This window comes from Kitasatospora sp. NPDC087861, assembly GCF_044742585.1.
Lineage (GTDB): Bacteria > Actinomycetota > Actinomycetes > Streptomycetales > Streptomycetaceae > Kitasatospora.
Window position 1 is genome coordinate 1 of record NZ_JBIUUS010000032.1, and the last position, 56,940, is coordinate 56,940.

At 71.1% G+C, this 56,940-nt stretch carries 55 protein-coding genes and 5 pseudogenes (1 of these 60 only partly in view); 44 read left to right on the forward strand and 16 right to left on the reverse strand.

All coding sequences use genetic code 11. The features are described from left to right. Positions 1-73 precede the first annotated feature (73 nt). On the reverse strand, positions 74-502 hold the full coding sequence (locus ACIOJE_RS32300) for a hypothetical protein (protein ID WP_280683919.1): 429 nt from the start codon (positions 500-502) through the stop codon (positions 74-76). 194 nt (positions 503-696) lie between these two features. On the opposite strand from ACIOJE_RS32300, the pseudogene ACIOJE_RS32305 reads away from it, so the two are divergent. Beyond that, a pseudogene (locus ACIOJE_RS32305) lies at positions 697-1,318 on the forward strand (transposase); the annotation flags it as partial. A gap of 222 nt (positions 1,319-1,540) precedes the next feature. On the opposite strand, the gene ACIOJE_RS32310 reads toward ACIOJE_RS32305, so the two are convergent. The 5 genes from ACIOJE_RS32310 to ACIOJE_RS32330 all read right to left on the reverse strand — a co-directional run bounded on the left by ACIOJE_RS32310 (position 1,541) and on the right by ACIOJE_RS32330 (position 7,530). Then, positions 1,541-2,002: a hypothetical protein gene (locus tag ACIOJE_RS32310; protein WP_280683917.1), complete on the reverse strand. Its 462-nt coding sequence runs from the start codon at positions 2,000-2,002 to the stop codon at positions 1,541-1,543. A 96-nt stretch (positions 2,003-2,098) separates the two neighbouring features. Continuing rightward, complete coding sequence (locus ACIOJE_RS32315; protein WP_280683915.1) at positions 2,099-4,054, reverse strand: AHH domain-containing protein; 1,956 nt, start codon at positions 4,052-4,054, stop codon at positions 2,099-2,101. Continuing rightward, entirely contained in the window at positions 4,051-4,902 is an 852-nt protein-coding gene (locus tag ACIOJE_RS32320; protein ID WP_280683913.1) for a sensor domain-containing protein, read from the reverse strand. The genes ACIOJE_RS32315 and ACIOJE_RS32320 overlap by 4 nt, the downstream gene beginning before the upstream one ends. A 604-nt stretch (positions 4,903-5,506) precedes the next feature. Next, on the reverse strand, positions 5,507-6,712 hold the full coding sequence (locus ACIOJE_RS32325; RefSeq protein ID WP_280683911.1) for a hypothetical protein: 1,206 nt from the start codon (positions 6,710-6,712) through the stop codon (positions 5,507-5,509). Continuing rightward, positions 6,709-7,530, reverse strand: a complete 822-nt coding sequence (locus tag ACIOJE_RS32330; RefSeq protein WP_280683909.1) for a TnsA-like heteromeric transposase endonuclease subunit — start codon at positions 7,528-7,530, stop codon at positions 6,709-6,711. The genes ACIOJE_RS32325 and ACIOJE_RS32330 overlap by 4 nt, the downstream gene beginning before the upstream one ends. 288 nt (positions 7,531-7,818) lie before the next feature. Here ACIOJE_RS32330 and ACIOJE_RS32335 point away from each other — a divergent pair. Beyond that, a pseudogene (locus tag ACIOJE_RS32335) lies at positions 7,819-8,433 on the forward strand (DUF5655 domain-containing protein); the annotation flags it as partial. Between the two features lie 81 nt (positions 8,434-8,514). Here ACIOJE_RS32335 and ACIOJE_RS32340 read toward each other — a convergent pair. Continuing rightward, a pseudogene (locus ACIOJE_RS32340) lies at positions 8,515-9,261 on the reverse strand (DNA-methyltransferase). Positions 9,262-9,835: 574 nt separating this feature from the next. On the opposite strand from ACIOJE_RS32340, the gene ACIOJE_RS32345 reads away from it, so the two are divergent. The 19 genes from ACIOJE_RS32345 to ACIOJE_RS32435 all read left to right on the forward strand — a co-directional run bounded on the left by ACIOJE_RS32345 (position 9,836) and on the right by ACIOJE_RS32435 (position 28,475). Further along, positions 9,836-11,005, forward strand: coding sequence for a C40 family peptidase (locus ACIOJE_RS32345; RefSeq protein WP_280683906.1), 1,170 nt, complete (start codon positions 9,836-9,838; stop codon positions 11,003-11,005). A 78-nt stretch (positions 11,006-11,083) separates the two neighbouring features. Further along, positions 11,084-11,392 (forward strand): DUF6112 family protein, encoded by a 309-nt coding sequence (locus tag ACIOJE_RS32350; RefSeq protein WP_063346628.1) that lies wholly within the window; start codon positions 11,084-11,086, stop codon positions 11,390-11,392. Next, entirely contained in the window at positions 11,392-12,087 is a 696-nt protein-coding gene (locus tag ACIOJE_RS32355; RefSeq protein WP_280683903.1) for a hypothetical protein, read from the forward strand. Before ACIOJE_RS32350 ends, ACIOJE_RS32355 begins: the two co-directional genes overlap by 1 nt. 15 nt (positions 12,088-12,102) lie before the next feature. Beyond that, positions 12,103-13,515, forward strand: coding sequence for an ATP-binding protein (locus tag ACIOJE_RS32360; RefSeq protein ID WP_400781144.1), 1,413 nt, complete (start codon positions 12,103-12,105; stop codon positions 13,513-13,515). A 142-nt stretch (positions 13,516-13,657) separates the two neighbouring features. Continuing rightward, entirely contained in the window at positions 13,658-15,127 is a 1,470-nt protein-coding gene (locus ACIOJE_RS32365) for an SCO6880 family protein (RefSeq protein WP_280683899.1), read from the forward strand. Positions 15,128-15,164: 37 nt separating this feature from the next. After that, positions 15,165-15,614, forward strand: coding sequence for a DUF6238 family protein (locus ACIOJE_RS32370; RefSeq protein ID WP_280683897.1), 450 nt, complete (start codon positions 15,165-15,167; stop codon positions 15,612-15,614). Between the two features lie 24 nt (positions 15,615-15,638). Further along, positions 15,639-17,144, forward strand: coding sequence for an ATP-binding protein (locus tag ACIOJE_RS32375; RefSeq protein WP_280683895.1), 1,506 nt, complete (start codon positions 15,639-15,641; stop codon positions 17,142-17,144). Positions 17,145-17,175: 31 nt separating this feature from the next. Beyond that, positions 17,176-18,453, forward strand: coding sequence for a hypothetical protein (locus ACIOJE_RS32380; protein WP_280683894.1), 1,278 nt, complete (start codon positions 17,176-17,178; stop codon positions 18,451-18,453). A gap of 105 nt (positions 18,454-18,558) precedes the next feature. Further along, a complete protein-coding gene (locus ACIOJE_RS32385) occupies positions 18,559-19,623 on the forward strand; it encodes a hypothetical protein (RefSeq protein ID WP_280683893.1) in 1,065 nt (354 codons plus the stop codon). Positions 19,624-19,720: 97 nt separating this feature from the next. Next, positions 19,721-20,479: a hypothetical protein gene (locus tag ACIOJE_RS32390; RefSeq protein WP_280683891.1), complete on the forward strand. Its 759-nt coding sequence runs from the start codon at positions 19,721-19,723 to the stop codon at positions 20,477-20,479. Positions 20,480-20,525: 46 nt separating this feature from the next. After that, complete coding sequence (locus tag ACIOJE_RS32395; protein WP_280683888.1) at positions 20,526-21,023, forward strand: hypothetical protein; 498 nt, start codon at positions 20,526-20,528, stop codon at positions 21,021-21,023. A gap of 78 nt (positions 21,024-21,101) precedes the next feature. Continuing rightward, positions 21,102-21,605, forward strand: a complete 504-nt coding sequence (locus ACIOJE_RS32400) for a hypothetical protein (RefSeq protein ID WP_280683886.1) — start codon at positions 21,102-21,104, stop codon at positions 21,603-21,605. Positions 21,606-21,721: 116 nt separating this feature from the next. Beyond that, the gene (locus ACIOJE_RS32405; RefSeq protein WP_280683884.1) at positions 21,722-22,948 is read left to right on the forward strand and encodes a hypothetical protein; all 1,227 of its coding nucleotides are present in this window, start codon (positions 21,722-21,724) and stop codon (positions 22,946-22,948) included. 719 nt (positions 22,949-23,667) lie between these two features. Next, a complete protein-coding gene (locus ACIOJE_RS32410) occupies positions 23,668-24,096 on the forward strand; it encodes a hypothetical protein (protein ID WP_280683882.1) in 429 nt (142 codons plus the stop codon). Between the two features lie 100 nt (positions 24,097-24,196). Next, positions 24,197-25,978, forward strand: coding sequence for a type IV secretory system conjugative DNA transfer family protein (locus tag ACIOJE_RS32415; RefSeq protein ID WP_280683880.1), 1,782 nt, complete (start codon positions 24,197-24,199; stop codon positions 25,976-25,978). 141 nt (positions 25,979-26,119) lie between these two features. Continuing rightward, positions 26,120-26,461 carry a hypothetical protein gene (locus ACIOJE_RS32420; protein ID WP_280683878.1) on the forward strand — a complete coding sequence of 114 codons (342 nt, stop codon included), beginning with the start codon at positions 26,120-26,122 and terminating at the stop codon, positions 26,459-26,461. Between the two features lie 28 nt (positions 26,462-26,489). Next, positions 26,490-26,720 carry a hypothetical protein gene (locus ACIOJE_RS32425; RefSeq protein WP_280683876.1) on the forward strand — a complete coding sequence of 77 codons (231 nt, stop codon included), beginning with the start codon at positions 26,490-26,492 and terminating at the stop codon, positions 26,718-26,720. Then, positions 26,623-27,897, forward strand: coding sequence for a DnaB-like helicase N-terminal domain-containing protein (locus tag ACIOJE_RS32430; protein WP_400781154.1), 1,275 nt, complete (start codon positions 26,623-26,625; stop codon positions 27,895-27,897). The genes ACIOJE_RS32425 and ACIOJE_RS32430 overlap by 98 nt, the downstream gene beginning before the upstream one ends. Then, entirely contained in the window at positions 27,894-28,475 is a 582-nt protein-coding gene (locus tag ACIOJE_RS32435; protein ID WP_280683874.1) for a hypothetical protein, read from the forward strand. Before ACIOJE_RS32430 ends, ACIOJE_RS32435 begins: the two co-directional genes overlap by 4 nt. Positions 28,476-28,768: 293 nt before the next feature. Here ACIOJE_RS32435 and ACIOJE_RS32440 read toward each other — a convergent pair whose 3' ends face one another. The 3 genes from ACIOJE_RS32440 to ACIOJE_RS32450 all read right to left on the reverse strand — a co-directional run bounded on the left by ACIOJE_RS32440 (position 28,769) and on the right by ACIOJE_RS32450 (position 32,073). Next, positions 28,769-29,914 (reverse strand): hypothetical protein, encoded by a 1,146-nt coding sequence (locus ACIOJE_RS32440; RefSeq protein WP_280683872.1) that lies wholly within the window; start codon positions 29,912-29,914, stop codon positions 28,769-28,771. 347 nt (positions 29,915-30,261) lie between these two features. After that, on the reverse strand, positions 30,262-30,888 hold the full coding sequence (locus ACIOJE_RS32445) for a DUF6000 family protein (protein ID WP_280683870.1): 627 nt from the start codon (positions 30,886-30,888) through the stop codon (positions 30,262-30,264). A 162-nt stretch (positions 30,889-31,050) separates the two neighbouring features. Continuing rightward, positions 31,051-32,073 carry a tyrosine-type recombinase/integrase gene (locus ACIOJE_RS32450; RefSeq protein ID WP_280683869.1) on the reverse strand — a complete coding sequence of 341 codons (1,023 nt, stop codon included), beginning with the start codon at positions 32,071-32,073 and terminating at the stop codon, positions 31,051-31,053. Between the two features lie 294 nt (positions 32,074-32,367). Here ACIOJE_RS32450 and ACIOJE_RS32455 point away from each other — a divergent pair, with 294 nt between their 5' ends. The 14 genes from ACIOJE_RS32455 to ACIOJE_RS32520 all read left to right on the forward strand — a co-directional run bounded on the left by ACIOJE_RS32455 (position 32,368) and on the right by ACIOJE_RS32520 (position 41,481). Beyond that, positions 32,368-32,529, forward strand: coding sequence for a hypothetical protein (locus ACIOJE_RS32455; protein ID WP_280683867.1), 162 nt, complete (start codon positions 32,368-32,370; stop codon positions 32,527-32,529). 157 nt (positions 32,530-32,686) lie between these two features. Beyond that, complete coding sequence (locus tag ACIOJE_RS32460; RefSeq protein ID WP_280683866.1) at positions 32,687-33,889, forward strand: MFS transporter; 1,203 nt, start codon at positions 32,687-32,689, stop codon at positions 33,887-33,889. Positions 33,890-33,915: 26 nt separating this feature from the next. Further along, positions 33,916-34,629 (forward strand): HAD family hydrolase, encoded by a 714-nt coding sequence (locus ACIOJE_RS32465; RefSeq protein ID WP_280683865.1) that lies wholly within the window; start codon positions 33,916-33,918, stop codon positions 34,627-34,629. A gap of 138 nt (positions 34,630-34,767) precedes the next feature. Continuing rightward, the gene (locus ACIOJE_RS32470; protein ID WP_280683863.1) at positions 34,768-35,352 is read left to right on the forward strand and encodes a DUF4913 domain-containing protein; all 585 of its coding nucleotides are present in this window, start codon (positions 34,768-34,770) and stop codon (positions 35,350-35,352) included. Next, positions 35,349-35,510 (forward strand): hypothetical protein, encoded by a 162-nt coding sequence (locus ACIOJE_RS32475; protein ID WP_280683862.1) that lies wholly within the window; start codon positions 35,349-35,351, stop codon positions 35,508-35,510. Before ACIOJE_RS32470 ends, ACIOJE_RS32475 begins: the two co-directional genes overlap by 4 nt. A 6-nt stretch (positions 35,511-35,516) precedes the next feature. Beyond that, complete coding sequence (locus tag ACIOJE_RS32480; RefSeq protein WP_280683861.1) at positions 35,517-36,092, forward strand: glycosyl hydrolase; 576 nt, start codon at positions 35,517-35,519, stop codon at positions 36,090-36,092. Then, positions 36,089-36,577, forward strand: a complete 489-nt coding sequence (locus ACIOJE_RS32485; RefSeq protein WP_280683859.1) for a hypothetical protein — start codon at positions 36,089-36,091, stop codon at positions 36,575-36,577. Before ACIOJE_RS32480 ends, ACIOJE_RS32485 begins: the two co-directional genes overlap by 4 nt. Further along, on the forward strand, positions 36,574-37,224 hold the full coding sequence (locus ACIOJE_RS32490) for a hypothetical protein (protein ID WP_280683856.1): 651 nt from the start codon (positions 36,574-36,576) through the stop codon (positions 37,222-37,224). The genes ACIOJE_RS32485 and ACIOJE_RS32490 overlap by 4 nt, the downstream gene beginning before the upstream one ends. Further along, positions 37,221-38,069: a hypothetical protein gene (locus ACIOJE_RS32495; RefSeq protein WP_280683854.1), complete on the forward strand. Its 849-nt coding sequence runs from the start codon at positions 37,221-37,223 to the stop codon at positions 38,067-38,069. Before ACIOJE_RS32490 ends, ACIOJE_RS32495 begins: the two co-directional genes overlap by 4 nt. A gap of 17 nt (positions 38,070-38,086) precedes the next feature. Beyond that, positions 38,087-38,617, forward strand: coding sequence for a winged helix-turn-helix transcriptional regulator (locus tag ACIOJE_RS32500; RefSeq protein ID WP_280683853.1), 531 nt, complete (start codon positions 38,087-38,089; stop codon positions 38,615-38,617). After that, positions 38,589-38,900 (forward strand): hypothetical protein, encoded by a 312-nt coding sequence (locus ACIOJE_RS32505; protein ID WP_280683852.1) that lies wholly within the window; start codon positions 38,589-38,591, stop codon positions 38,898-38,900. Before ACIOJE_RS32500 ends, ACIOJE_RS32505 begins: the two co-directional genes overlap by 29 nt. Before the next feature lie 115 nt (positions 38,901-39,015). Next, positions 39,016-39,675 carry a DUF317 domain-containing protein gene (locus ACIOJE_RS32510; RefSeq protein WP_280683851.1) on the forward strand — a complete coding sequence of 220 codons (660 nt, stop codon included), beginning with the start codon at positions 39,016-39,018 and terminating at the stop codon, positions 39,673-39,675. A 137-nt stretch (positions 39,676-39,812) separates the two neighbouring features. Further along, positions 39,813-40,946: a DUF317 domain-containing protein gene (locus ACIOJE_RS32515; RefSeq protein ID WP_280683849.1), complete on the forward strand. Its 1,134-nt coding sequence runs from the start codon at positions 39,813-39,815 to the stop codon at positions 40,944-40,946. Between the two features lie 271 nt (positions 40,947-41,217). Further along, on the forward strand, positions 41,218-41,481 hold the full coding sequence (locus ACIOJE_RS32520; protein ID WP_280683848.1) for a DUF6225 family protein: 264 nt from the start codon (positions 41,218-41,220) through the stop codon (positions 41,479-41,481). A gap of 57 nt (positions 41,482-41,538) precedes the next feature. Here the strand turns inward: ACIOJE_RS32520 and ACIOJE_RS32525 are convergent. After that, a pseudogene (locus ACIOJE_RS32525) lies at positions 41,539-42,672 on the reverse strand (IS630 family transposase). Positions 42,673-43,195: 523 nt separating this feature from the next. Between ACIOJE_RS32525 and ACIOJE_RS32530 the strand changes: the two are divergent. The 3 genes from ACIOJE_RS32530 to ACIOJE_RS32540 all read left to right on the forward strand — a co-directional run bounded on the left by ACIOJE_RS32530 (position 43,196) and on the right by ACIOJE_RS32540 (position 44,946). Further along, complete coding sequence (locus ACIOJE_RS32530) at positions 43,196-43,369, forward strand: hypothetical protein (RefSeq protein ID WP_280683844.1); 174 nt, start codon at positions 43,196-43,198, stop codon at positions 43,367-43,369. A gap of 147 nt (positions 43,370-43,516) precedes the next feature. Further along, on the forward strand, positions 43,517-43,936 hold the full coding sequence (locus ACIOJE_RS32535) for a hypothetical protein (protein WP_280683842.1): 420 nt from the start codon (positions 43,517-43,519) through the stop codon (positions 43,934-43,936). A 185-nt stretch (positions 43,937-44,121) separates the two neighbouring features. Continuing rightward, positions 44,122-44,946 (forward strand): SAM-dependent methyltransferase, encoded by an 825-nt coding sequence (locus ACIOJE_RS32540; protein WP_400781164.1) that lies wholly within the window; start codon positions 44,122-44,124, stop codon positions 44,944-44,946. Positions 44,947-44,986: 40 nt separating this feature from the next. On the opposite strand, the gene ACIOJE_RS32545 is transcribed toward ACIOJE_RS32540, so the two are convergent. Both ACIOJE_RS32545 and ACIOJE_RS32550 read right to left on the reverse strand, forming a co-directional pair. After that, positions 44,987-45,958: a Scr1 family TA system antitoxin-like transcriptional regulator gene (locus ACIOJE_RS32545; protein ID WP_280683840.1), complete on the reverse strand. Its 972-nt coding sequence runs from the start codon at positions 45,956-45,958 to the stop codon at positions 44,987-44,989. A 113-nt stretch (positions 45,959-46,071) separates the two neighbouring features. Beyond that, positions 46,072-46,308, reverse strand: coding sequence for a DUF397 domain-containing protein (locus tag ACIOJE_RS32550; RefSeq protein WP_280683838.1), 237 nt, complete (start codon positions 46,306-46,308; stop codon positions 46,072-46,074). 772 nt (positions 46,309-47,080) lie between these two features. On the opposite strand from ACIOJE_RS32550, the gene ACIOJE_RS32555 reads away from it, so the two are divergent. The 5 genes from ACIOJE_RS32555 (at position 47,081) to ACIOJE_RS32575 (ending at position 53,710) form a co-directional block, all read left to right on the forward strand. Next, entirely contained in the window at positions 47,081-48,985 is a 1,905-nt protein-coding gene (locus ACIOJE_RS32555) for a RiPP maturation radical SAM C-methyltransferase (protein ID WP_280683836.1), read from the forward strand. A gap of 98 nt (positions 48,986-49,083) precedes the next feature. Then, a complete protein-coding gene (locus ACIOJE_RS32560) occupies positions 49,084-49,395 on the forward strand; it encodes a hypothetical protein (RefSeq protein ID WP_280683834.1) in 312 nt (103 codons plus the stop codon). A gap of 124 nt (positions 49,396-49,519) precedes the next feature. Continuing rightward, positions 49,520-50,863: a cytochrome P450 gene (locus tag ACIOJE_RS32565; RefSeq protein WP_280683831.1), complete on the forward strand. Its 1,344-nt coding sequence runs from the start codon at positions 49,520-49,522 to the stop codon at positions 50,861-50,863. 19 nt (positions 50,864-50,882) lie between these two features. Next, positions 50,883-51,767 carry a class I SAM-dependent methyltransferase gene (locus ACIOJE_RS32570; RefSeq protein ID WP_280683830.1) on the forward strand — a complete coding sequence of 295 codons (885 nt, stop codon included), beginning with the start codon at positions 50,883-50,885 and terminating at the stop codon, positions 51,765-51,767. 14 nt (positions 51,768-51,781) lie between these two features. After that, complete coding sequence (locus tag ACIOJE_RS32575) at positions 51,782-53,710, forward strand: RiPP maturation radical SAM C-methyltransferase (protein WP_280683828.1); 1,929 nt, start codon at positions 51,782-51,784, stop codon at positions 53,708-53,710. On the opposite strand, the gene ACIOJE_RS32580 is transcribed toward ACIOJE_RS32575, so the two are convergent. Both ACIOJE_RS32580 and ACIOJE_RS32585 read right to left on the reverse strand, forming a co-directional pair. Next, positions 53,687-54,442, reverse strand: coding sequence for a hypothetical protein (locus ACIOJE_RS32580; RefSeq protein ID WP_280683827.1), 756 nt, complete (start codon positions 54,440-54,442; stop codon positions 53,687-53,689). The genes ACIOJE_RS32575 and ACIOJE_RS32580 overlap by 24 nt on opposite strands. A 351-nt stretch (positions 54,443-54,793) precedes the next feature. Next, positions 54,794-55,996, reverse strand: coding sequence for an IS110 family transposase (locus ACIOJE_RS32585; RefSeq protein ID WP_280683825.1), 1,203 nt, complete (start codon positions 55,994-55,996; stop codon positions 54,794-54,796). A 296-nt stretch (positions 55,997-56,292) separates the two neighbouring features. On the opposite strand from ACIOJE_RS32585, the pseudogene ACIOJE_RS32590 reads away from it, so the two are divergent. After that, positions 56,293-56,799, forward strand: a pseudogene (locus tag ACIOJE_RS32590) (IS5 family transposase); the annotation flags it as partial. A 7-nt stretch (positions 56,800-56,806) separates the two neighbouring features. Here ACIOJE_RS32590 and ACIOJE_RS32595 read toward each other — a convergent pair. Continuing rightward, positions 56,807-56,940, reverse strand: partial view of a hypothetical protein gene (locus tag ACIOJE_RS32595; protein WP_280683823.1) — the 3' portion only. 127 nt of this gene lie beyond the right edge of the window; only the last 134 of its 261 coding nucleotides appear in the window; its start codon lies off the right edge, out of view; the stop codon is at positions 56,807-56,809.

Below are 56,940 nucleotides of genomic sequence, written 5' to 3' on the forward strand. Positions count from 1 at the left end.
GACCGCGATCACGCCCCCGACCAGCCCGAGCACCCCGCCTCGAACTCACGCCAGCCCCCGTGAACTGCGGTTCTCAGGATGAAAACTCCTCAATGCCCGTCTTGACCGAACCACCGTCCAGGCCGATCTCAACCTGCCGCAACCGCCGTCCGTCCGGCCCGAGTTCCATCAAGAAGACCTCTCCTTCCTCGCCCTCCGGCCAGCGCAGGCACACACGGTCCCGTCCCGCCAGGACACCGAATCCCGGCTGGCCACGCTGGGCATCCCGCTGAGCGCGGAGGCTGGACAGCGGATTCGGGTCCGGATCGTCAAGACGGACCTCCTCCAAACCCCACGTCTCGGCACGTCTCACCACGTCCGGGTCCGCGATCACCTCAACCTCGGCGCAGGCACTGACGATCTCCTCCGCCGAGCCCGCCCACACCCACCACCACAGACCCCCCATCCCATAGTCATGAAGGACCAGATAGCGCGTCTTCCCGACCTCACCCTGTTGGCTCACAGCCCGTGAGCCTACGTCGCCCCAGGCCCAGTCCAGATTCCCCCCGACTGCCCTGCCAAGACTGCGGCTCGCAGCCCCCGGATTCCGCAGAAGCCAGATGCACTGAGAATCCCGAGCCGAGTGTTCTCACTCGACCTGGCAACACCGCAGCTCGGCGCAAGATCCACAGACAAGCTCAACGCGACAGGACATTCGCGTTCGTGGACCACGGCGGTGAGGGCTCCGGCGAGCCGGTCGCCGGCTTGCTGCGGCCGGGGAACGCGGGCAGCAACACCGCCGCCGACTCCGGCGCCGGCACCCACGAGTTCCTCAACTGGCTGACAGCGCACGGCCGGTGGCTGTCCTATTCGGTCGGGATGACCATCACGGAGGCGATCCATCAGGCGGTACTGCTGGCACCCGCCTCTGCCTGGACTCCGGCCGTCGAACCGGACGGCGTCATCCGCGACGGCGCCTGGGTGGCCGAGCTCACCGGCGACGTCCTGAAGGGCTGGCCGAAGGGGATGCGGCTGATCGTGCGCAAAGAACGCCCGCCCCCCGGAGCCCAGTTGCGCTTCACCGACGCCGACGGGATGCGGCTGACCTGCTTGGCCACCAACACCACCCACGCCCCGATCACGCACCTGGAGCTGCGGCACCGCCGACGGGCCCGCGCGCCGCTGGGAGCCCAAGCGCCTGCGGCTTCGCCCGTTCTCCGCCGCCCACCTGGTGACCACCGGCCGCCGCCGTTGGCTCGGTCTGGCCCGCCACTAGCCCTGGACCGAGACGATCACCACCGCGTTCGAGCGACTGCAAGCCCTGCCGAAGCCCGGCTGACCAGCAACGACACCCTGCCCCGTCGAACCATCCTCCGGCCGGAGCAGTGGAATCCGGCGCCCACCCGACGCGGCAGCCGGGCCGCAGGCATGCCCGCCACCAGACCACGAAGCCGAAACGGCCCGCCATATGAACCGACGGACCGCCATGAAGGATCGAGGCTAGTTCGAGCGGACCTACATGCAAACATCCCGAACGATGGCCAAGAAGCGCGAGATACTCCTAGACCATGGACTGCGAGATATCAAACTCTCGCGGCCGCCTCCCGCGTAGGATTCTCCAAACGGGGTCATCGATTGCAACCTGCAACCAGGCATCGAATGATTCTGCCGAATCCCGGAACCACCAACTCTCTTCCGCTAGTGACTGCAGGTCAGCGTCCATCTCGTATCGATACTCCATAGCCAACTGCGAGTAGCACTCGTGCTCGCCATCCTGATCCATGACCTCGAACTGCCGAGAAAAACCGATCGTGAAGGCCGGCTCAGCGAACCAGCTAGCGCAGCCGTATTGAAAGATAAATCCATCCGCGTCAGGAAGATCTGGCACGGCGAATTCGATACGCTCGAAACGCTTCAGCACATCGAACAGCTCCTCCGGAGAAGGGCCGCCCGAACCGGTTCGCGCATCGAGCAGTCTCCTGGCCGCAGCCTCTGCGGACTCGATTGGCAGTGCTTGAGTCACCGTCTACGTACCTCTCCCACCAAAAGAAGCAACCCTCCCCGCGATGCATAATAGCGTGGATCTCTGCAGCGCGACGAGGGTCACAACCTCACGACACTACGGCCAGTACCCGCCATCAAGCTGTCCTCGAATATGACTCAGGACATCTCGTGCTTCATTAGCGTTTCTGGCACCAGCCATCATGTCGTTCACGTAATTGAAGTAGTCATTTGTGTGAATCCTGGAGTGGACCGATGCCCCAGTCGGATTGGCGGAGGCTGAGCCGCGAGGGAGGAACACTCCATTTTCGGCATCATTGATGTCGATACCGAACTTGGCCAGTTGCGCTCGTGCCAGCGCCGCCTTCGGCGAGGTGCTCGCAACGATATGATGCGCCGCCGTGTCTGCTGGGCGGGTGATTCCAGCAGCCGTCATATTATCGCCGATAATCTTCGCATTGCTGGAGCAGTTAGCGTTGTGTACCAGAACCGGAGTCGACCCAGCCAGCACATAGTACGTATGTACGCCGTCGATGGTGAGGTTGTAGGCCGTGAGATCCTGCGGGTAGGTGCGGGTCGAAGTGATCCGGGCAGTCGTGCCGTCGAGATTGCGCAGGTCGTCGCCGGGTTTGAGGTCGATCGCGTCGGTGAACCGTCCGGTGCCGGCGTTCCAGAAGGGGTGCCGGTCGGTCGCGTGCAGCGTTGCGTCGTTGCCGGTGGTGATGTCGACCATCGTGTGCGGTCCGGTGTGCTGGATCGCTGCGGTCACTGCGTGGGGTGCGGTGTTCCAGGTGGTGGTGTCGGTCGCGCGGACCTGGGTGCCGGGGTTGATCTGTTCGATGGGCAGGGTGCGGCCGTCGGCAAGCAGGACCGGTGTCCCCGCGGTGAAGCTGTTGGGTTCGCAGGTATAGAGGGTCTCGACTTCGTCGATGATCTTCTTGCCGCCGTTGGCGGTGGTGGCCTGGCCACCCTTCGCGAGTGCGGTGTTGAAGGCCTCCTGCCCGGGCTCTGTCTCGCTGTCAGTGTCCTGGACCTGGAGGGCCTTGTAGTGGCCGTTGGGCTTCGGTACCAGGGCGTCGTACGTGGCCACGGGGGTGAGCCGGGCGAGGTCGGAGGCGTCGAGGCGGTTGACGGCGTCGGGCGCCAGGTAGGCGGTGCCGGGCCGCTTGTCGACCTTGATGCCGTTCGTCTTCGCGTGGGCGTCGATAGCCGCGTTCTTGCCGGCCGGGGTGCGGGCGTCACTGCCTGCGGATGGTGCGCCGGTGCCGCGGGCGGCGGGCGGGCGGGGGGCGTCGGCTCCCCGGGCCATCGGTGTCGGGGCGGGCGGGGTGCCGATGAGGCCCTGGTTCGCGGTGGCCGCGTCCTGCAGGATCTGCCGGCGCTGGGAGACCAGCTGCTGTGATTCGTTCTGGATCGCGGTGGCCTTCGTGCCGAGGGCACGCGCCTGGGCGCCGAGCTTCACGGCCTCGTCGGCGAGTTGGGACTGTCTGGCGCTGGCCTTCGAGAGTTCCGGTTCGATCGCGGCCCGTTCCGCCTGGAGCTGGGCCGCTTCGGCGTCGAGTTGGGCCTTCTCCGCGTCGTACGCGGCCCCGGCCGCGGCTTGGGCGGGCAACTGGAAGACGTGCGGTGCGGCGTTGTGCGCGGCGATCCGGGCGTTGAGGGCGGCGGTCTTGGAGTTGAGAGCGGAGGCTTTGCCCAGGGCGATGGAGGAGTCCTTGGCGGCGGCCTCGGAGTTCGCCTTCAGGGCCGCGATGCTCTCGGTGAGCTTGCGGGTCTCCGACGCCAGTTCACTTGCGCGCTGGGGCAGGGTCCCGATCTGCTGGTCGAAGGCGGCGATCCGGGCGTTGAGGGCGGCGGGGTAGCCCGCGTTCGGCCGCAGCGGCTCGGACACAGGCGCAATGGCAGCCGGGGCGTTCAGTGCGGCGACCGGCGGATCGGCCGCCGGGGCCGCCGCGCTCTCACCGGCCGTCGGCACCGGCACCAGCGCCGCCAGGAGCATCAGGCACGCACCGCGCCACGCGACGCCCGGAACGCGAGCTGCCGCCCCTCGCCGTACCGGCAGCCGGGGGGTCATGTGGTCACCTTCTCAGCGATCCGGTCCGCGATCCGCGCGACGGCTGGCCGACCGTCGCCCGCCGAGCAGAGCGCCACCTGCAGGAGCATCCGGCCTTTGAGTCGGGCCTGGCGGTGGCAGCCCCAGCCGTCTCCGGAGTCCTGCGTCGCCGTCCAGCCGACGGTGTCCGGGGTGACGGTGTCGGTCTTGTAGGTCCACCCCGACGTACTGCCGTCCGGGTCGGTCCGCACGGCGGACGGGCATCCCCTGAGGCCCTCGTCCAGCCTGCGGAACGCGGCGGAGGCCTTGTCCTCGTCGGGGTAGACGCCGACGACCTGGGTCACCGTGTGGTCACCCGTCCCCGCCGGGTCCTGGTAGGTCGCCGACAGGAACGCCGTCCACTCATTCCCGTAGACCGACCTGGTGGCCGGTCCCGCCGCCACCGCGCAGCCCGACGGCTCGACCGCGACCGCCTCGGGAGGCTCGCTGCCCCTCGGACCGGCCACCAATGTCGTCCCGGCCAGCCTGCTGACCTCATCCGGGACGAGCAGGTCCGCCTGTACCGTCCCGGCTGCCACGTGCAGGTCCCCGCTGTTCGACGCCCGCAGCCACCACCACCCCCCGGCGACGGCCAGCCCGACGCATAGCACGGCGGCGACCGCCACCAGCAGTCTCCGCTTCGCCCGGCCCGCAGGAATCGGCCCGCCCGGCCCCGGCCCCCCGGGGAAGGCCTGCGGCGCCGCCAAGTCCGCCGGCAGCGGGCCCCGTTCGTCCGCCGGCACCGAGGGACGAGGCACGGCACCCACCGGACCCTCGTCGGCCGGGCCCGCCTTCGGCGGCTCGATGATGAAATCGGAGTCCTCGGCCACGCCTCATCCCCCCATGACACAGCGTCAAATCAGCAAGCCTGATCACGTTCTGTGGATTTCGCCGATGCACAGAGTCGCCGATTCAGTCCACCGCGGCAAGCCCTTCTCCGCCGATTTGAGGCCCTGCTGAGCATTCCGATCGGCGCACGCCCGACTACCTTCCGTCGTCAAAACGTTCGTTGACCGCTGCCGTCGTGACTGCGTGCCGACTCCGGCAAGGCCGACCCGCTCGTAACCGAGGACGGGCCGGTCAGGACGTACTTCATGGCCATGCCGCTCGCGAGACCGAACCGGCACCCGATCCGCAGCGGCTCCCGCTCACACGGCACCGGCTGGGCTCCGGGGAGGAACACCGAGCGCCGTCCCATGCTGGACGTGGCTTCGCCGGGCCGAACAGCACTCTCACCGGCGATTCGGATTCACCCGATCGGGTGACAAGTCTTCCAGTCTGGTGGGGCGTGCCATGAGGGCTTGCTCACCGCCTGCCAGTACCTCGGTGCTCTCCAGCACATCGACGTCCGCGAACGCATTGCCAACGACTGCAGGCTCACCAAGCCCATACGCGAGAAACTCGCGCGGGCGCCTCGTTCGTCGCCACCGTGGGTCAGTGCGGGGGCCGTCCCTGGTCGATGCGGGCGGCGATGCTGGCGGCGCAGGTCTCCAGCCGGCCGCGCAGGAGGGCACGCACGGTGGCTGTCCGGTTGACCGGGGTGTACGCCTGGGTGATGTTGTCGATGAGCCTGGTGGTGTCGGCTCCCGCGCGTCGCATCCCGGTCAGGACGGGGCTGTGCGCGTACTCGGCCTGGGTGATCTCGGTCCAGACCAGCACCGTCGCCGCGAGCTGACCGTCCTGGCCGGCCATCCGTGAGAACCGCGGGCTCAGGTCGTCGAAGAGTGCGGCCCAGTGGCCGGCGGGCACCTGCCAGTCGGTGAGCGCGAGGCGGCGCCGCTGGTAGTCGGTGCGGGCCTGGTCGTCGTCCAGCCTGCGGGCGATGTTCTCGACCCGCATCTCGAAGTCTTCCCACAGCCCGCCGCCCGCCATCTGGGGGCGGAGCTTGCCCATCGTGCTCACGGCCATCTCGGCGAGCTTGAGGCTGGCGGCCCTGCGCAGGTGCCGCACGGTGTAGCTGGTCGGGCTGTCCAAGCGGTCGGCGAAGCCGGCGAAGTGCTCGTCGTACCAGTGCCGGGGCAGGAAGGGCGGGACGTGCTCGATGCCGAAACGGCAGTCCCGGGAGGCGACGCGTACGTTCGCCTTCTCGGTGCGGCCGGCGGCGTGGAAGCCGTGGACCTGGCGGACGAGAGCGCGGGCGAGAGCCGGTGAGAGGTTCTGGCGCCGCAGCGTGGTGTACGGGCCGGGGTGGCGGGCGACGGCGGCCTGGGCCAGCGGCTGGATCGTCTCCCGCGGACGGGCCCGGCCGTCGGTGCGGAGAAGTGTCTCCGGATCGTACTGCGGACGCGGTTCGGCCGGTCCGGCCAGCAGCGGGTCACCACTGAGGTAGCCGGTCTCCACCTCGTGGAGGTGGGCCAGCCGCAGCAGAGTCAGCTGCTGCTCCGGTGTCAGATCAGTCATCGCCTTCGGCTGGCGGCCCCGGCTCGCAGCCGGCAGGTCCCTGCGTGTACGGGTCGACTGGCGGCGACCGGGGTGATGCATCAGCTCCCGCACCGAGGTGTGCCAGGTAGGCCCGTCGACCGGGACCAGAACGACCTTGCCCACCTGGGGCTCGAACGTCTCCACCGTCCACTCGGAGCCGTCGATGATCAGCTCGTTGCCGGGCGCCAGATCCCAGGAACCCGCGGCGGGTGCCGTCACCCTTCTCCTCCGCGCGTGCTGTTGTCCGCCGCCAGGCGGACCGGGCTCTCGTCCGACAGCGGCTGCGACATGTCGACACCCAGACGGCGGTGCCACAGCAAGTGGAGTGCGTGCGCCCGGGCGATCGCCGGGTAGCTGCACTGCTCGACCAGCTCGCCGAACGCGATCGGCCCCGACGCGGCGACCCGGAGCAGCTGTTCCTGGAGGCCGAGTTGATCGGTCAGCTCCCGCCGGCCCGCCGACAGAGCGTCGACAATCCTCACCGCGTGCCGACACCAGCCGGTCACCACGCTGTAGTTCCAGCCCACCGCCAGCGCAGCCTCGGCCGACGCCGCGAACTTCACCTCGTCCTCCGGCCGGATGCGTCCGGCCGGCCGGACATCCACCAACCACGGTCCCGAGCCGGTCAGCAGCAGGAAGTCCGGGGTGTGCTCGACCGTCCCGTCCGCGGTGAGGAACCGCAGGCGAAAGGGCTGGGCCAGCGCCTCTGCCAGATCGCCCGCGAAGTCGGATATCAAGAGCAGCAGTTCCTCCTCATAGCTCTCGAAGCCGTGATGCCGATTGGTGCTGATGAGGTACTCCAGGCCCGGCCTGTGCCACTGGCCGGTCCGCCACGTGAAGCGGCGTACCGGCCGGATCTGGACCACCTCGACCTCGCCGAGATTCCGTACCGTGCAGGTGACCGACGTCCGGCCGGAGCACCACGTCGCGGTCCACCGGTCGCTCCAGCCGGCCGTAAGGTTCAATGTCTTCCTGCGGGCGTCGAACCCCGCGTGACCATGGGCAAGGTCGTCCAGGTCACAGGTATCGGACCACAAGCCAGTACCCGAAGCCGCCTTCGCTGGGTATCCACCAGGCAACGTCGAGGCCACGCCTCTTCGCCTTTCGTTGTGAGCTGACAACGCCAGGCGGAAACGACGGGGAAGTCCCGGGCCAGGGAGCGGGTTTCCTAGAAACCCGGCATTCCGCACCCCGGCTCTGCTAGATGCGGCGTTGTACGTAAGTGACAACAACACCTGGCAGCCCAGCCACCGCTGTGCCGCCAAGAACTGGCACCAGCCCAGGTCAGCAGCCCTCGAAGGTGACACCTACGGCAGGCAGTCGCAGTCAGAGAGAAGCTGGGCGCGGAGGCGGCCGAGTCCATCGACTGGCGCGCGCCGCGTGCGCTGTGCATCGCGGCGGGGTATTCACATCACGACCGGGTCGCGGTGGGAGACCTTGGCCGGTCCTGGCGGATCGAGTTGGTGCGTTACCGGATCTTCGACGGCGGGCTGCTGAGCCTCCAGCTCGTGGAGCCAGTCTCCGGAGCCGCGGGCCCGGCGGTGCCCCGCAGATCGGGCGCGGTCACAGCTCTGGCGGCTGCTGCCGAGGCCGACGAGCTGCCAGTTCTCGACGACATCCCGGAGTGCCTCCGGGACCTGTATGGGGAGCTGAACGAGGTGCTCACCGCGTCGGGCGAGGTAGAGGTCGTCACCCTCAAGCACTACATCGCGTACCGCCGTCTGCAGAACGTGGCGAGCGTCCTGTTCCGTCCGGGGCACCAGGTGATCCTGCTGTACCTGCGGCTGGACCCGGACACGGTGGAGCTGGAGGAGGGCTTCACACGCGACGTGCGCGGCATCGGGCACCTGGGGACGGGTGATCTGGAGGTGCGGATCGTCTCGTCGGCGGACGTGGAGAAGGCGGTGCCGTTGATCCGGCGGGCGGTCGAGGAGTCCTGACGGAACGAGGAAGGGCGACTGGAGCTTCGTGCTCCAGCCGCCCTTTCGCGTCTGCGGCCGGTCAGCCTGCTGGTTCTCATCTCACGCCTCCGGTCCGGCCAGGACGAAGTCGTCCTGGGTCAGCTCTGCTCGCAGCCGCTGTTCGGCGATCTCGGCGTAGTGCGGGCTGAGTTCGATGCCGACGAAGCGCCAGCCTTCGCGCAGGGCGGCGACGCCGGTGGAGCCGCTGCCGGTGAACGGGTCGAGGACGACTCCGTTCTCGGGGCAGATCTGGACGAGTTGCTGCATGATCTCCAGGGGCTTCTGGGTGATGTGGACGCGGTCCTTGCGGGGCTGGGAGGCGGTGAAGTGGCCGGGCAGGTAGAGGTCCCGGCTGTTGTTGAGGGTGCCCTTGACGCCCCAGGTGATGAATTCCGCGGACTGCTTGAAGCCGCCCTTGCGGGGCCGGCTGGCGGGCTTGATCCAGGGGATGGTGCCCTGCCAGGTCCAGCCGGCCATCTGGAGCGCGTCGCTCGTGGTGGGCTCCTGCCGCCAGTCGGAGAAGACCATCGCGACCGCGTGCTCGGTGCTCGCTCGCTACGCCTCGGTGAGCAGTTCGGTGAGCCAGGAGCGGTAGGAGCGCTGGTCGCGGTTCTCGCCGGGGAAGGTCTTGAGGTCGTGGATGCTGCCGCTGGTCACGTACTTGGCGCGGGCGTCGCGACTGGTGCGCTCGGAGCTGGTCCGGCCGCCCGAGTTGTACGGCGGGTCGGTGATGACGGCGTTGACGGACTCGTCCGGGAGGGTCTTCAGCACGGTGAGTGCGTCGCCGCGGTGCAGCTTGTAGCTCATGGGGTCTTCCTTCGGGGCGTGGTTGGGCCCGCTCCGGGCGGCGCCCGGCGGCAGCCGCCGGGAGCGGGGATGCCGGGGAAGGTAGCCGCGGTCGGCGGCCGTACCTAATGAGCAGCGACGGGGTGCCGGGCTCGGCCAGGGGTCGTTTGGTGCGGCCGACTTTCGCGTCTACTGTCTCGCCATGCCAACCGGGCAGCAGGCCAAACGGGCCTGGCCCGGCACGTGTTGATCCGTGCTGCCCTGTGCCCGCGGAGCCACGCCGGCAGCATCTCCCCTTCCCCCCGATCCCGAGGAGCGTCGTCGTGTTCCGGCTGAGATTACGAGCGCGGCCGGCTGCCGCGCGTGACCCGAGACCGACGTCCCGGAGCTACCAACTCCCGTGACCCGGGCCCGCCCTGCACGAGGGCGGTTTCACCACCGGCGCGGTGCCGGCGACTTCTTCGCACGAGAGGCCGGCACCGCGTTCTCCTACGAACCCGCAAGGAGCCGCTGCGATGCAGCATGCCCTGGCACACCCATGCCCTCATCCGCCCCTGCTGCCCGTCCGGCCGCTGCCCGGTGACCGGGGGCCGTCGTGAAGAAGGCGGTCGGCGCGCTCATCGGCGTCGTCGCCGCCGGTCCGCTGGTGCTGGCCCTGCCCGTCGCGATCGTCGCCGCGGGCAGTGCCTCGACCTCCACGTCCAACTCCTGTCCGTCCGGCGGAAATCCACAGGGCGTGGATTCCACAGCGGTGGCGGCACAGGTCGAGGCGATCCTCAAGGGCTCCAGCCCGCTGTCGGCGCCGGCCGTGGCCGGGCTGAGCAAGCCGTCCGAGCAGATCCCCAACGCCCGGACGATCCAGGCCACCGGTGTCGCGATGCACATCCCCGTGCGCGGCCAGGTCGTCGCCCTGGCAACGGCCTTGCAGGAAAGCGAGCTTCGCAACGTCAACGGCGGTGACCGGGACTCGCTGGGCCTGTTCCAGCAGCGGCCCTCGCAGGGCTGGGGCACGCCGGAGCAGATCATGCAACCGGTGTACGCCTCGACGAAGTTCTACGAGGCGCTGCAGAAGGTCAGCGGCTGGGAGTCGATGACCGTCACCCAGGCCGCCCAGGCGGTTCAGCGTTCCGGCTTCCCGGACGCTTACGCCAGGTGGCAGCCCTTGGCGGAGGCGCTCCAGAAGGCCCTCGCGCCGCTGCTCGACCCCGCCTCCAGCACCTCGCCGAATCCGACGCCGGCACCAACGGCTGGCGCGAGCGCCGGCCCGGCAGCGGGCGGTGGCTGCGGGACGCCCACGGCAGGCGGTGACGGCAGCGACTTCGGCACGATCCCCGCAGGCTCGCTGCCCAACGGGTACACGATTCCGGCGGATGCGCCGCAGCCGGTGCAGACCGCGATCCGTTGGGCGCTCGGCCAGTTGGGCACGCCGTACCAGTGGGGTGGCACGTGCGCGTCCTCGCACGGGGCGGACCCGATGGGCAGGTGTGACTGCTCCTCGCTGATGCAGATGGCCTACCGCTCGGCCGGTGTCTCGCTGGAGCGGACCACGTACGACCAGGTCAAGCAGGGGACCGCCGTCTCGGCGGACTCGCTCAAGCCGGGCGACCTGCTGTTCACCCGCGGCACCGCCGCCGTGCCGGAGCACGTGGGCATGTTCATCGGTTCGGGGCTGATCGTGCACGCGCCGAAGACCGGTGACGTGGTCAAGATCTCGACCCTCGCCTCGTGGCGGCCGGAGATCCTCGCCGCCCGCCGGGTCGCCTGACCGGCTTCTCCTCCCCCCTCTCTTCTCCCCCTTTCTTTGGGCTGCCTTCGCGCGCCCTGAACCGCTCTGGAGCTTCCCTTGTATCTCGCCGACGCAGTCGTACAGCTCGCCTACGACCCCGGCATCACCCCCAACGAGGGCGGCCTGCCCGGCCTTTCGGTCCTCAAGCAGGTGATGGGCTCGCTGAACCTCTTCGGCATCATCGCGGTCGTCGGAGCCCTGGCCGTCAGCGCCGGGGTGTGGGCCTGGGGCCACCACTCCGGCGGCCACCAGGCCGAGGCCAACGGCAAGAAGGGCGTGCTCGTCTCGGCTGGCGCCGCCCTGCTGCTGGGCGCCGCGAACGGTGTCGTGAGTTTCTTCTCGACGCTTGGAAGCCAGGTCAAGTGATGCAGAAACGTTCCTTCGCCTCGGGCCCTCGCCCAGGGGGCTCCGGCGGCGCGCTGGTGCGCCGCCGGGCGCTGCTGGGCTCGCTCGTCCTGGTGGTGCTCGTCGCCGCTGCCGGCGTGCTGGCCTACGTCACCCGGGACGGACGCGAGGCCGCCAATCCGGCTCCTGCGGCTGCGGGTTCGGCCGCATCCTCCGCGCCGGTGGCTTCGCCGTCGCCGGGCGGGCATCCGAAGTCGCTGCCGGGTCCGCCCTCGACGCACGATCCGATCGCGTTCGCGAAGGCGGCGGCGGTGGCGCTGTGGTCGTACGACACCCGCTCCTCCTCGCAGCCGGAGCTGGTGGCCTCCCTCCACCGGTGGCTGACCAGCGAGGGGCAGTACCTCGACGCCGACTCGGTCGACCGCCTGGTGCCCTCCCCGGTGCTGTGGGGGCGGATGGCCGACTCCGGGCAGTTCGCCACCGCGACCGCGGACGAGGCGCACTTCCCGGACAGGTTCACCAAGGCCCTGCAGGCCGATCCGGGGGCGATCACGCAGGCGTACGTCTACGCCGTGACCGTCTCCGGGAAGCAGTCGATCTCCTGGAACGGCGCCCCGCAGGGCGGGGCCGAGGACCGTTCGGCCACCCTCGCCGTCCAGTGCCGTCCTGACCGCCCGTGTGCCCTGGCCGGTGTGCTGCCGGCCGTGGCGCCCTGACCTCGGGAGTTCCTCGTGGATATCTGTAACCTCCCGATGGTCGCCCAGGTCTGCAACGTCGTCGACGGCATCAACTTCGTCAGCGACCCGGGCAAGAGCATCACGGACGGCATCGGCGCGTGGATCGCCAAGTCGATGGGCGAGCTTGCGGCCAGCGCCGTCGACCTGTGTGCGAAGGCGGTCGACGAGACCACGGCCATCGACCTGTCCGCGCCGTGGTTCAGGGACAACTACCAGCTGATCCTGCCGATCGGGCTGATCCTGACCGTGGGCACCTTCTGCGCGCAGTTGGTCCTGGCCGCCTGGCGGCGGGACGAACGGGCGCTGGCCAAGGCCGGCTGGGGCACGATGACTGGCGTCCTGTTCGCCTTCGGCGCGATCAGCTTTACGGCGGTCGCGGTCACCGTGGTCGACGCCCTGTCGGCCGGGCTGTTCCAAGCCGCGCACACCAGCGTGGCCGACGCGGTCAGGCGCATGATCAAGGTGTCCCAGTTCGGCCCCATGTTCGCCCTCGGCTGGGCGATCCCCGCCCTGGTCGCGGTCGGCAGCGCGATCGGGGCGTTCCTCTACTGGTGCGTGATGGTCGCCCGCAAGGTCGGCGTACTGATCCTGGTGGTGCTCGCCGCCTTCGCCGGGGCCGGCGGCGGCTGGGAGGTCGCCCAGCGGTGGCGGCGCGGCTGGATCGAGGCCACCGCCACCCTGATCGTCTCCAAGCTACTGATGACGGTGGTGTTCCTCGTCGGCGTCTCCGCGCTCGGCAAGACGGACGCCAAGGACGGCATGGCCGCCCTGTCCGACGCCATGGCCGGTGTCGTGATCATGGTCATGGTGCTGCTGTGCCCGTACGCCGTCTACAAGTTCGTCCGCTGGGCGACGGACGGCAGCGGCCACGACGACACGCACCGCACCGGCATGGCCGGCATGGCGGTCGCGGCCGGGGCGGCGAAGACCGCCGGTTCCCTGGCCATGCAGATGAGCACCGGTGTCCCGGCGCCGCAGGGCCCGGCCCAGGTCCCGGGCATGGGCGGTGGCGGTGCCGCCTCCGGCATCGACCCGACCGGCCGGATCAGCACGGAGGGGATCGACGCCGGCCCCGCGCAGCAGCCGACGAAGTTCCGCTTCGGCGAGGACCCGAGCGCGGGAGGCGACCGCGGACGCGCCCTGGTCACCCGGCCCGGCATCCCGGCCCTGATCACCCGGGCCTCCCCCGGCAGCGGTGGTGACCAGTCGGCGTCCGGCGGCGGTCAGGACGGCGTCGCGGCCCAGCCCTCCGCTCCGTCCGTGCCGGGCGTGTCGACGGCCCCGGCGGGCCCCGGTGTCCCGGCGCCGCCCGCACCGGCTAGCGCAGGACCGGCCCCGGGCGGAGCACCAGCTCCGGCACCGGCCCGGTTCGTCTACCCGAACAGTCCCACCCCGCCCGGTTCCTGACCGGCCCCCCTGCCCTGGGGCGGGCGGCAGCCTGCCGCCCGCCCCAGGGCCCCGACCACCAGCGAAGGAGCATCCGCGATGACGTCCAGAAGAGTGCCGCGCCCCCGCCCGCCGCCCGCACGCTCATCCCTCTGGAACCCCGATGTCCTCCTCGACGCCCGACGCCACCCCTGCGTCCGTCAAGTTCCCCCACCGCTCCAAGCGCGGCATCCTGCTCGGCCTGAGCGCCCCGCAACTCATCACTACCTCGGCCACCGGCCTGCTGCTGCTCGCCGCGCTCGTCACCCAGGGCGTCACCGGCGCCCTGCAGCTCATACCCCTGTGGGCCGGTGTCGCCGCCCTGGTGTTCATCCGCTACCGGGGCCGCACCCTCGCCGACTGGGCGCCAGTCGCCGCCCGCTACGGCCTGCGCCGCCTGCGCGGCCAGCTGGTCTGGCTCACCCGTCCCTCCTCCCGCCCGGTGCGCGAGGGCCTGCTCCACCTGCCCGGCAGCGCGGCCAGCCTGCGCGTGGTCACCGCGCCCGATGGCCGCTACGGCGCTGTCCACGACCCGCACGCCGGCACCCTCACCGCGATCGTCAAGGTCTCCTCCCGCGCGTACGCTCTGCTAGACCCCGGCACCCAGAACGCCAACGTCAACGGGTGGGGGCGCTCCCTGGCCGCGCTCGCCCGCACCGGCCAGGTCGCCCGCATCCAGGTGATCGAGCGGACCGTCCCGGACACCGGTGATGCGCTTCGCCGGTACTGGGAGGAGCACGGCCGCCCCGACGCGGCGCTGGCCGGCGAGCTGTACGGGGAGCTGATCCGCGGCGCCGGTCCGGCCGCTGCCCCGCACGAGGCGTATGTCGCCATCGCCCTGGACTTCAAGGGCGCGCGGCGGCTGATCTCCCAGGCCGGAGGCGGCCTGACCGGTGGTTTCGCGGTCCTGGCCCAGCTCACCTCCGCGTTCGAGCAGTCCGCCCGTACCGCCGGGCTCACCCCGTCCGGCTGGCTGTCCGACGGTGAGATCGCCGGCGTCGCCCGTACCGCCTACGACCCCAAGTCCCGTGCGGCGCTGGACCGCTGGTCGACGGACGGGCGTCCGTCCGCCGACCCGGCCGCCGCCGGCCCGGTGGTCGTGGTGGAGAAGGCCGACCACATCTCGACGGACTCCGCCCACCACACCACCTACTGGGTGGAGAACTGGCCGCGGACGCAGGTCAACCCCGGCTTCCTGCACCAGGTCATGTTCGCCTCCGGCGTGCGGCGCACCGTCTCCCTGGCCTACGAGCCGCAGGACCTCGACTCGGCGCTGCGCGACGTGCGCCGCAAGAAGGCCAGCGTGATCGCCGACTCGGCCGAGCGGGCCCGTAAGGGCCAGGTCTCCAGCGAGGCCGACTCGGTGGAGTACCAGGACATCCAGGACCGCGAGCGGCAGCTGATCGCCGGCCACGCCGACGTCGCCCTCACCGGGCTGCTGACCGTCTCCGCCGACACCGAGGACGAGCTGCGCTCCGCCTGCGCCGTGGTGGAGACCGCCGCCGTGGGCGCGCAGCTCGACCTGCGCCCGCTCACCTGGCAGCAGGCCGAGGCGTTCACCGCCTCCGCGCTGCCGTTCGCCCTCGCCGCCTGATGCCGGCCCTCCCGCCTTCCGAAAGAGCACCCCCCCGATGCCGGCCACCCCCGCCACCACGCAGGACTTCGTCCCCTACGCGACCGCCGCGATCGACTTCCACCGGGCACTCAACATCCCCACCGGCCCGCTGGTCGCCTCCCGCGCCGAACTCGACTCACTCCACGAGCACCTGGTCGCCCTGCACGGCCTCCTCGACGCCCACGCCCAGCGCACCGCGCCGCTGCTGCCGGCCGAGGGCGACCACCTCAAGGCCGCGCGCACCCGCCTGTGGCAGGCCGCCGACCACCTCCACGCCGCCTACCACGCCTCGCCCCGGCCCGGCAGCGGCGAGGTCCCCGGCCCCGAAGCGTGCCACGCCCGCCTGCCCGAGGGCGCGCCGGAGCTGAGCATCTGCCGCCGCCACCAGGAGACCACGCAGTTGGTGCGCCGCCGCACCACCCCCGCCGACCTGCACGCCCCGTTCAGCGGCCTCGTCCGCCGCTGACCCGACAGTCCCGGATTCGTGATCATGCCCAGGAACCGCGCTACCGCCAGCCACCTGTTCGTCCCGCGCAAGAGCACCCGCGCCCAACAGCGCGCCGCCCGCGCCGAGTTCGCCCGGGCCCGCACCAAGGCCCGCCACGCTCAGCCCACCGCCGAGCGTCCCCGGAACAGCGGCACCGACGCGGATCTCCAGCCCGTCTACCCGGTATCAGGCCGGCCTGGTCCCGCCTCCGCCCGCGGCGGCAAGCTCCGACTGCCCAAACACCGCCTGACCACCGCCACCGCCTCGGGGGCCTACCCGTTCCTCGCGGAGGCCGGCCTCGGCGCCGAGGGCGTCTTCGTCGGCCGCGACCTGCATGCCGAGGGCTCGTTCTGCTTCGACCCGTTCGCCCTCTACAACTCCGGCCGAATAGAGGGGTTCACGAACCCGAACGCGGTGCTGTGCGGGGTGATCGGCATGGGCAAGTCCGCCCTGGCCAAGTCGATCGCCACCCGGTCGATCGCCCACGGCTACAAGATCTACGTGCCGTCCGATCCGAAGGGTGAGTGGTCGGGTCTGGCCGAGGCGCTCGGCGGGCAGACCATCGCGCTGGGCCCCGGCCTGCCCGGCCGGTTGAACCCTCTCGATGCGCCCGCCCGCCCGGCCGGGGTGAGCGAGGAAGACTGGACCAGCGAGGTCCGCAAGCGCCGCCTCCTGTTGCTGGCGAGCCTGGCGGCCACCGTGCTCAAGCGCGACCTGTTGCCGATGGAGCACACCGGCCTGGACGTCGCCCTGGACCTGGTCGTCGCCGACGCCGAGTTGAGCGGCACGGTGCCGCTGCTCGGCGACATCGCCCACGCCCTCGGCCGCCCCGAGCGCCTCAACGCCGCCCTCGGCGGCCAGGCCGGAAGCCTCGGCCACGCCACCGACGACCTCGCGCACGCCCTGCGCCGCCTGGTCCACGGCGACCTGAGCGGGATGTTCGACGCGCCGTCCACCGTCACGTTCGACCCGGACGCGCCGATGCTCTCCATCGACCTGTCCCGCCTGGGCAGCAGCGGCGACGACACCGCTCTCGTCCTCGCGATGACCTGCGCGAGCGCGTGGATGGAGGCCGCCCTCGCCGACCCGGACGGTGGCCGCAGGTGGGTGATCTACGACGAGGCATGGCGGATCATGCGGCACGTCGGTCTGCTGGAGCGGATGCAGCAGCAGTGGAAGCTCAGCCGCGGGCTGGGGCTCGCAAATCTTCTGATCCTGCACCGCCTTTCCGACCTGCTTTCCGCTGGCGACGCCGGATCGCGCGGGCGCGTCCTGGCTGAGGGCCTCCTGGCCGATTGCAGCACCAGGATCATCTACCGCCAGGAACCGGACCAGATCCCCACCGCCATGTCCCTGCTGGGCCTGACCGGTGTCGAGGCCCAGGCCATCGCCGCACTCACCCGCGGCCGGGGCCTGTGGAAGGTCGCCGGCCTGAGCTTCATCGTGCAGCACCTCCTCCACTCCAAGGAGAAGCAGCTGTACGACACCGACTTCCGCATGGCCGCCTGACCAGCTGCCCCTTCGAGAATCCTGAACCCGAGTGTCTACCAACGACGTTGAGTCCTACCTCGACCATGCCCACCTCACGGCGGCCGACTTCACGGAGTTCGAGCAGCTGATCGCCGCAAGCCCCGACCAGCGCCCCGCCCTTCACGCCGACTGGCACCTCGTACTCACCTCCACCCGCCACACTGGCGCCCAGTGGGAATCCACCTACGCCCTGTTCCGGCCCTGCGACGCCCGCGCCGCCGCCGAACCCGGCAACGAGACGTATGTGCGGGTGTACTTCGACGAGGACGGCCGGGCGCTGCCCGACCAGCCCCACCGCCCCGTACCCGTGCCGCCGCTGGCCGCCGAACTGGCCGAGCACCTGCCCGGCTGGTTCGTCCAGCCCTGCCCCCTCAATCCGGGCCGGGACCTCGTCGAACTGAGCGAGCGGCTCTGGGGCGGAGGCCCAGCGCCCTGGGGCAGCGTCTCGGCCCCGCACACCGCCCTCTCCCTCGCGGGCCCTGGCGGGGAGCGGCTCCTCGCCGTACGGCCGCGCCCCGGCGACGAGCTCGTGGTCCGCGCGGTCCGGCCCGATGACGCTCCCGACTACCGCCTCGACGACGTGAAGCCCCCGGTCTGCATCGTGTTCCCGACCGACGCGGCACCCGCCACGGTGGCGGCCGAGGTCAGGGACCGCTTCGCGCCCGGCTACCGGGAAGCCGCCTGGCGCGCGCGGACGAACTCCTTCACCTTCGCCGCCGAGGCCCTGCAGCGCCTGAGCACCGCGTACATCCCCGAACCCGGCTCGCCCTGGGGCCACCACGGCGAGATCGGCGCCTTCGAATCCGAGGCTGACCGCAACCGCGCCGCCTGGCGCTACATCACCACGCTCACCGAGCAGGGCCCGCACCTGGCGGCCGGCATCCGAGCCGCCACCGTCATCGAGGACCGCCTTGACCCCGTCGTCGGCCCCGACCTGCGTCGGTTCTACGTCACCGAGGCTGCACTCGCCAGCCTCCAGGAGATCCAGGACGGCTGGCACGGCGCCATGGGCGCCATCGTCGGCACAAGCCCCGAAGCCGAGCGGACCCGGGACCGTGCGGAGGATCTGCGCAACCAGGAAGCGTGGGAGTGCGCCGCACCGATCACGGACGGCCCGCTTCCCGCGCTCGCCGCGCACGTCACGCCGAGGATCGGCTTGCCCACCCCGAACTGCGAGGAGCAGGTCAAGGCCGCACTCGCCCGCTCCGGCCACCTCCGGGGACAGAGCACCCCGGCCCCAGCCCCGCCGGCACCACCGCGTCCGGATGCGCGACGCCCTGCCCGGTGACCAGCCGCCATACCACCGGATTCCGGCCGGGCCAAACTCCCGCATCCCCGCATCATCAACGCCTCGTCCCCCGGCGCCCGGGGGCGATCGAGGCAGGAGCACGCCATGCAACCCGACCAGCTGATGGTCCATTTCACCGAGACCGCTTCCGGTGTCAACGCCTTCGTCTACCGCCTCAACGGTCCACCCGAAGAGGACTCGCTCTCCGACATCACCAGGTCGCTCGCGCAACGAGCAATCCCCTGCACTGCCCGAAGCCTCGCGTACGTCGAAGCTGAACTGCCCGACGAAGGCCGTCTGTTCGTCGTCCCTCGCATCGGCGACGACGAGGTCGTCGGCTGGTACGCGTTTCGGGAAGATCCCCGTACCCGGTCCCGCGAGGTGTTGTACGACAGCCAGCCGACCGGTCCGGACGCGCGACACGGTCGCAGCGTCGAGTCGATGCTCGCCTCGGTCGACACGCATCTGGACCGACTCGGCGCTCCGCTCCAGCAGCAGGGCCAGGATCTGCCGATCAGTGCGGAGTCGATCCTCCACCGCGCTGGGTTCGTCCCCGTCGTGCGGGTGCACGAGACCTACCACCGCCTCCCGGCCGCCATGCTCGACCCACAGGAGCGTCGCGCCGCCGTGGCACGGGCCGTCGACCACCTACTGGCCAACGGCTACACCTTTGCCTGTTCGGACGACCTGCTCGACGCCACCCTCCCGCCGTCGCTGCCGCCGATGCGGCTACTGGCCGAGGTACCCACGGCCATCTCCACGGCCGGGCACACCCGGCAGGTGGTCGACGCGCTCAGCGAGCTGACCGCGCCCGGCGACGGCGTCCTGGATCAGGTCGTCGCCGCCCTGAACGAGAGCGCCGGCTGGTGGGAGGGCCTGGGCGGCGCGTCCGATCCGCACTACGCCGCCCGCCTGCGGTACATCGCGGACACGGCGGACGGCTACGTGGGGGAGATCCGGGCGATGCGCGGCGACCTCGCCGACCGGCACACCGCCCACCCCGGCCGTCCCCGACCCGCAGCCCAGGTCGCGGCCGGTGGCCTCGACACCCGGGTTCTCGCCGCGCTCACCACCTCCCCCACCTCCGCGCACACTCTCACCGGCCACCCGGCCGAGGCCGTCCTCGCCGCCCCGGCCGCCGCTGTGCGCGCTGCCGTGCCGCACCGCTGAACCCCCGATCCAAGAAGAAAGGCCGCTGTGCCCCGCCGAGACAGACCCCGCACCGCCTACCGGTCCACCGTCCGAACCAGCGAAGCGGAGCCCCACCGTGCCTGCCGCCGAACCCACCCAGCTGCCCGACGTCGCTATCGGGCACCACCCGAGCCACGGCATCGTCGCCTCCCTGCCCACCCAGTCGGCCGCCGCCCAGTGGATGCTGGAGCGCCTCGACTTCCAGCGCCTGCCCGGCAACCCGAAGCTCTTCACACTCACCGACCAGCACCGCGAAGCCTCCGAGCGCGCCGCCTGGGCCGCCAAGCTCCTCACCGGCGCCGGCTACCGCGTCGACACCGACATGGCCCTGGCCCCGGAGAGCACCGACCGGCAGCACCAGGTGCAGGAGCGGCAGGCGCACGCCACACCGGAGGCCCCTGGGCCGCAGCGCTCCCCCGCGCCGAGCGCTGGACCGGACGTCGCCATCGCCGAGCACCCGAGCCTGGGCATCGTCGCCGCCGTCAATGACGACCTGCCCTTCAACCCGGGCATCTTCCTGAACACCGATGGCTGGCGCTACCAGCGGGACCTGGACGTCTACCTCCCCCCAGGGGGCACCCGGGCGGAGTCACTCGACGTGGTGGCCCACACCGTCATGGGACTTCGACGCGGTCACTTCCAGGTCGCCATGCAGCCCCAGCTCGCCGAGGACGTCGCCGCCCACCGCACAGCGGTCCGCCAGGCGTTCACCACGCACAAGTTCCGCGTCGACGAAGCCGCGCTCAAGGCACCCGCCGCCGTGTCGCCCGCCGTGGCCGTGAGCCCGCCGTCGGCGGCGGTCGACCCGCGCATCGCCTTCGCGCGCGCCCGCTGACCACCCCGACCCCGACCCCGACCCCCACCCCCAAGGAGCAGAGCGCATGGCTGTAAAGAAGGTCTGGCAGATCACCCACTCGTGCGGGCACGAGACCGAGCGCGACCTCGGTGACCGTCCGGCCGACCGCCGGGCCGGCTTCGCCCAGTGGCTGGCCAAGCAGGAGTGCACCGACTGCTGGCGCGCAGCGAAGGCCGGCGACGAGGCCGATAAGACGGCGTGGCTGGAGGCCAAGCGCGCCGCCGAACAGGCCGAATCGGACGCCTGGTCCGAGCAGTTCCGGATGCCGCCGCTGGAGGGCACCGAGAAGGGGATCTCCTGGGGCGTGCGCTGCCGCCACCAGGTCCTCGCCGCCGCCTACACCGCCCTGGTCCTCGACTCCGGCATGCCGGAACCCGAGTGGGAGCGGATCGAGGACCAGGCGCGCACGATCACCCGCGCCGGCTGGTGGATCGACCAGCGCGCCAGCGAACCTGGCGACCTGCCCGAGCTGCTGGAGGCGGCCGTGGACACCGACCGGCCGACTGAGAACCCCTTCGTCTGACCCGCCGAAGCCCTGCCCCGGGTGCAGGGCACCGCCACCAACTTCTCTCCCCTGAACAGCGATTCACGAGGCCCTTCCATGTCCGCCTCCTCTCTGTACTGCACCGTCCGGCGCACCGAGAGCACCTCCGACCTGCTCGCCGCGCTGTACGACGACGATCCCGGCTTCGAGTCCTACCTGCTGGCGTCGTGGTCGCCCGGTCCGCCCGCCGACGAGGATGTCGTCCTGCCGGATCTGGCGGCGCTGCTGGACGAGCCGGTGGCGCTGCGCAAGCCCCGTACCGGCCACGCCCCGTCACGGCGTCTGACCTGGCACTGCTCGATACGCAGCAACGGCGCGCTCAGCGACGACCGGTGGTTCGAGCTGACGTGGAAGGTGCTTGACGCCACCGGCATCGAGCCGGACGGCGACCCCGACGCGTGCCGGTGGGTGGCCCTGCGCAACGCCGACGACCGGCTCGATCTCGTCGCCACCGTCATCCGCCGGGACGGCCGCTGGGCTCGGCTGCACAACGACCAGCGGTTCGCCCGGTGGGCCTGCGAGGACTTCGCCCGTGAACACGGGCTCACCTCTCGGCACTGACGCGCGCGGGAACGCCCGGCCGGGCTGCCCTCTACCACTGCCTTCCGGCCGGGCCAAACCGCCGGATCACCGGATTCTGTCCCTGTCAGCCCGCCCGCCGTTCGAGAGGGGACGCCGTGATCGCCCACCTGCAGCGCGCCACCACCACGGCCGCGCTGATCCCCGCCCTCTACGGCCTGGACGAGCCCCACGGCCGGCTGCGTCCCAGGTTGATCGGCGCCGATTACCGCGGCGCCGATAAGCAGCTGCCGCTGTTCGGTGACCCGCAGGAGGTCCTCGGCGGAGGCGTGCTGGACGCCCCGGCCCTGCGGATCGGCGCCCGGGCGCCCGAGTACCCGGTGTGGATGTGCTCGGTGCGCTCCGACCCTCGCCACCCGGACCTGAGCGATGCCCAGTGGGCCGACGTCGCCCGGCGCCTGGTCGCCGCGACCGGGCTTGCCCCCGCTGGCGACCCTCACGGCTGCCGGTGGGCCGCGATCCGCAACGGCGACCGGTCGGTGCACGTCGTCGCTACCGTCGTGCGCGAGGACGGATACATCCACGGCACCTACCGAGACCCCTTCCACGTACAGGCCGAGTGCACCCGCATCGCCGCCGACCTTGGCCACCTCACCCGTACCGTCACCACCGCCAAGGACCACCGGATGCCCGTCATCACCATCAGCGCCGAGCCCAGCGGCAGCGTCGTCGCCACCGGCACCAGCGACGACCTGTCGGCCACCCTGCTGCGTCACGCCGGGTTCAAGCAGATCGACGACTGGCACGGCCGCCGCCACCGGCTGCCCACCACCACCGCCCCCGCCGACCGGGCCTCCATCGCCGCCCATGCCGCCAAGATGCTGCGCGCCGCCCGCTACAAGGTCGGCCTCGACCCCAGGCTGGAGGCCGAGCCGCTCAACACCGCGGGCCAGCAGGTCCTGAATCTCACCGATGCGCTGCGCGGCGCCACGGACTTCGCCGAACTCGCCGAAGTGCTCGACGAGCTGCTCGACCCGGACGACGGGATGCTCGTCCGCCTCCAGGAGGCCCTGGAGATCGCCTCCGAGCAGATCACCGATCTCGACGCCGACCAGTTCGCACTCTCCGACCGGTTCGGCTTCGCGTCCGACCAGTTGGTCACCGCCCAGGCGGAACTGGCCGGTGTCGTCGACGAGGTGCAGCGCGCCATGTCCCACGCGGCAGGCACTCCCGAGGTCCGCGCCGCCGACGACCTGCGCACCCGCGCTGCCCTCGCCCGCAGCACCACCGTGCCCGTCTCCAACACCCCGGGCGTGCCCGCCGCCGCCTCCACCCGGCTGCCGCCCGGCCCGGCCGCAGCGGTGGCCGCCGGCCGCACTCGCTGAAACGTTCCTGCCCGTCACTATTCCTCTGGGAGCCCCGGTGCCCGAGCACTATTCGTCGATCGGAGAAGCGGTCGGCGCCGCCCTGCAGCACAACATCCGCCTGGTCCACGGCGACCGGCCATCCGCCGCCGACCAGCCGCTTCAGGTCCGTTACATCCCGCCGCCCGCCGCCGACCCGTACTCGTTGCCGGGCATGGTCGTACGGCTGGAAGAGGACGCCAGCCCCGGGGACGTGGCGGCGATCCTCGAAGAGACGACCAGCGCCTTGGTCGGCCCGCTGACGCAGCTGACCGAGCTGGTCGCGGCCGGGGCCGACTGGGCTCGCGCCCAGGTGGACTTCGACCCGCCCGGCTACAACCTGCCCTACGACATGTGGACACGCCTGGCCACCGCGCACCAGGCGCTCCTCACCGTCCGGGAGGACCTGAAGGCCGCCACCGAGGGAATCGCCGCCTGCCCCACCGAGTCCAGCCCCTCCCGCCACCCGGACCTGATGCCCGTCCTGCGCACCCGCGAAGTCCTGCACGACGTCATGGGCGCCGCGCCTGAGCCCGGTGTGAACGCGCCGGACACCCCCCCGCCAGGCCGCCGCCCTCGCCACCTCCCCCCACGCCACCGCCCGCCGGGCCTCCCCTGCGAATCCGCGGGCCCCGGCAGCGGCCACGGCCTCCACCGGCCGCCCCCGGCACGCACGCTGACCGAACCGAAGGAAACCAACGATGCGCACCCTCGCCGACGCGTTCGGCACCGACGTCGAGATCGTCCGCCGCTCGGACGGGGTGGTCTGGGCCTACTGCCGCATCGACGCCCCGGACCAGATCCACGACGTCCTGCGCCAGTGCGGTTTCACCGCCTCGGACCCGCACGGCCGTTGCTGCTACCACCTTCCGCCGGACACTCCCGGCGCTGACCGGCCCGCTGCGGCCTCCACGGCGGCCGGGTTCCTGGACGACGCCGGGTACCGAGTCGGAATCGACCCTCACCTGGTCGTCGGGTACGTCGGCCAGAACTGCATCGTCCAGTCCGAGGAGCAGCGGCATGCCGCTGCCTGCCGCACGTTCCCCTCCGCCGTTGCGAAGGCCGCTCCCGCACAGGCCGGTACGCCCGCAGCGGCGGCGCCGGTCCGGCCTGCCGCCCGCACCCGCTGAAACGTTCCGCCAGCCCAAGCCCCCATGGAGAGCACCGTGATCCGTTCGAGAGCCGAGCGCGCCCCGCCCACCGCCCGCTCGCACCCTCCTGGACTCCCTCGTGCCCGCCCCGCGCACCGGCGCGCCGTCGACCACCTCCGTCACGGACGCGCTCCTCTACCTCCTGGTCGCCGTCGTCGGCGCCGCCCTCGCCTTCGGCACCCTCGCCTGGCTGACCGGCAACCTCACCAACTACTTCTTCGGGTCCGGACCTTGGGCGCCGTTCCACGTCACCGAAGCCCTCCTTCACCCTCACCGGCTGTGGCCCCACCTCGGCCCGGCCGCCGTCCTGGTCGGCGCCCGCGTCGTCCCCGGCGCGCTCACCCTCGCCCTCACCGGCACCGCGCTCGCCTGGTGGCTGCGCCGCCGCGCCGGGACGAAGAGCGGCATGGCCCGGCCGGCGGACATCGCTCCGCTGCTGGACAAGGAGATCACCGCCAAGGCCCGCAGCCTGCGTCCAAGCCTGAGGGACGAGAAGGACATAGCCCCGGCCCACCGCGGCATCCCCATCGGCACGCTCTCCCCGGGCAAGGCCGAGGTCCGGGCCTCGTGGGAGGACGTGATGGTCGCCATCATGGCGCCCCGCTCCGGCAAGACCAGCGGCATCGCGATCCCCGCGATCCTCTCCGCCCCCGGGCCCGTCCTTCTGACGTCGAACAAGGCCGCGAACGATGCTTTCACGGCCTGTGTCGACGCCCGCGCGAAGGTCGGCAAGGTCTGGACACTCGACCCGCAGCAGATCGCGCATCACCCGCGCGAGATGTGGTGGGACATCCTCGCGGACGCCCGCGACCTCGCCGGGGCCAAGCGCCTGGCCGGGCACTTCGTCACCGCGAGCGTGGACGAGTCCAGCGGCTCCGACTTCTGGTCGACCGCGGCGAGCAACACCCTCGGGTCGCTGTTCCTGGCCGCCGCGAGCCACCGCCGCCCGATCACCGACGTGCTGGCCTGGCTCGCCTCCCCCTCCGACCGCACCCCCGTCGACCTGCTCACCGATGCCGGCCACCACGCGGTCTCCGCCCAGCTCCAGGGCACCGTCACCGGTGCCACCGAGACCCGTGACGGGATCTACGAGACCGCGAGGCAGTACGCCAGCTGCCTGCTGGACCCGGAGATCGCCGCCTGGGTCACCCCCACCCCGGATCTGGCGGAGTTCAAGCCGTTCGCCTTCGCCTCCTCCCGCGACACGCTGTTCCTGCTCAGCAAGGACGGCGGCGGCAGCGCCTCGGCAATCATCGCGGCGGCGGCCGACGCGGTGATGCGCGCGGCCGTCATCGTCGCCGAACGCAACGGCGGCCGGCTCGACCCGCCCGCCCTGTGCGTGTTGGATGAGGCCGCCAACGTCTGCAAGATCAGCGACCTCCCCGACCTCTACTCCCACCTCGGCAGCCGGGGCGTCATCCCGATCACCATCCTCCAGAGCTACCGGCAGGGCCAGCGCTGCTGGGGCGCGGCCGGAATGGACGCCCTCTGGTCCGCGGCCACCGTCAAGGTGATCGGGTCGGGGATCGATGACGCCGACTTCGCGGACAAGCTGTCGAGGCAGATCGGCGAGCACGACGTGCAGACCGTCTCCGTGTCCGACTCCGGCAGCGGCAAGTCGACTTCGGTGTCGATGCGCACCGAGCGCATCCTGCCGCCCGACGAGATCCGCGCCCTACCCAAGGGCAAGATCCTGCTCTTCGCGACCGGCATGCGGGTGGCGATGCTCGACCTCAAGCCCTGGTACAAGGAGCGCTCCGCCAAGGAGATCGGCCCGGCCTCCGCCCGCGCTACCAAGGCCATCACCGAACGGGCCCTTGCCAAGTCCCATGACCACGACGGCTTCGGGCTGGCGGCATGACCATCTCGAACACCTCCCTCTTCAAGAACGCAGGCTCCGCGCCCCAACTCGCAGTGCCAGAACCGGTGTTCGCCGGGTCCGGCTGGCGCCAACCGCGCAGCGGAACCTGGGTCTACCAGGACACCCCCCGGTGCCGCACATGTGCAGGCGGTCCTGCTGGACGACGGGAACTGGTTCCTTGACCTGTGGTCGCCGCAGTCTCGACTGCTCGCCTGCGGTACGGCTCTCGCCGGCGAGGTCGCCGCCCTCGCCCCGGCGCTCACCGCCAACGCCGCCCGGTGGGCGCCGCCGTCCGGCCTGGACGCTTCCCGGCGCCGCTTCACCGCGACCGCCGAGGCCGTACGCGCCCACGCCCGCCCCGTACCGGACAAGGTCAGGGTCCGTGCTGCCGCCTCCTCCTCGCCCGCCCGGCCCCAGGCCCTTCCGGCCGGGACGCCGGCCACCCCATCAGCCGCCGCGACCCCCACGCGCCGCCGCCGCTGAATCCGCCAAACTCCCCGAGGAGTTCTCCATGTCCGACAACTCGCCCACCCGGCAGGGCCGTCCGAAGCCGCTCGCCGGTGCGCCGGTCGTGCGCCGGGGCGGCCAGTGGTGGCTGATCACCGGCGACGGCTCGGTCCTGGCCACCGACCCGACGTTTACCCGTGAGCTGGACCGCTTCGCCGCCGCGAGGGCCGCCGCCGACCGCGCGGTCGCCCAGCTCCGCGCCGACCGCGACGCCCGGCGCCGCCGGAGCCGGTGATGGACCCGCTGCTCCAGGGCGAGCAGGCCGTACTCGGAGCGGTCCTGCTCGACCCCACCAGCTCGATGGCCTCGAATGGCTGGAGCCGCGCGACTTCTACCGGCCCGGCCACCAGGCGCTGTTCGCCGCGCTGCGCAAGCTCCGTGCCGAGAGCCACCCGGCTCTCGGCACGGAGGAGGCGGTGCCACTGGCATGGCTGACCGACACCCTGACCGAGGCCGGCCAGCACGTGCGCGGGCTCACCGCCTCCTACCTGCACACCCTCGTCGCCGCCTGCCCGCGCCCCGCCCACGCGCCGTTGTATGGGCGGATGGTGCTGGAGGGGTCGATCCACCGCACCGTCGCCGAGCACGCCGACCGCCTGCTCGCCGTCGCCCGGGAGGACGCCGGGCAGCGCGAGGTCAACGGCACCGCTGCCCAGGCCGACGTGCTCGCGGGCGTCCTGGACGACCTCGCGACGCGCTGGGGAACCCACCCCCGGGCCACCGCCCCGAGGACACCTCCTCTCCCCGCGGCCGCCGAACCTCCTGCGGCGGCGCAGGCAGGCGACGAGCAGTTCCTGCTGTCCATGCTCGTCCACCAGAACGGCGCGATCGGCGAGGTCTTCAACTGGCTTCGCCCCCAGGACTTCACCCATCCCGGCCACGGCCAGCTCTACCGCTGCCTGGGCGCGCTCCACCACCGGGGCGAGCCGATCGACCCGGTCACCACACTGTGGGAGGTCCAGCGGCGCGGCCTGCTCGCGGAAGGCACGCTCACCGAGGAGCAGCTCGCGCCGGTGCTGCGCGACGGGGCGGCGGGTTCGGCCGAGTGGCTGGGCGAGCAGCTCCTGCGCTCCTCCCTCACCCGCGCCGCCGCCGGCGCCGCGCTGCAGATCGCCGCCCACGCCGACGAACGGCGCCTTGCCCCCGGGCAGCTGATCGGCCACGCGCTGCACGCCCTCGGCCCGCTGGAGGAGGTACGGGCCCGCTGGCACACCGCCACCGCCCCTCCCACACCACAACCCCGGCCGGACCATGGCCAGGCCGCCCGTGTCCAAGCCGCGCTCGCCCGAAGCCCCACCCTGCCGGGCACCCGCGCGAGCCCGACGCCGAGCCACGTACCTCCGCCCGCCCCCGGCCCACAGCGGGTCCACGAGCACACCAGCCCCCACCACTCCCACCGGAGCCCCACGTGAACACCCCCGTCAGCGAATCCCTCGCCCTGCGGTCCCTGGCCGCTCGCCTGGAAGGGCAGCAGGCGCGCCTGCCCTCCTCGACCCGGCTGCCGAACCGGCTCGCGGACGCCGCCTTGGTGAGCCAGAGCATCACCGAACTCGGCCTGCTGATCGCGGAGATGGGCCAGGCCATCCACACTCGGATTGCCGTCGAACCCGCCCCCGAGCACGTGCTGCGCACGGCCTGGACCTACGGCCAGGTCGTCGACCGGATGGGCCAGGCGGCCTCGGCTCTCGGGGCGGTCACCGACCAGTTGGCCACGATCACCCACATCGCGCCGCTGCGCGGCCGGCCCGATGCCGATCAGGCGTTGGAGACCGCGAACCAGGTCATCGAGGAAGCGGTCGCGACCGCCCACAGCGAGTTCGCGGAGGCTGGGCAGGCCGTCCGGACGACCGTGAGGATCATCGACACCCAGCACACGCGGGCCCAAGCAGCCCGGGCCCGCTCGGCCGGTGCTCCCGCACCGGCCGCGCCACCCGCTGGGGCTGTAGCCGCCGCCCCGCCTCCGGCTCCCACCGCCGCGCGCTCGCGTTGAACCAGCCCCCTTCCCTTTCCCCTATCGCCACGGGAACCGCCGTCATGGACTTCGTCCCCGGTCAGCGCGAGGTGAGCAGTTCCACACACTCGTCGACCAACTCGCCGATGCTGCCCGGCATCTGGCCCGCCCCCGAAGCGGCCTTCGACGTCCTAGCCCCTCTCGCGGGCCTCCAGCAGTACGTGCTCTCCTGCGCCACCACCGGCAGACCTGGCTGGTCGGTGATGTTGCACGGGATCACCACCGCGCGCTGCAAGACGGTTCCGGCGTTGAGTGCGATCTTGACTCGACACCTACGGCTGCGCAGCAACAATCCGGTTCGTCAGGTTGATCGTCGCGACGTACCAGTAGAAGATCCACTCCAGGTATAGCTCGGAGTTGTACTCCTTCTGCTGCTTGGCGTCCTGGTGACGGATGCCGAACTGGTTGGCGATCTGGAACAGCGCCCCCTCGTCCTTGCTGAGCAGCTGCTCCTTGACGAGTCCGCGCCGGCGCTCCAAGATCCCAGCCAGTGCGATGACGGCCTGCCGCCGGTCCATCTCACTTGCGCCGCGTGCCCGGAACTGGGCCAGGGCATGTTCCAGCTCGATGTCGTCGGCGTCGTGCACGTTCTCGGCTGCACGCACGGCCGTGACGAGGTCTTCCACAGCGCTGGGCGCGACCATCTCCAGACGGCCGTTCTCGGCCAGGGTTAGGCCGAGCACGCTCTGAGACAGGATCTGGTTCACGCGCCAGCGGTAGATCTGCGCGCCGCGCTCAGCGGAGAACGCCTCGAAGTGCCACCCGCAGCCCGCGTAGTCGTGGTATCGGCGGCGAAGTGGCCGGCGAACATGATCGGCCAAGTACTCGATGACGTCGCACAGGTCATCGAGGCTGTACCCATCGGAATAGTAGGGCACGGGCCACAGATCCCCACGGCCAAGCTCCCGATGCATCTCCTCGGCTGGGTCCGGTCCGAGCTCTCCGTCGTAGTCGCCGTCCACGCAGGAGTCGCCAAACGCCCAGGCGAAGTAACCAGAGTCGATCATTTTGCCGATCGTCCAGGCGAAGCGTCGCGAAGTCGCTGCCAAGTCGGTCGAGGACGAGGCCTTTGGACCAGTTCGCCGCTCTGACCAGTAGGGCAGCCGTGGCGCCGGAACTGGCAGCACGTCGAGCGCCCCGCTGAGGTCCCGTAGCCAGTCCTCGCGCGAGGTGGGCGAGGACTCGTCAAATGGGTCGACCCAAGTACTCCGGCGCTCCGAGAGGCTACGGAATTCGTCCGCGGGATCGGTCGAAGTGAATGCCTCGGTCAGGAACAGCTCGCACTCGTCAGACCAGTTCGAAACGTGGTGCTGAGGCCCGTCGCTCGCTTTGATGAGGCGCTCAAGTTCGGCCTTGATGATCCAGTGCGGCCAGGAGACCTCGAAACTGCGCGAGCGGAAGCGGGAGTCAATCGTCACGGCCCAAGTCTCTCAGAGCATCCCAACTGGTACACCCAGGGTTCGAATTGGGAGGCTCGCTGGGCGGGTGCGGTGGACTTCCCGCACCCTCTGCTGGACCTGCAGTGCGCCGAGACCTCATGCCTGAATGGTGCTGGTAGGCCAACGACGTGCCTGATCTGCGGGCACTTGGCGCCGTACTCGGCACCCTGGCCGAGCTCAGGTACGACGCGAAGTGGCTTGTACTTCGTGCTTCCGATGTCGGTGCACCCCACCATCGGGCCAGGGTCTTCCTCGCTTATCTGGACAACTTCGAGTTGTGCGGTGGTGCGTTCCTTCGATCAGGTGTCACCCTTTTGAGGACGGCGTCATCGCTTCATTGCCGCGCAGTGCTCGGAGCTCTCATCAGCGATGGCACAGAACTGGCTGATGATCTCGCGGCTACTTTCCGGTGTGCCGTGGTGCTCCTTGCGGGGTGGCCCGTCAATCCACTGGTGCCAGAGACCGTCGGGGGCCAGGAACCGGGCTGCTCGATCGGCGCCGAGCTTGGTGTCGAGGTGCAGGAGTGCGCCCATGGCGGCTGTCTGGTCGTAGTAGAGGTCGGGGCGTCGCAGGTAGCGATCGAGGTAGGCGGCCAACAGGTCCGGGTCAGCAGGGGTGCCGAAGGTTGCAAGGGCGACGCAGTAGGCGATGCCCGCATAGCAGACCTCGCTGTCAAGCAGCAGTTCGCCGAGGCATTCACGGAACTCGGTTCTGCGGGCGACGGCGATGAGCCAGGCTGCGGTCTTGCGCTCACGCCACCCGCCTTCGAGCAGGATGGTCAGTTCACGGGGCGTGATGTCGCCAGCGGCCTCGCCGAGCTCCCGTGTGACCTTGGCGCGTTCGCTGCCGGCCACGCGCAGAAGGTTGCCGCCGAGCCTGAGGTAGCGCCGATCGGGCGTGACATAGCGGCGGACCAAAGTGGCCAACTCGGGGTCCTCGTGAGCGTAACGCATGACCACATCCTGTCCTGGTCGGAGCCGTCCGACCAGTGCATTTCTCAGCCGCACTGTTCAGTCGGCAGGCTCATCGTGGGGTTCGCCGAGGTCATCGAGGAGGCTGGTGATCCGGCCGGCGATGCGCTGGTGGCGCTCGATCTCCCGCTCCCAACCGCGGTCCTATGCGTCGGTGATCAACTGCCGCTCGGTGCAGAGCCGTTCACGCAGGCGTGGCGCGTACTGAGGCGTGGTGACGAACTTCGCGCAGCTGAGATACAGGTCGCACTCGCAGGGGCCCTCCTGGGGCAGGCGAAGGCAACGGCCCAGTTCGAGTTCGGTCTTGTAGAAGTTGGTCTTGAGCCAGTCCAGCGCGTCCTGGTCGAGCTGTCCGGAGCGCAGGGTGTCGGCGAGCGGGCCGGCGATGACCGCGCCGGGCGTCAGAACGGCTTGGTAGTCGGCCAAGACCGTGGGGTCGGAGATGTGGGTGTAGGTCATCGACATGCCGGGGCTCTTGTGGCCGAGGACCTTCATGATGGTCTGCACGCGGGCGCCTCTCTCGGCAAGTTGGGTGCCCAGGGTGTGCCGGAAGCGGTGGGGGTGGATCGCGGGCTTGCCGACGCTGTTCAGGATGCCGAGCGCCTGGCAGATCTCGCGCAGTGGGTTGGCGAAGAGGTAGTCGGGACCTGCCAGGCCGCCGTTACGCAAGAACAGGTAGCGCACGGGGCGTCCGAGGTCGGAGTCGTGGATGCCTCGATCGTGTTGGAGCTGCCGCAGTTCGACCAGCGCGCGGATCGCGTCGGCGGCCTCGTCGTGCAGCGGGACGGTGCGTTCCTTGAGACCCTTCCCTGCCGCGAGCCGCAGCCGAGGGGTGCCGTCCGGGTATGTGTCGAGGCAGTCGAGGTGGAGCTTGCGGATCTCGGTGCGGCGGGCTCCGCTCCACCGGGCGACCAGCAGCGCGCACCGTTGCAACGCGCAGTCGAGCTGGCGGACCCGGTTCATGACGGGTTCGAGCTGGTCCTTGGGGATGAACCGGGGAACGCGTTCGATGACGCGGGGCATGTCGGCATGTGTGATCAAAGGGCGGGCCGGGACGTCGTCCCACTCGGCGACGGCGGCATGGCGGAAGAGCACGGCGACGGTCGAGATGATGCCTGCCCGGTAGGCCCGGCTGCGGCCCACGCCGAAGGCGTCGGACGGGATCAAGGGCTCGCCGAACCAGCGGCACGGCGGCGGGGACCTGACCCTGCCCTCGGCAGCGGCCTCGCTCCGGCCTTCCTCACCCCGGCACCCGGCCTCGCGCTCCCGCAGGCGGCCGACCCCGCCCGTGTCGGAAGCGGCGGCACTACCCCTGTGGGCGGAGGCCACGCCGCTGGACGGCTCGACCCCGGACGGTGGAGGCCGTACGCCGGCGCCGTCGCCCGATGGGAGACGCTCACCCGCCTGGCGCCGCCGCCCACAGACGAAGGCGGGCGGCTTCGCGCGGAGTTCGTCGAGTGGATGCAGGGCCTTGATCCGGGCTGGGTGACCGCCACCCCGGGGCTTGGGCGCCCGGCCCAGCTCACCGCCCTCGGCAACGGCGTCGTACCCCAACAGGCCACCAGGGCAATGGAGTTGCTGGCGCCACCTTTCCCCCGCTACCCGCGCTGCCACGGCGAGTGAGGGGCTTCTACCTCTTTTTCCCGGCCGTACCAAATCCCGGAATCCGCGGACTCTTCTCTCCGCAGCCGCACCGAATCGAGGGGGCTGTCATGCCTGCGCATGCCCGAGTCCGGCGCGCCCGCTCGCCGCCGGCCGTACGACCGAAGGACCTTCTCCCTTGAGCACCACCACCGCCTGCGGCCCAGCCCAGGACAGCGGATACCGCGCTGTCCTGGGTTCGCCGCACGTCGCCCGCCTGCTGGGCGGCACCCTGATCGGCCGCCTACCCACCGGCATGGCACCGATCGCGATCCTGCTGCTGGTGCGCGCCGAGCACGGCCCGCTCGCCCTGGCCGGCGCCCTCGGCGCCCTGTACGGCCTCGCCTCCGCGCTCGGGCAGCCGCTGCTCGGACGCCTGGTCGACCGCCACGGCCAGACCCAGGTCCTCGTCCCCGCCACGATCGCCGCCAGTACGGCGTTCCTGCTGCTGCCGTGCACCGGTCCGGCGCGCCACCCGGTGCTCGCCGCGCTGACGGTGCTGGCGGCGGGGCTGGCGACGCCGCCGCTGGAGGCCGGTCTTCGGGCCCTGTGGCCTCACCTTCTGCCCGACGCCGGGCGCCAGCGCACCGCGCTCTCGCTGGACAGCAGCACCCAGGGCCTGGTCTTCATCGCGGGTCCGCTGCTGGCCACCGGCTTCGCCGCCGGAGCCGGAGCGACCACCGCCCTGGTGGCGACCACGGCGCTCGGCCTGCTCGGCACCGGCCTGGTCGTCACCGCCCGGCCCTCCCGCGCCTGGACGCCGAACGAGTTCACCGAAGCGGTGCACTGGACGGGTCCGCTGCGCGTGCCGGGGCTTCGGGTGCTGTTCGCCGCGCTGATCGGGACCGGTGTCGCACTCGGCGCAGTCAACGTGCTGGCGCTGTCCGCCGCCGAGCGCCACCACGCCGGGTGGCTGGCCGGGGTGATGCCGGCCGCGCTGTCCATCGGCAGCATGCTCGGCGGCCTCGCCTACGGCCGACACGCCTGGCCCGGCGCCCCCGCCAAGCACCTGGTCGCCGCCTCGATCGGCTTCGCCGCCGGATGGCTGCCGCTGCTGCCCGACCCCGCGCCCGCCGTCGCCGTCCTGGGCGCCGTCCTGCCCGGCACCTTCCTCGCACCGCTGCTGACCGCGGCCTTCCTCACCGTCGACCGCCTCGCCCCCGAAGGTGAAGCGACCGAGGCGTTCGCCTGGCTGATCGCCTGCATCGGCGTCGGCCAGGCCGCCGGCACCGCCCTCGCCTCCCTCACCACCGCCCCGCTGCTCGTCGCCGCCGTCCCGCTCGCCGGGGCCGCCTTCGCGCTGTGGCTGCTGCACCGCTTCAACGACCGCCTCTCCGCCTGACCCCCACGCATCCCGAAGGACCCGCCGTGAACACCACCCTCCTCACCGCCGCAACGCCCGCCACCCGCATGCACGTGGTCTGGGACTGGAACGGAACGATCAAGGACGACCTCGACCACCACGTCGACGCTCTGAACGCGACCCTGCCCGCCCTCGGCGGCGCCCCGGTCGACCGGGAGACCTACCGGGCCAAGCACACCGTGCCGATCCCGAACTTCTACGCCCGCCTGCTCGGACGCACCATCACCGAGCAGGAGTGGATCTCCAGCGACAACGCCTTCCTCGCCCACCTGCGAGCTCAACCGGTGCGCGTGCGCGAGGGCGCCGTCGAGCTGATGGCCGCCCTGCGCCAGGCCGGCCACACCCAGTCGCTGCTGTCACTGTGCCCGCACGACACCCTCGTGCGCGAGGTCCGAGAGGCCGGCATCGGGCACTTCTTCACCCGGATCGAGGGCCGCACCGGGCCCTCCGGCGGCACCAAGGCCGCCCCGCTGGCCGCCCACCTCCGGGCCCTCGGCCTCACCGAGCAGGCGCACCGGGTGCTGCTGGTCGGCGACGCCGTCGACGACGCGGACGCCGCCCACGCCAGCGGCGCCCACGCGGTGCTGCACACCGGCGGCCTTCACCACCCGGCCAAACTCGCCGCCGCCGGCCACCCGCTCACCGACACCCTCGCCCACGCCGTCGCCCTCGGACTGCGCCTCATCCAGGAGCGCGGCACCCAACTGGCCTGCGCCTAGCACCAATCGGCGGCCAGACCAAACCGCCGATCCCGCAGACCATCTCCCTCAACAACCGCATCACCGGAGTCATGCCATGACCCGAAGAAGACCTCCCGGCCCCGCCCTCCCCGACCGTCCGAACCCACTGGATGTGCCATGTCCGAGTCCGACCCGATGCCGGGCACCCCCGAGCCGATCCGCATCCCCGACGAGGACCTCGACGACCTCGTCAGCGCCCTGAACCGCACCATGGCCGAGGTCCGCCAGCACGGCGTCATCCTCGACCGCCTCGGCTCCGAGCCCGCCGACGAACCGGGGCCCGGCTTCACCGAGCCGGGCCCCGGCAGCGATGACGCGCCTGAGGCCGCCCCGCCGCTGTTCATCCTCGCCATGGGCGGCGCGCAGTACGCCGCCGAACTGGCCGAGCTCTCGTTCTGGGTCACCCACATCCTGCTGCCCGTCTACGGCCGGGAGATCGGCTCCACCCGCCCCTGGTGCGCGAAGTGGCACGAGCATCCCGAAGCCGTCGCCCGCCTCCACGCGCTGTGGCTGGCCTGGCAGCAGCTGACCGCCGCCGAGGCCGGCCAGAGCGGTCCTTCGACGTGGCACCGCGACCACCTCGACCACGCCCTCGCCCAGCTCCGGTCCCCGGACGGCCCGTTCGCGGCGTGCACCACGAGCCCGTCCCGGCCGGCCCACCGCCTCCTGTCCACCCCCGATCAGCTGGGACTCGCCGCGTGACCGCCTACCTGGACTTCGACATCGACGACCTGGAACCCGCCGACGACCACACCGAGGATCAGTGGCGGGACACCTGGGGCAGCGACTACCAGCTCCTGGCCCGGCACGACGTCGGTGAGCGCACCTTCCTCGTCGCCTTCGACACCGCAGCGACGTAGGACGTCGTGCGGAACCTGCCGAACATCGCCACGTTCGACGTCCAACGTCACCAGGCCCAGGGCACGTTCACCATGGACAGCTCCGCGCACGCCAACCTGGCGTTCGCGCAGAAGTGGCTCGTCGACCGCGGCTGCCCGCCCGAGGCGACCACGGCGAACAACCCGTTCAAGCCCGCCAACGACCTCACCACCCTGGTCGAAGAGCAGATCCACCGCTCCGGCGACCGCTACGACCTCATCGAGGTCAAGGCCGCCGACGAGGACCCGACGCAGGCGTGGACCATGGCCGTGGACAAGGAGGCCACTGAGCTGCCGGTGCGGGTCTTCGTCGAGCAGACCCAGCCCGGCCAGGGCACCTACACGGTCCGTGAAGGCGCGTTCGCCGACTACGCCGCCGCCGAGGACTGGGTGGAGGAACAGGCCACGACGCCGCCCGAACCGCCCGAGTACCGCCGCGATGCCTTGCGCACCCGCGCCGCCCTCGCCCGCAGCACCACCTCCCCGGCCAGCGCCGCCGCCGTCCTGGCCTCCGCCCCCGCAGCTGCCGCCCTCGCGCAGCCCGGCAGGGGGCGGTCGCTGTGAGCCGCGCCAAGTTCGCCTTCTCCGCCCACCCCGACGCCATCGCCGACCTGCGCCAGCTCCCTGACGCCGTCCGCGACCAGGCCCTGCTGCACCTGCAGGACCTCGTCCACGGCGAACGCGTCGCCACGCGCCTGGAAGGCCGGCTGGAGGGCTTCCACAAGATCTACCTCGGCGTCGGCAACGACTGGGCTTCGCACCGCCTGGTCGTGCAGTTCCGCGACGCCCCCACCGGCTCCCAGCACCGGCGCGAGGTCCACCTCGTCGCCGCCGGCCCCCGCGCCGACTACGCGGTCTACCGCTCCGCGCAGAACCGCCTGGGCCGCACCAGCAGCCTGCCGTCCGGCCTCAGCCCGGCCGAGGAAGCCCGCGTTCGAGCCGCCCGCGCCCGCTACACCCGCCCCACGCCGGCAACCGCCGCCAGCCCCGCCTACACCACCGCATCCCCCGGCTTCGCCACCGGCGCCGCCATCCGAAAGGCCCGATGATGACTACCCTCACCCCCACGCACGCCGACCTCGCCGTGTGGCTCGCCGAGGCCGCCGCGGCCGTCTCCGGCATCGTCAGCGCCCGGCACACCACCCCGCCGTCGCGCTCCCACCTCCACCCCGTCCTCGGGCCGCTCACCGCCGGGCCGAAGGTGATCACGGCGCTCGCCGGCCGGATGGAGGACCTGCTGAGCGCGCGGCTGCCGACCACCCCCGCCGCCCTGTTCACCCTCGCCTCCTACGCCTCCGCCCTGGGCTGGCTGACCGAGTCGCTCGCCGACCTCACCCAGGCCGTCGATCTCCTGATCGTCGAGGCCGGCCTGTCGGCCGACGCCACGGCCACCGCCCCCGGCGAGGCTGCCGGCCTCGACCTGTCCGCCTACGCCCCGCAGGACCGCCAGGCCATCACCGCCCTCGCCGCCGAGGCCGCCCTCACACCCGGCCTCTACCTGCGGACGCTGGGCCAGGCCCTGCTCGCCTGCGCGGAGTTCACGGAGGCGTGTACGGAGATCATCGGCGCCCTGACCGAGAACGCCCACCGCCTCCTGGACGAGTCGGTCAGCTTCGTACGCCTCGGCGGCGAAGGCCCCGACAGCCTGCCCACCCTGGTCCGCTCCCTCCTCGCCCGGATGGAGGCGACCCCGTGAACCCGCACGACCCCCTGAAACACCCCGGCGCCCACCTCGTCTACGAGCGGCTCGGCATCGACGACCCGTTCACCCTGCTCGGCGCTCGGTACCGACACGACGCCCCTCGCGCGCAGCTCGCCCAGCTCGCGGCCAACGCCGCCTGCGACCTCGACGACCTCCACCGGGAACTCACCGACCAGGCACAGACGGTGATGGCCCAGCTGGAACCGATCGCTCGCGGTGAACGTCCGGCTCTGTGCCAGGCCGACACCACTATGCTGTCCGCCGCCGGCCAACTCGACCAGCTCCGCGCCTGCAAGGACGCCGCCTACGAACACCTCACCCGTGTCCTCGACGCCTGCGAGCGTATCGGCGGAATCGAGTCGCAGGCACCGGCCATCGTCCAGGACCGCCAACTGGCCGACGCGCACCCCCGTAGCCACCCGGCGCCCAACTGCCAGCGTCCCCTGCCCGCCAGGGCCGCTTGGGACGACGAACAGGGCCGCGCTCACGCAGCGTTGCTGAGGCTGGCGCACGAAGACATGTGGCTGCGCGAGGGCGCTGACGGCGACAAGTATGTGATCTGGGGCTCCGGGCTCGGTGCCCCAATCGAGGCCGAGACCGTCGAGCGGCTGATCGGCGCCGGTCTCGTGGCCGCCGACACCAGCACCTCCGCTTCCCGGATGGGCCACATGCTCTCCCTCGCCCCGGAGGGCGTAGCGGCCAACTCGGCCGCCCGCACCGAGCGGCTTCGCCAGGTCACCGCCCTCTACCGCGGCACCGTCCCCGCGACGGCTAGCCCCGCCCAGGCAGCGCCCCCGGCAGCCGCGGCCCGGCCCTCCTTCTCCGCCCGCACCCGTTGACCAAGGAACTCCACGCTGTGTCCTCCCAGCCGACCACCCCCATGAGCTCCGCCGACGCGCAGCGCGCCGAGAGCGTGCTGCGCCGGCTCGCCCCGAAGTGGACCACCCACGTCGTCCACACGATCGCCAAGTACGGCCCGGAGATGCGCGTTTCCGACGTCACCCAGCACTTCCCGGCCTTGTCCCAGCAGTACGTCGGCAAGCGCCTGGCCACGATGTCCGCCGCCGGCCTGGTTGCCCGCGACGGCGAGTTCGACCGGACGGCGCCCTACCGGCTCGACCAGGCCGCCCGCATGCTCGGCCCCGTCTACCGCATGCTCGCCCAGTGGTCGGCCGACCACATCGACCGCACGCCGCAGGGGCGGTATGACCGGATCGAGGACGCCCTGCACCGCCTGCAGCTGGCGGACACCACCGAGACGATCCGCCTGCTCTCGGAGCACGGGAGCCTGCGCCTGACCCACCTGGCCGAACGCCTCGACGCCCCCCGCGTAGTTCGCCGCAACCCGGCTGCGCCGCATGCAGGCGGACGGCCTCGTCGCCCGTAACGGCAACCAGCACGGCGCCCCCTACATCCTCACCGACGCCGGGCGGGCCCTGGGCCCCGTCTACACCGCCCTCCAGCAGTGGGACCACCGGCACACCACCGCCGCGACCCCTGCCGTGCCGGCCGCCGCCCGCACCCTGGGTGCCCCCGCGCAGTCCGCGCGCACCGCTGCCGCGCTGCGCCGAAGCCCTGCTCCCTCCGCCTTGTTCAGCCACGCCTCGGTACCGCAGCCGCAGGTTCCCGCCGCCGTCACCTCGGCTTCCCGTCCCTCGCGCGGGCGGTGACCACCGTGAACACCCGCCGCAGACCGGCTCCACGACCTCAGCGCCCCGGGTCCGCGCACCGCCTCACCGCCCGTGGCGGTGTGCAGGCCCGCTCCCAGCCTCGTTCAGGAGCCCCGTGTCCTCCGCCGCCCCTCTGCTCGTTCAGCCGCTGCGGCTCGCCGGCCCCGGTGACCAGCGGCTCGTCACCGGCCCGCTGGCCGCAGCGCCCGGCTGGAGCCGCGCCCGCACGCCGGACGGCGGCGTGCGCTTCACCAGCCCCTGCCGCATCGCCGTCATCACCGGCTCCGGCCCGCCCGACCGCCCGGGGATCTGGAGCGTCCACGGCTACACCTCCGCCGGCTCGGAGCCGCTGTGGCGTGCGCTGTTCGGCTCCGGCACGCCCGCCGAGATCACCGCCGCCTTCACCACCGTCCTCGTCGACGGCCTGCGCAGCGGACACCGCGACTACCTGCACGGCGGGCCGAACCACCGGCCCGGCACGCCTGCGTCCGTCCTCGCCGACCGCGGCTGGCGGCCCGCCCAAGGACCGAAGGGCTTCCACGACCAGGTCGCGCCAGACGGCAGTGCCGTCTACCGACACCGCGTCGGACACCAGCCCGCCGACGCCGAGGTCGCCGGCCTGGCCCCGCCGGCCTGGCCCCGCCGGCCTGGAGCATGCTCGCTGGCACCCCTCAACGCCCTGCCTGGCGTGCGGACTTCACCAGTGGCGTGCCGTTCTACCCGCTCGTGTGCGCCGCCCTCGCCTTCAGCTCCCCCGAGCCCGTGGAACGCCTGACCGCCAGTACCGCCCGCCGTCCCCCGGACCCGGACCGCCGTCCACACGCCTGCCCACCGCCAGGCCCCGCCGTCCCGGCCGCCGCGATGCCGACGACCGGCGGGGCCCGCCGGCGCTGACCCCCATGGAGGAACTCCATGCCGTACACCCCCGAAAAGCCCCGGGAGTACCGCGTCTCACCACGCTACCTCGCAGGGACGAAGGCCGACGCCGCCGAGGCCATCACCCCCTTGATCGAGGCCAGGTGGGCCGCCACCAACGACGACCTGGGCAACGCCTACGTCACCGCGCCGGACCTGACGCCCCGCCTGATGTTCCTGCCCGAGGGCCGGGACTCCACGCTCTGGAAGATCAGCGCCGGTCCGGAGCCGACCGTCCCCAGCTGGCTGGTCACCTTCGACGACCGCGTGCCCACCGAGATCGTCCAGGACTTCACCACCGCCCTCGCCAACGCCTGCACCCGCGGCCCCGACGCCTACCTCGGCGCCGGCCAGCCCGCCCCACGCCGGGTGGCCGGACGGTGGGTGGACCCCATCGTCCTCCGGAGCCCCGATCAGCTCGTCACCCGGTCGACGCGCCCCGGCTTCCTGTCACACGCCGAGGAGATGGACGAAACCAAGGAACGGTGGCTCTTCGAATCGGGACCACCGCAGCGCCGCTGGTACGCCAGCGCCTCCTCGCAGGTGCCCGCACCGCTGCTGGAGGCACTCACCGCCGCTGCCTTCGACCCGTCCCCGGTGCACCGGTACCTGCGGCGCGACGAGCTTGCCCGCCTGCCCGCGAGCGCCCTCGCGACGCCCACCGCGCCGAGCCCGCTGGAGGTCGCGCGCGTCCGCGCCGCCACCGCCCGCTCCACCGCCATGACCCGCGGCCCCCGCCGCCGCGCTCGCCTACACCACCTCGACCCGCCCGCCGGCACCGCCACGGGTCGCCCACGCCGGCCCTGCCCGCTGACGCCCACGAACCCCTTGGAGGACGCCGTGTCCGACGCCACCGCCCTCGACCACGCGGACGCGATGATCGAGAAAGCCTGGGGACGCCCGATCGCCGAGCTGGAGAAGGCCGCACCCCGTATGCCCGTCGAGGACCCGATGCTGCGCTCGGCCATGCACCACCGGTCCCTCCTCGTCGTCGTCTCCAACTCCATTGCCGTGCACCAGGAGCGGCTGCACGCCCTCACCCGGCCCGGTCACGTCCCCGCCTTCTACGACCTCGACCGGATCACCGCCTCGGCAAGGCCTACGCGGAGAGCAACGCCGCCCTACAGATGATCCGCCACGTCGTCGACGCCCGCGAACTCGCGCTCAAGGCCGAAGCTGGCCCCGACACCGAGCGCGTGCGGGCCGCCACCGCCCGCACCTCGCAGGCGCCCCGCCCCCTCGGGTCGCCCGCAAGCCAGCCCGCCCCGCCAGCCGCGTCCCCAACCTCACGGGTCAGAACAGCTAGTGCCGCATCAAGCAACCTTTGCCCTGTCGGTGTGGCGGTTGGGCAGAGCTGACCGACGCCGATTGGGCAAGGTCATCTGCTCCTATCCTGTGACGCATGGCTGATGACATGGAGATGAAGAGCTACCGCCATGAAACTGTGGAGCTGACGGTCGGGGAACTGCGCAAAGCTCTCAGCGAATTGCCTGCCGATGCTCCGCTGCGGATCGATGTGCCGCTGCGTCCGCGGTCGGGTGAGATGCGCGACTCGGTCGACTCGGGCGTCAGCCACTTTGTGGTGAGCGGAGTCGTCCTACATGACGCCGACTACCTCCGACAGGACGAGGTGGTCCTGCAAGCGGACTTCTACTCCGAGTGGTAAGTCCGCCCGGTCGAGCCGGGAGCCGAAGGGTGACCGGGGTCCTGGCGCGATGGCAGCTCAGGCGACGTTCGCCCTGTTGACCACTGCTCGTAGGCGTTCGTCGGCGGCGTGCTTGTTCCGCCAGATGATGTAGCGGCGGATCATGCTGCCCTGGGCCTTGTGGCTGGGATGGTCGGTGCCGTCGAGGGCGAAGTAGCGCAGGGCGGTGAACTGGGCCTCGATCCGGTTGAGTCAGGAGCTGTTGGTCGGGGTGTAGGCGATCTCCACGTTGTTCGCCGCCGCCCACGTCCCGACCCGCTGGCATCGCTTCGTCGTCAGATGCGGCGAGTAGTTGTCGCAGACGATCGCGATGCGCGTGTCTATCGGATGCAGTGAGCGCAGGTAGCGGCAGAACTCCAGAAACCTGGAGCGGTTCTTGGTCTTCTTGATGTGGCCGTAGAGCTGGTCCTTGGCCAGGTCGTAGGCGGCGAACAGGTGCCGGACCCCGTGCGGGCGGGTGTAGGTCGCCCGTCGGCGCGGTCGCGGCTCGCGGTCGGGATCCCTGTGCCGGCCGCCGCGTTCGGCCCGCTGCCGGCCTGGGTGGGGCTGGAGATTGAGCGGCCCGAACTCGTCCATGCAGAAGATGACTTCGGGCTCGCCTTCCTCGGGTATGACCTCGCCGTCGGCGATCGCGTAGAGGTGCTCGACGCGGGCCTTCTTGGCCGCGTAGTCCGGGTCGCGGGAGGTCTTCCAGGTCTTCACGCGTTGAAAGGAGACGCCCTCCTCGCGGAGCAGGACCCGAAGGCCCTCGTGGCTGATGTCGTCGACCACCCCCTCGGCGACCAGGAAGTCGGCCAGCTTGGCCAGGCTCCAGGTCGAGAAGGGCAGGCCGTGCTCGGCCGGCTTGGACTTGGCGATCTTCTTGATCTCCCGGCGTTCCGGAAGCGTGAACGTCCTTGAGCGGCCGCCATTGTATTTCGGGTAGAGGGAGTCGAAGCCGTCCGCGTTGAAGTTGTGGACCACGTCGCGGACCCGGTCCGCGCTGGTGAACGTCACCTCCGCGATCTTCGCGACCGGCATGCCCTGCGCGGACAGCAGCACCATCTGGGCCCGTCGCCAGGTCACCACCGACCCGGTGCCTCTGCGGACGATCCGCAGCAGGCGCCTGCCCTCGTCGTCATCGATGTCCCGCACTCTCACGCGTTCAGCCACGTGATCATTCTGACCGCCCGGCGCCACCGACCGTAGCAGCCGGGCGACTCGTCAGAAGAGGGCCAACGTTGCCTGATGCGGCACTAGGGCCCCTCTTTCGGATCTTGCCGCGCGCGCTACTGGCAGGCCCCGAGTGTTCGCAGATCACCGTCGGGCCGGCGACGGTAATCGGATTCTCAGAGAAGAACCGGGGCTTCGGGGCGGCACCCTCCCGTGACCGTTTTTGATCAGTTTGACGCGGAACCGGTTCCCTGTTCAGCGTCAGTGTGTCCGGCTAAACGGGGAGGATTGCGTGGGGCCTTCCAGGGAGACCGACGACCGGTCGGCGCGCTACGTTTCTTCGCAACGGCCCTACCCCACACGGGGGTTGCCTCGCCCGGTGTCATCACCACCGGACGAGGCTGTCAGGCCAGCCATGGAGGTACGCCTACCTATGTACGACCGACCTGCTCCTGGACGGGCTCTGCCCGAGGTGTTTGCTCACGCTAGCAGGGGCAGCGGCCCCTTCGCGGGATTGCGCGGAGTGCGCGCCATCCGCGGTGCGGTGCAACTGCACGCAGCCCTCGCCCCGTTGGTGCTCACGTGGGCGGTTCTGTCGCCCGTCGAGGCGGAGTGGGCGCGCACGGCGTTGATCCTCGGTGTACTGAGGATGTGCCGCAATACCGGCTTCGATTGGATCTGGGTCCGCGGTTTCTGAGCCCGCCCTCGCAAACCGGTCCGGGCACATAAGGGCACCCGGACCGGCCGCCGCGCCCACCCTCTTCCGCGCCGCTGTGCGCGCCTTCGCGCCCCCCTGCTGCGGCCGGGCGCGTTCCTCCCGACATCGACGCCGAACGGAGCCCTCGTGTCCCTAACCCCTGTCGGCTACGCCGCGTTCGTTGAACTGCACTACGGTCACTACGAGATGTACGCGCGGGCGCGCTTGGGCGACGCCGGCCTCGCCGAGCAGGTCGTCGCGCTCGTTCTGCGCAGGGCGGAGGCAGACTGGGCGTGGGCGCTGCGCGACGATCCTGCGGCCTTCACCTGGCGGGCCCTGCGCGAGGCCGTCTCCGTGGCCTGCAAGAATGCGCCGACCTCCCCTTCGGATGCCCTCCACCGCGTCATGCCTGCCCGGGCCGCCGATGCCGCGCTGCTGCACGAGTTCCTCGGCCTGGAACCGGCCGCCGCGGCCGCACTGATGGGGCTGGATGAACCCGCCGTCCACGTCCAGCTGAAGGCCGCCCGTCGCTGGCGGACCGGCCGCGATTCCATCGGGGGCGCCTGACACCGTCGACCGACCCGACAGCCTGGCGAACCGGCCCCGAATGCTCCGGTTGGCCAGGCTCTTTGCCATGTCTTAACCGCCTTCACCCTCACGTGTGGTTTCGACACTTCGGATCACGGCATACTATGACGCAGCGTCATACTTGATCGTTGGCACTGAAGTTCGCATCACGCAGGGGGTAGCGGGTGAACCGGAACGAAGCCAACGATTGGCAAGAGCCTATTGACAGGGCCAGGCCAAGTGCGGCTCGCATGTACGACTTCCTGCTTGGAGGAAACCGCAACTACCCGTCCGACCGCAGGGCGGTCGAGGAGCTGCTGAAGACCGCACCGAGCAGCCGTGAACTGGCGCTCAACAACCGCAGCTTCCTGATCCGTGTGGTCAGGCACATCGCCGAAACCTACGGGATCAAGCAGTTCATCGATCACGGCTCGGGCCTGCCCACCCAGAGCAACGTCCACGAGGTCGCCGAAGCCATCCATCCGGACGCGCGCGTGGTGTACGTCGACAACGATCCGATGGTCCTCGGCTACGGCAGAGCCGTTTTGGACGAGAGCCCGAACGCGGTGATCCTCAACGCCGACATGGCGGACACGCCCGCGATAGTGGCCAGCCTGAAAGGCAGGATCGACCTGGCCGAGCCGGTTGCCGCACTCTTCGTCTCCGTACTCCACTGCGTCCCCGACCGGGACAACGGCGACCCGAAGGCGATCATCGAACGAATGGTGAGCCTGCTCGCCCCGGGCAGCGTCGTGGTGGTCTGTCAACTGGTCAGCGACGACGCCACCGTCCGCGACACCGTAACCGAGCTGATGCAGCAGCAGACCGGCGGCAAGTGGGGGCGCGTGCGCACAGAGGCCGACGTCCGCGGCTTCTTCGAAATCGACAGGCTCGTCGTCGAGCCCCCCGGCCTGGTGGACGTCACCGACTGGTATCCCGACGCTCAGGCGCCCGCCCGGCAGGCGACCTTGGAGTGGATCGAGTTCGGCGGGCTCGCCCGGGTCGTCTGACCCGAACGCGCCCGCCCGTTTCGCGGGCCCGGCTCTGCTACTACAGGCGGAGCTGGGCCTCCATCAGGGCGTTCTCGATGAGCCGGCGGCTGTCGCGGTAACCGGGAGCCCTCATGAGCACGTTGTCGATGAGATCGTCGAGGTCCACGTAGTCGGGGTCGGCCACCTCGTTGACCCCGGGGAGCGAGCCGCGGTGGAAGGACGCAGTGCGGCCCGCCTCGTTGTAGATGACGTCGGGGACCGCGTCCGCGAGCTCCTTGCGGAACCCGAGACGGGCAAGGGTGCTCACCGGGACGGCCAGGGGAGCCCGCGCGGTCATCACCCGGATGCCGACCGGCAGGGCCCGGTTCTCCACGAGGCCGAGCAGCTCCTGCAGCTGGTCGATCAGCACCTCCGGGTGGCCGAAGTCCGCGTAGAGCAAAGCCTCCTCGATGAAGAACCGACCCTTGGGCTGATCCGTGATCAGCCGCCCCGCGAACCGGGTACGGCGCTCGGCCCGCAGACCGACGACCACTTCCTGCAGACCGGCGTCCCTCAGGCTGGCCGGCAGGGTGTAACGGGTGACGAGCCTGGAGTACGCCTCGGTCTGGAGCTGGCCGGGGATCGCATTGCGATCCACCACGAAGAATTCGGTAGCTGACTCCTCCAACGAGGTAAGCCGGAGCATCGAGTCGGGCACCACCTCGCGGTGCCCGCTGCGGAACCTCGACGCCCAGCCCTCCTTCGACGCGGCGAACGCGAGGGCAGTCAGGTGGTCGTGGTGGGTGCCCGGCGCAACCTTCAGGGCGTCCAGGATGATGGACACGATGTGCGGCTTGTCGATCCGCACCTCGCCGCGTTCAAGACGGCTGTAGTACGACGTGCTGACCCGCTTGTTAGTCGCCTCCACCACCTCGCTCTGCGTGCGGCGCCCGCGCGCGACCTCCAGGTGGGCGCCCAGGAGCAGGCCTGCCTCCGCCCACGGCCGGTCCGCGCCGCCCCCGCGGCCAGAAATGAATGTGTCGACGGCCATTGGCCCCCCAGGTGCTTTATCCCAACCTTTGAGCTAACCGGATGAGTTTCGCACGAAGGGGGCCCGGCCGTCACATCAATCAGCTAAGACGGGAATCCGTCGTCCGCTGAAGATCAAACCGCCAGATGATCGAATTCCCCGTTACGGGCACCGTCCAACAGGGCAGAGATCTCGGCGCGAGTGAAAACCAGGGCCGGACCCCCCTGGTGCCGGCTGTTTCGGACCGCCACCTCACCGTTGTCCAGCGAGCGCAACTCCACGCAGGACCCGTTGCTCACGCTGCGCCTGGCCTTCTGCCATGGACTCTTGGCCTTGATGGTGTCCGCCGCCATGCCGTTGAAGATCTCCATCGTGAGCCCTCTTTCATGATCGAACGACACCCCACTCCCATTGATCATATTAATGGGAAGCCCCTGTCGGGAGGCCCGCGAAATCCCGCACGGGATTTCGCGGGCCGAGCGAGAAGAATCATTCCTCGTTGCTGGCGGAAAACGCCACTACACGATCGAGTGAATGCCGGTGAAGTTTGCACATCTATGACGGAACTATGATCGCATCCATCGGCGCTTCATCGTGGAACCCGTATGAAGGCGGCGAATCGCTAAGGCACCCCGGCCGGCCCCGGCCCGGTCAGCACCACCGTCCAACCCCGGGCGGCGCACTCGCGTAGCAGCGCGGCCCCACCGGGCAGCCCGGGCCGCCAGTCGGTAGAACGGAGCCGCCGAGATCACCGTCATGGCCACCGCTTCCGTCGACGGCCCACGGGCACACCGGCCCGCAGGCCCGCAGGCCCGCAGGCCCGCAGGCCACGCACCGTACGCGCCCTTCCAGGTTAGGCCGCTCCCCGCCCCACCGCGCAGCCTGTCACCGGCCGGCTCGGCGGCGGGCGTAGTCCGCGATCCGCACCACCTCCGGACGGGCGCCGAGCGGGGTGCGTCCCGGGCGGTGACCGGTGTCCGCACTTACGCTGTGGTGAGACGTTGCCACACGATGGAGGCGGCCGTTGTCGGCCGCGGGTGGTCGACCACCTGCCTCCGTGGCGCGCCGCCTGGCGTCGGGGTGAAGGAACTCGCCAGAGCCTGTCGATCCACGTGACCACGACGAGCCGTGCGGGAGAAACCGATGGACGAGACCCTGTGGCCGGTCGGGCCGCCCCGGCCGAAGGGGACGGCACCGCGCGTCGCGCTCGTCAACATGCCCTTCACGTCCGCGCGCAGTCCCTCGATCCAGCTCGGGCTGCTGACAGCGGTGCTGCGACGGCACGGTGTCCCCGCGACGTCGCTTTACTTCAACCTGGACCTGGCCGCGTCGCTCGGTTGGGACCTCTACGAGGTCCTGTGCAACGACCGCACCCTCCTGCTCGGCGAGTGGCTCTTCTCCCGCGCCGCCTTCCGCGCGGACGCGCACGACGCCTCCGGCTACGTGGAGGCGCTGCGGGGTGATCTCGGCGAGCACCTGCGGGCGATGGACCGCGACGTCAACTTCTTGCTGGACCTGCGGGAGCGGGTGCTGCCGGGGTTCGTCGAGGAGTGCGTTCGGCGGGTCGACTGGTCCGCCTTCGACGTGGTCGGCTTCTCCTCGATCTTCGAGCAGAACTGCGCCGCGCTCGCGCTGGCACGGCGCCTCAAGGAGGAATTCCCCTCCCTGGTCACGGTGTTCGGCGGCGCCAACTTCGAGGACGAGATGGGCCTGGAATACGTACGGGCCCTGCCCTGGATCGACTACGCCGTCATCGGCGAGGGCGACGAGGCACTGCCCGCACTCGTCCGGGCACTCGCCGACGACGGCGACCCGACGACCGTACCCGGCGTCGCCACCCGCGCCCCGGACGGCGCCGTCCGCTTCGCCGGACGAGCACCACAGGTCACCAACCTCGACGTCCTGCCCGAACCCGACTACGACACCTACTTCACCACCGCCCAGCAACTCGGACTGCCCGCCGGCACGAACGGCCACCGGGTCAGCCTGCCCTTCGAGACGGCGCGAGGCTGCTGGTGGGGGGCCAAGCACCACTGCACCTTCTGCGGACTCAACGGCCTCGGCATGGCCTTCCGCAGCAAATCCCCCGAACGGGCCCTGCGCGGCATCGACGAACTCGCCGAACGCTACGCGGTCTACCAACTCGTCGCCGTGGACAACATCGTCGACCTGCACTACATCGAGGGGGTCTTCGACCGGCTCGCCGAACTCCGGCGCGACTACACCTTCTTCTACGAGACCAAGGCGAACCTCTCCCACGAGCAGATCCGGCGACTGGCCCGGGGCGGCGTCCGCCACCTGCAGCCCGGCATCGAGAGCCTGAGCACGCACGTGTTGCAGCTGATGCGCAAGGGCACCACGGCCGTCCAGAACGTGCGCGCCCTCAAGTGGGGCCGCTATCACGGGGTCAGCATGCACTGGAACATCCTGGTGGGGTTCCCGGGCGAGCGGCCCGAGGACTACGAACAGCAGCTGGCGACGGCCCGGTTGGTCCCGCACCTGCAGCCACCCGAGTCGCTCGGCAGGATCTGGCTGGAGCGGTTCAGCCCCAACTTCACGCAGCGAGCCGAGCTGGGCATCGTCAACGTCCGGCCCGAGCAGGCTTACGCCTTCGTCTATCCGGACGCCGTCGAGCTCGACCGCATCGCCTACTTCTTCTCCTACGACGCGGTCGAAACCGTGCCAGCGGCTGCGCACGAGGAGTTGGCGAGCTACCTTGAAGATTGGCAGCAGCGGTGGGCGAGCGACCAGCCGCCCTACCTGGTCTACCAGCGAGGTGCCGGCCGGCTGACCGTCACCGACGGTCGCGGATCCGGTCCCGCGCAGGTCCTCTCGTTCGATGAACTCGCGGCCGCGGTCTACGAGTGCTGCACGCCCGCCGAACACAGCGCGTCCCGGATCGTCGACCTGGTCGGCGAGGCGTCGGACGTCGAGGCCGACCGGGGCGCCGTGCAGGCGGCACTGGACGAGTTCACCGCACTCGGCCTGATGCTGCGCGAGAACGACCGGTACCTGAGTCTGGCGCTGCCGATCAATCCCAACTGGTGAACGGACCGGCGTCCGCGCGGTACCGACCCCCAGCCGGAACCGAACAACCCATCACCCCCCTACATCGTCCGTAGAGAGGCCCGTCGAAGGAGGAACCCGTGTCCGATCCGAATGTCCGCCAAGTCAAGGTCACGGCGGAAGACATCGACGCCGTCAGCCAGAAGCTCGAGTCCTTTGCGAAGGGGCTGCCGCCGGGCGAGCAGAACGTCCTGCAGTGGCTCCTCGGCCGGGCCGCGTCCGCCGGTACGCAGAGCGCGAACGCGGACCCGGCGGAACTCACACCGGCGGCGCAGCCGGGATTCCGCGCGCAGCTCGACGACTCGCTCGGCATCGCGCAGTTCGACCGGCTGAGGCCCGGCTCGGCCTTCGCCGGCAGCACCATCGGCGTGACCGGCACCGTGATGTTCTGACAATCGACCGGCCTTGCCCCGTGCGGTCCGTCGACCGGCGCGCCGCACGGGGCAGGGTTGCGCGCGACCACCGACCCCGGCCCCTCGCCCAGGCCCGGGCCGGACGTGCGGGAGAGGAGTCCCGATGGCCCAACTGACGCATTCCGGCCTCGCGATGACCGACATCGGCCGTGTTCTCGGCAAGCTGCGCGCCCTGCAGACCGACCTTCCGGCGGGCGAACGGCAGGCGATCGAGTCGCTGCTGCGGGCCGCCGGGGTGGTCGAGCGGACACCACTGCAGTACAACCCGTTCCTGCCCGGGGTCCACGAGGATCCGTACCCGCACTACCACCGGCTGCAGGCCGAGCATCCGGTGCACTGGAGCGAGACCATGCAGTCCTGGGTGGTCTGTCGGTACGCGGACGTCGTGACCGCGCTGCGCGACCCGCGGTTGTCCCACCGGACCGGCTACCGAACCGTCCTGGCCAACGTCCCGCCGGCCGAGCACGCCGGCATCGCGCAGGTCACCCGGTTCCTCGGCCGGCTGCTGAACGAGATCGATCCGCCCGAGCACACCCGCCTGCGCCGCGCGATGATGCGGGCGTTGGCCACCGCCGGTCACCAGTTGCCGCCCGCCCGGCTGGAATCGATCGCCCACGGGCTGATCGACCCGGTCGTGGCCCGGCACCGCATGGACCTCGTCGCGGACCTGGCCCACCCGCTGCCGGCCGTCGTCGGCGCCGAGCTGCTGGCTATCCCGGCGGCGGACCGCTCGCACTTCGGCCGTGACGTCCACGACATCGTCCACACCTTCAGCGAAGGATTCAGCGGCACTGCGGCCATGGCCGACGGCGAAGCCGCCGTCGACAGCCTGATCAGCTGTCTCGCGCACCTCCTCGCTCGGCGGCGCGCGCGGCCCGGACCGGATGCCCTCAGCGCGCTGCTCGCCGTCGACGGGCTCACCGACGACGAGCGGGTGCTCGTCGCCGCGAACCTGATCCTGGGCCTGCACGAGAACGTGACCCACGCCATCACGCTCGGGCTGAACACCCTGCTGCGGCAACCGCTGCCAGCGCAGCGCCTGCTCCGCGGGCCGGACCGGCTCCCGACCGCCGTCGAGGAGATGCTGCGGCACGAAGGCACGGCGCCCATCCTGTCGCGGGTCGTCCGGGAGGACACCGTCATCGGCGGCGTCCACCTGCCGCAGGGCGCCCCCGTCATCCTGCTCATCGCCGCCGCGAACCGCGACGCGGACCGCTTCCCCGCGCCGGACCGGTTCACACCCGACCGGTCGCCGAACCCCCACATCGCGTTCGGACTCGGCAAGCGCGCCTGCCCGGGCGCCACGCTGGCCCGCCGGATCGTGCACGCCGCGATCGAGGCCACACTCACCAGGCTCCCGGGCCTGCAACTCGACACCGCCGCACCACTGGTGTGGCGGGAGGAGATCAACATCCACGGTCTCTCGACGCTGCCCGTGGCGTTCTGACCCGGAGGGACGGTGCCAGATGACAGCAGGGCCGCTTCCGCCGACGACCCCGGCCCCCTCCGGCCGCACGGCCGCGCAGAAGGCGATGGTGGCCGACGGCTACCGGGACGTCGCCCGCGGATGGCACCGCTGGCGACGCGAGTTCAGCACCGCCGGCGCCGCCGTCACCCGCGCCGTCGTCGAGGCCGCCCGGCCACGGCCCGGCATGCGGGTGCTCGACCTCGCCTGCGGCGTGGGGGAGCCGGCGCTCACCCTGGCCCCGCTGGTCGGGCCGTCCGGCCGCGTCGTCGCGACGGACCTGGTCCCGGAGATGGTCGGCTACGCCGGGGAGGCCGCGGCGAAGGCCGGCGCGGCGATCATCTTCGGCGTCGCCGACGCGGAGAGGCTGCCGTTCTCCGACGCGTCGTTCGACCTCGTCACCTGCCGGAACGCCGTCATGCACTTCCCCGATCCGGGCCGGGCCCTCGCCGAGGCGCACCGGGTGCTGCGGATTGGCGGCCGGATCGTCCTCACCGCGCTCGGACCGCCGCGCGCGACCCCGGCCGTCCGCGCCACCATCGCCGTCATCCTTCGGCACACCCCGCCTGGACCACCGGCACCGGCACTGCCCGACCCTTACGGATTCGCCGTCCCCGACACCCTCGGCGCCCTGCTCACCGCGACCGGATTCCGCGACGTCCAGGCGCGGACCCTCGCGGCGCCGTGCCCGTGGCCTGGCACCGCGGAGGACTTCTGGCAGGCCCTGCCCGACCACGCCTGGAACCTGCGGCCGATGCTCGACCGTCTGGCACCGGAGGCCCGCCGACAGGTCGCCGAGGAAGCCGTGGCCGCCCTGCGACGGTACGAGTACGACGGCGTCCTCCGCCTCACCGCGCCGACCGTCATCGCCCACGCGACCCGTTGAACCGGAGCCCATCCATGGCACACGTCCACCCGGAGCAGGTCCGCCTCGACCCACCGGCCGCCAGGCGCCAGATCCGGCTCGCCCTCGTCAACATGCCCTTCGCGTCCTCGCGCCGCCCTTCGATCCAGCTCGGCCTGCTGCGGGCCGTCCTCGGCCTGGACGGCGTCCGGGCCGAGTCGTTCTACTTTAACCTCGAACTCGGCGCGGCCATCGGCTGGGAGCGCTACGAGGCCCTCTGCCACACCCGGGACGTGCTCCTCGGTGAATGGCTGTTCGCCCCGGCCGCCTTCCGGGAGCTGGCCCCGGCCCACGCGCGGTACACCGCCCACCATCCGTCCGAGATCCGCGAGGTGTGCGCCGAACTGGGGTGCGACGTCGACTTCCTGCTGGACCTGCGGGAGCGGGTGCTGCCGGGGTTCGTCGAGGAGTGCGTTCGGCGAGTCGACTGGTCCGCCTTCGACGTGGTCGGCTTCTCCTCGATCTTCGAGCAGAACTGCGCCGCGCTCGCGCTGGCACGGCGCCTCAAGGAGGAATTCCCCTCCCTGGTCACGGTGTTCGGCGGCGCCAACTTCGAGGACGAGATGGGCCTGGAATACGTACGGGCCCTGCCCTGGATCGACTACGCCGTCATCGGCGAGGGCGACGAGGCACTGCCCGCACTCGTCCGGGCACTCGCCGACGACGGCGACCCGACGACCGTACCCGGCGTCGCCACCCGCGCCCCGGACGGCGCCGTCCGCTTCGCCGGACGAGCACCACAGGTCACCAACCTCGACGTCCTGCCCGAACCCGACTACGACACCTACTTCACCACCGCCCAGCAACTCGGACTGCCCCGAGTGGTCCGCGGGCAGGTCGTGGGCCTGCCGTTCGAGACGGCGCGGGGCTGCTGGTGGGGGGCCAAGCACCACTGCACCTTCTGCGGACTCAACGGCCTCGGCATGGCCTTCCGTAGCAAATCCCCCGAACGGGCCCTGCGCGGCATTGACGAACTCGCCCGCCGGCACCGCACGTACGCGTTCCTGTCCGTCGACAACATCCTCGACCAGCGCTACATCGGCGAGGTGTTCGGGCCGCTCGCCCGGCAGCGCAAGGACTACACGTTCTTCTTCGAGGTCAAGGCGAACCTCTCCCGCGAACAGATCCGAACGCTCGCCCAGGGCGGCGCCCGCATCGTCCAACCAGGGATCGAAAGCCTCAGCACGCGGCTGCTGCACCTCATGCGCAAGGGCACGACCGCCCTCCAGAACGTCTGCTTCCTCAAGTGGGGCCGCTACTACGGCCTCACCGTCGCCTGGAACCTGCTGCTCGGCTTCCCCGGCGAACAACCGGACGACTACCGACGACAGATCGAGGTCATACGGCTCATCCCCCACCTGTGCCCGCCGGGCTACGTTGGCCGGATCCGGCTGGACCGTTTCAGCCCGTACTTCACCGACCCGCAAGCCGTCGACATCCGCGCCGTTCGGCCTATCCCCGCCTACGGCGACACCTATCCGGACACCGTCAACCACGACGCCATCGCCTACTTCTTCGCCTACGACGCCCCCACCGCCCTGGACGAGCGGGCCTACGGAGAAGTGAAGGAGACCGTCCTGGCCTGGCAACGCCGGTGGGAGGGCTCGTCGGTGCCGTCCCTCGTGTACCAGCGGGGCGCCGACCGGCTCGTCGTGACCGACTGCCGGTACGGCACGCCGCCGCGCACCACCTCCCTGCGCGGGATGGAAGCCCAGGTGTACGAGGCCTGCACCTCGGCGCCCCGTTCGGCAACGGGAGTTCTTCGGCTGCTGCTCGAACAGCACCCGGAACCGCCGCATCCGGAGCCGTACCCGACACCGGACGCCGTGCAGCGCGTGCTCACCGGGCTCACCGAGCAAGGGCTGATGCTGGAGGACGAGGGCCGGTACCTCGGCCTGGCCCTACCGATCAATCCGAACTGGTAGCTCTCCGGCCGCACGCGGGAGCCTCGCCCTCCACCGACGCCCGCGCCGACGGGAGTTCGAGTCGGGTGGGGTTAGCGCGGGCGGGTCTACCGGCCCGCCGCTCTGCACCCCACCTTCTCCGGGACGGCGGCGCCGTCCTGCGCCCGCGCTGTCACCGGCCGGGGGCGATCCACTCGACCAGGTGGAGCAGCCGGTTGAGGGCGTCCTTGGAGTGCGTTCGGTGAGGTTGACCATGAGCTGGAAGACGACCTTCAGCAGGGCCGGGTTGCCGAGCCCGGCGGCGCCGGCCGCGCCGAGCAGCCGGGGGCGGCCGAGCAGGTCGGCGGCGAGCCGGCCGAGCGCGAAGTAGCCAGCGTAGGCGGAGCGCAGGGCCTGCGGGTAGGCGCGCAGGGCGAGTTCGCGGCCGCGGTCGGTGCGGCGGGCGAGTGCCTGGACGGCGGTCTCGGCGGCGAAGCGGCCGGATTCCATGGCGTAGGCGATACCCTCGCCGGCGCCGGGGCTGACGGTGCCGCCCGCGTCGCCGACCAGCAACAGGCCGTCCGCGTAGTGGGGTTCGCGGTTGAGGCCCATGGGCAGGGCGGAGCCGCGGATGGGTTCGGTGACGGCCTCGGGGGTGTAGCCGTACTCGGGCGGGAGCCGGTCGCACCAGCGGCGCAGCAGGTCGCGCCGGTCGAGGTCGACGCCGGCGGTGTCGAGGACGCCGAGGCCGACGTTGGCGGTGCCGTCGCCCATGTCGAACACCCAGGCGTAACCGGGCAGGTGGAGGGGCCTACGAGCTGCGCCTGGGACGTGGCCTTGGCTGGCGTCATCGACCAGCGGGAGGTCTCCGGGGAGTTCGCGGCGGCCGCCAGGCGCCGCCAGTTGGATCAGCTACGGGACGCCTCCGAGGTAGTCTCCAAGCGGATCACCAGCGGCACCGCTCACGCAGCCCGCGGGTCGGTCTTCGTGACCTCTCAGGAATTCCGAGCAGCGTACGCTGCTGCCGACGATGCATGAGCCGAGAGCGAACTGCCGCACCACTGCCTGAATACTTCCGGCCGCCCGAGTGGGTTCAGTGGGGGTAACGTGCCCCTATGGTCTTCGTCAAACGGCTGCGGTCGTCGGGGGCTGATAGAGGGTGCCGTCGCGGAGCATGGCGAACAGGACGTCGATGCGTCTGCGAGCGAGGGCCACGAGGGCAGCGACGTGGTGCTCGCCCTCGCATCGTTTTCGGTCGTAGTAGGCGCGTGACTCCGGCTGGGACAGCGATGCGAACGCGGCCAGATAGAAGGCTCGTTTGAGCTGTTTGTTGCCTCGTCGGGAGGGGTGTTCGCCGCGGATGGACGAGCCGGAGGCGCGGGTGACGGGCGCCAGGCCGGCGTAAGCGGCGAGGTGGCCGGCGCTAGGGAAGGCACAGGCGTCGCCGACATCGACGAGGATCCGGGCGGCGGTCCTGACCCCGATGCCGGGCATTGAAGTCAGGACCGGGGAAAGAGGGTGGGCCTCCAGCAGTTCCTCGATCCTCGCGGCGAGGAGTTTGCGCTGGTCGAGGACCGCGGTGAGTGAGGTGGCGAGGCTGGGAACAATCAGCGCGGCGGCCTCGGTCCCGGGGACGACGACGGTCTGCTCGTCAAGGGCGGTGAAGATGTCCTCGACCAGGCGCTCGGCCACCCGCGGGGCCTTGGGCCGCAGCAGTGTGATCAGTCGCCGCCGGCCTGCCTTCCTCAACTGGGCTGGAAATCCGTGCCGTTCGAGCAGGGCAAGGACCGCCGGGTGGTCAAGTCGCGGGCCCAGGACGCGTTCGATTGACGGATGGATCTGGGTGAGCAGGCCGCGCAGACGGTTCTTGATTCTCGTCGACTCACCCGCGAGGTCGTCGCCGAATCCGGCGATCATCTGCAGCTCAGCGACGGTCTCGTCGCCCGGCACCAGGTCGCGCAGGGTGTGCGGCATGGTGCGGGCGGCGTCCGCGATGACGTGCGCGTCGCGGGCGTCGGTCTTCGCTTCGCCGGAATAGAGGTCTGCGATCCGGCGCATGGTCAGGCCGGGCAGGTAGGCGATGCGGCAGCCGGTGTCGCGGGCGACGGCCAGCGGCAGGGCTCCGATGGTGGCCGGCTGGTCGACCACCACCAGCACGGTCCCGTGCTTGGCCTGCAGTTTCGTGAACAGCGCACGGAGCCTGGGCTCGCTGTTGGGCAGTGCCTCGTCGAAGATCTTCTTGCCGGCCGGGGTGAGTGCGGTCGCGTGGTGCTCACCCTTGCCGACGTCCAGACCGAGATAGACGTCGGTGCCGTCGGTGCTGGTCAATGCCCCTCCCCAGGCTTCGCTTCTTCCCGGCCCTGCGGCATCAGCGTGCCGGCATCCACGTTACGAAGAGCCTGCCTCACCCAGGTGTGGGATCGGCGCTCAAGCCCGAAATCAGCGGTCTGCCAATGCCTCCGGTACTCGGCGGCACCACCTTTTCGATCATGATCGACGGGGGCCACAAGTCATACCGAGCCCGGAGGCCGGGAGCCCCGTTGCGGGGCCGTGAAAACGGTAACGGGGCCGCAGACAGGGACGAACTGGAAGATCCGGGCCGCTCGCAGACGCGCCAGGCCCTCGGCCGGTTCCGGGGAGGGCTGACCACGAAGGTCCACCTCGCCGTGGCCGGCCGGGGCCTGCCGCTGTCGATCGTACTTACGCCCGGCAACATCAACGACGCCACCGCCTTCGGCGAGGTCCAGGACGGGGTCCGCGTGCCGCGCGTCACAACGGGCTGGCCCCGCACGACGCCGGCGCGAGTGCTGGGCGACAAGGCGTATTCCAGCCGGGCGATCCGCCACCTGCTGCGGCGCCGGGGTATCGCCGCCACGATCCCCGAGCGCCGCGACCAGGCGGCCAACCGCAAGCGGCGCGGGAGCCTCGGCGGCCGGCCACCCGCCTTCGACAAGGAGATCTACGAGACCGGAACGTGGTCGAGCGATGTTTCGCCCGCCTCAAGCAGTTCCGTGCGATCGCGACCAGGTTCGACAAGCTCGTCGACCGCTACCGAGCAGGAATCGTCCTGGCCTCCCTGATCCTCTGGCTCCGCGAACCAGCCAGATGATCATTTGTCAGACAGGCCTTAGCCGCCGGTCAGTTCGGCTCCCGGTCGTGGTGGGCGCCCGGATTGGTGGCGCCCACCATGCGGGCCAGCTCTTCCAGGCTCAGCTCCACCCGCCGCCCGTCCGTCAGTCTCGCCTCCACCGCCTTGTCCTGTTCCCGCTCGG

Excerpts from the sequence above, each read along its gene's own strand:
- ACIOJE_RS32470 (WP_280683863.1), top strand. The coding sequence starts at position 34,768 with ATGTCCGAGTCCGACCCGATGCCGGGCACCCCCGAGCCGATCCGCATC.
- ACIOJE_RS32550 (WP_280683838.1), bottom strand. The coding sequence starts at position 46,308 with ATGGAGATCTTCAACGGCATGGCGGCGGACACCATCAAGGCCAAGAGT.
- ACIOJE_RS32520 (WP_280683848.1), top strand. The coding sequence starts at position 41,218 with ATGGCTGATGACATGGAGATGAAGAGCTACCGCCATGAAACTGTGGAG.
- ACIOJE_RS32365 (WP_280683899.1), top strand. The coding sequence starts at position 13,658 with ATGTCCTCCTCGACGCCCGACGCCACCCCTGCGTCCGTCAAGTTCCCC.
- ACIOJE_RS32400 (WP_280683886.1), top strand. The coding sequence starts at position 21,102 with ATGTCCGCCTCCTCTCTGTACTGCACCGTCCGGCGCACCGAGAGCACC.
- ACIOJE_RS32565 (WP_280683831.1), top strand. The coding sequence starts at position 49,520 with ATGGCCCAACTGACGCATTCCGGCCTCGCGATGACCGACATCGGCCGT.
- ACIOJE_RS32545 (WP_280683840.1), bottom strand. The coding sequence starts at position 45,958 with ATGGCCGTCGACACATTCATTTCTGGCCGCGGGGGCGGCGCGGACCGG.
- ACIOJE_RS32375 (WP_280683895.1), top strand. The coding sequence starts at position 15,639 with ATGCCCAGGAACCGCGCTACCGCCAGCCACCTGTTCGTCCCGCGCAAG.
- ACIOJE_RS32490 (WP_280683856.1), top strand. The coding sequence starts at position 36,574 with ATGATGACTACCCTCACCCCCACGCACGCCGACCTCGCCGTGTGGCTC.
- ACIOJE_RS32570 (WP_280683830.1), top strand. The coding sequence starts at position 50,883 with ATGACAGCAGGGCCGCTTCCGCCGACGACCCCGGCCCCCTCCGGCCGC.
- ACIOJE_RS32580 (WP_280683827.1), bottom strand. The coding sequence starts at position 54,442 with ATGGGCGACGGCACCGCCAACGTCGGCCTCGGCGTCCTCGACACCGCC.
- ACIOJE_RS32515 (WP_280683849.1), top strand. The coding sequence starts at position 39,813 with ATGCCGTACACCCCCGAAAAGCCCCGGGAGTACCGCGTCTCACCACGC.
- ACIOJE_RS32370 (WP_280683897.1), top strand. The coding sequence starts at position 15,165 with ATGCCGGCCACCCCCGCCACCACGCAGGACTTCGTCCCCTACGCGACC.
- ACIOJE_RS32425 (WP_280683876.1), top strand. The coding sequence starts at position 26,490 with ATGTCCGACAACTCGCCCACCCGGCAGGGCCGTCCGAAGCCGCTCGCC.
- ACIOJE_RS32455 (WP_280683867.1), top strand. The coding sequence starts at position 32,368 with ATGCAGGGCCTTGATCCGGGCTGGGTGACCGCCACCCCGGGGCTTGGG.
- ACIOJE_RS32395 (WP_280683888.1), top strand. The coding sequence starts at position 20,526 with ATGGCTGTAAAGAAGGTCTGGCAGATCACCCACTCGTGCGGGCACGAG.
- ACIOJE_RS32505 (WP_280683852.1), top strand. The coding sequence starts at position 38,589 with ATGCAGGCGGACGGCCTCGTCGCCCGTAACGGCAACCAGCACGGCGCC.
- ACIOJE_RS32410 (WP_280683882.1), top strand. The coding sequence starts at position 23,668 with ATGCGCACCCTCGCCGACGCGTTCGGCACCGACGTCGAGATCGTCCGC.
- ACIOJE_RS32445 (WP_280683870.1), bottom strand. The coding sequence starts at position 30,888 with ATGCGTTACGCTCACGAGGACCCCGAGTTGGCCACTTTGGTCCGCCGC.
- ACIOJE_RS32555 (WP_280683836.1), top strand. The coding sequence starts at position 47,081 with ATGGACGAGACCCTGTGGCCGGTCGGGCCGCCCCGGCCGAAGGGGACG.
- ACIOJE_RS32575 (WP_280683828.1), top strand. The coding sequence starts at position 51,782 with ATGGCACACGTCCACCCGGAGCAGGTCCGCCTCGACCCACCGGCCGCC.
- ACIOJE_RS32315 (WP_280683915.1), bottom strand. The coding sequence starts at position 4,054 with ATGACCCCCCGGCTGCCGGTACGGCGAGGGGCGGCAGCTCGCGTTCCG.
- ACIOJE_RS32355 (WP_280683903.1), top strand. The coding sequence starts at position 11,392 with ATGCAGAAACGTTCCTTCGCCTCGGGCCCTCGCCCAGGGGGCTCCGGC.
- ACIOJE_RS32385 (WP_280683893.1), top strand. The coding sequence starts at position 18,559 with ATGCAACCCGACCAGCTGATGGTCCATTTCACCGAGACCGCTTCCGGT.